Origin of the sequence: Ochrobactrum vermis (genome assembly GCF_002975205.1) — a bacterium.
In the GTDB taxonomy this organism is placed as follows: Bacteria; Pseudomonadota; Alphaproteobacteria; order Rhizobiales; family Rhizobiaceae; genus Brucella; species Brucella vermis.
On sequence record NZ_PCOC01000002.1, the window covers coordinates 516,059 to 573,729 of the forward strand.

The following is a 57,671-nucleotide window of genomic DNA, read 5'->3' on the forward strand; positions in this document are numbered from 1 at the left end:
GCCGGAAAATGAGGATTAACGAGCTTATTGCTCAGGTGGTCGAGTTAGGCTTTTCAAATCAAGCACAGACAGCCATGCCATGAGGCATCGAGGAGCCGGAGCCGCCCATATGGGTACTTCAGCTTCATATATGCAAATTCGGGATATGGTGATCGTTAGGCTGAAAGCCAGGGGTGTTGAGGAAATCGTGTTTGCAGATGCAAGCGCCATAGCGCGATCAGCTTTTGAATTTGCTATGCTGAAAATCTGTTCTGGATCAAACGTAATATAGATCCATATTACATCAACAATTTCAAGGAGATCGAATGGTGGGCGTGACAGGGATTGAACCTGTGACCCCTACGATGTCAACGTAGTGCTCTCCCGCTGAGCTACACGCCCATTCGATGTGGCGCATACACCATATCGCGTTGCGCCCGTCAATGCCCTTTTATGAAGTTTTTTCGTCTTTTTGTTGATGACAAAACAAAGGACCGCAAATCCGCTGGATCGCCTTAGGCGGCGATCAGCATTTTTTCGATTTCGTTGACCAAATCGCGCAGGTGGAATGGCTTGGAAAGCACCTTTGCGTCGCGTGGTGCGTCCGAATCGGGGTTGAGCGCAACAGCGGCAAAGCCGGTAATGAACATGATTTTCAGGTCCGGATCGATTTCTGTGGCGCGGCGCGCCAGTTCGATACCGTCCATTTCCGGCATGACAATATCGGTCAGCAGAAGGGAGAAAGGCTCTTCCTGCAGTCTTTCATACGCGCTTGCACCATTGTCGAAGTGCGTTACGTGATATCCGGCTTTTTCCAGCGCCTTGACGAGGAAGCGGCGCATATCATTGTCATCTTCAGCTAGAAGGATTCTCTTCATTTTTCCGTCCGAATTCTGTGTCGTGTTCATCGCCCAAAAGCTGACCCTTAACGACTCGATATTCACCGTAGAAAACGCTTCTTTGGTAAATATGGAATGAATGCTCGCGCGAATGTTAATTGTTATGGCGCGTATTTGGCAACAAGCTGTTCAGTGTGACAGGATTGTCGCATATGCACGCCCATGCACGAGCGGCGGGATTCGCCTTCCTGCCATTTGCACGCATGGGCTGTCTGACGTAATTTGGTGTGTTACTGGTGAGGATCGTCGTCGGATGGTTCGGGTGTTCCGGTCGAAAACGGGTGAAGAATGAGTTTGGAGCGCGATTTTAGTCTGATACCGCCCTTCGAGATATGCGCTCCGGCGGAACAGCGCATTCCGTTTGTCTTCAATTCACCGCATAGCGGACGCTATTATCCGCACTCCTTTGTAGAGGCCTCGCGTCTCGACGCATTGAGTATACGCCATTCGGAAGACTGTTATGTCGATGAGTTGTTTGCTTCGGCAACACGGCTAGGGGCGCCTTTGCTCAAGGCGCATTTCCCGCGCGCATTTCTCGACGTGAACCGTGAGGCCTACGAACTCGATCCGCGTATGTTTGCCGAGCCGCTGCCGCCTTTCGTCAACAGCCAGTCGGCGCGTGTTGCCGGCGGGCTTGGCACGGTTCCGCGTCTGGTCGGTGAGGGGCAGTTAATCTATCCGGGACGCATCCCACTTGCCGAAGCCTTCTATCGCATCGAAGACCTCTACAAGCCGTATCACCATGCGCTTGATGCACTGCTTCAGTCCACGCGCGAGCATTTTGGTTATGCGGTTCTGATCGACTGCCACTCGATGCCGGGAGGAGTGCGTCCCGGTGAGGTCGGCTCGCGGCCAGATTTCATTGTTGGTGACCGTTTTGGTCGGTCGTGCAGTGAGAGGCTCACGCACGCCGCCATCGATCTGTTGCAGAATCTGGGCTACACCGTTGCGCACAACAAGCCCTATGCAGGTGGATTCATTACCGAGCATTACGGAAGGCCCGCCATGGCCTGCCATGCACTGCAGATAGAAATCAATCGCAGTATCTACGTGAACGAGCAGAGCCTGCATAAGCTTGCGGGTTTCGAGGCGCTCTGTGCCGATCTGCATGGATTTTTGAGCGATCTGACATCCTTGCCGGATGATCTGTTTATCGCGCCGCCTCTGGCTGCAGAGTAACTCGCCTCGTCGAGTACGTTTCTCAGATAAAAAGAACCGCGCCCGAACGATACGAGCGCGGTCAAAGACTAGGGAGGAAATGCCCCGAAAGGCATCGACAGGAAAACCTGTCTGGGATTTAAGTTACGTCTGAATGTCATTAACGTCAAGAAAATGCGCATATTTTTTGAGCGAATTTCAATATGCTCATTATGTAGGCAAAATTAGCATGGTTTGCACAAGGATGCGCCATGTCTTGGAAACAGGAGTTCGGGGTTGCTGATCGACAAGGCATTTTTTTCCGAAGTGGCTGCTGCAGCGGCTGCTGAAACGCTTCCGCGTTTTCGTCAGCTGACGGAAATAGACAACAAATATAGCGTAGGTTTCGATCCGGTGACCGAAGCGGACCGTGCGGCGGAACGTGCGATTCGGGCGGTTATTGCTGGTGCCTTTCCCAACCATGGTATTCTTGGGGAAGAATATGGGCCGGAGAATATCGACCGCAGCCATGTCTGGGTCATCGATCCCATTGACGGAACCCGTGCCTTCATTTCCGGACTGCCGGTTTGGGGCACGCTTGTGGGCCTGACCATCGATGGGGATGCCAAGGCGGGAATGATGTCGCAACCCTTCACGGGGGAATTGTTCTACAGCGACGGTAATGGCGCCTATCTCGTGCGTGGCGGCGGGGAGGGCACGCCGCGCCGTCTGTCCGTGCGCAAGAATGCCGCTCTGGCCGATGCGACAATGTTCACAACGACACCCGCCCTTTTCAAAGGGGAAAGCCGCAAGGGATTTGACCGTCTGGAAGGCGCTGTGCGGCTGTCGCGTTATGGAGTTGATTGCTATGCCTTCGCCATGCTGGCAAGCGGGTTTGCTGATATCGTGGTTGAAGCCGGTCTGCAGCCTTATGACATCGTCGCTCTCATTCCGCTGATCGAGCAGGCCGGTGGTGTGGTGACGCAACGCGATGGCAGTCCGGCGGAAAAGGGTGGTGATGTTGTCGCCGCAGCTTCACCCGAATTGCACAGGGCAGTTCTCGATCTTTTGAACGGTTGATCAGATGCCGGAGATCGCAGGCTCAATGGTCTCCGGCATGGTTTCAACTTCCGAAGAACCGGGAATGAACGCATCGAAGGCGGCCCAGAGCTGCTCACGATAAAAGTCGACTTCCTGAAGCATTTCATGACGGGCGCCGGTAATCGTCGTCAGCGAGATATTGCGCGTGCGCGCCACGAAGCGCTCGATCACCGACGTGGAAACCACACGATCCGCTCCAGCGGCAATGATGAGGACCGGTACTGTCGGTCCTTTGTAAAAATCCGGCTGATTGATGCGGCGTGCTGTTTCGAGCGCGCTCCAGAGCCAGCGGGCAGTCGGGCCGCCAAGTGCAAGATCCGGGTGAAGGCGTGGAATTTCCATATTCCGCATGAAGCGAGCCGGGTCACTGGTCAGCGGATTTCCTGCAAAGGGTCGCGAAGCCAGTCTGCGGCCGCCGGAGGCGTAAACCTGGCCGAGGCCAAGCCATCGAAAGGCGGATGCGATGCGGCGTACATTGTCGTCGCTGAGCCTTTGACCATCAAGCCCCATGAAGGGCGCACAAAGCACCATGCGACTGATGCGCGATGTCAGTCTGCCCATCGCGGAAAGTGCTACAAGCGCACCGGCAGAATGACCGAGAATGTAGAAGGGCGGGGGACAGTCGGGCAAAGCGACCTGATCAAGGATGAGGTCGAGATCATCGCAATAATCGTCGAAATTGCGAACGTAACCGCGCTGACGATCTTTCAGCAGCCGGTGTGAGCCGCCCTGTCCGCGCCAGTCGAAAGTCACGACCGTGAAACCGCGTGCGCTCAGATCGGTCATGGTTTCGAAGTATTTTTCGATGAATTCGTTGCGCCCCTGGAGCAGGACCACTGTTCCCCGTATCGGCCTCGTTTCGGCTTTCAGAATGGCATAGCGCAGGGTTTTGCCGCCCTTCGCTTCAAGCAGCCCAGCCTTTATCCCATGCGGGTTCGGGTTCGCATCGGTTTCGAAAAGCAGTTCCGACATCCGATTGCGGGCCTTTCTGTTTCAGGTTGGGATATTTGCTGCCAGTATAATGGGGCAATTGATGATAAAAAGTAACCGGAAGTTCGAGAACGAACTTCCGGCTCAAAGAACAGCCGATGCAAGGGACGTTACGCCGGCTGGCCTATCGAAAAAATCTGAAGAAAGAAGTGTTCAGTATCCGCCAGGGCGGCGCTCGCCGACGATGCGGCCTGAATAGGCATCGACCATGACGATGACGCGACGACCGTTCGGTCTTGTGGCCCGTACGAAATAGGTGTCGCGGTTGAGGCGTATATCGCCGACGTCATAGCCGCGGCGTTCCAGCGAGCGTGCGACACGGCGCGGTCCCATGATGTCGCGACGGCCATAATCGTCGCCCCAGCCTGGGCGGCGGTCCGGTCCGCCATCCCAATCGGGACGCGGTCCCGGATAAGGGCGCGGCGGACGGTAGCCGTCATCATCGTAATACTGAATCTGAACGCGCAGGCCGCTATCGGCTGCAAGGGAGGGGGTCGCAAAACCGGTCGCGACGGTGGCAAGTGCGGCAAAAGCGAGAACAGCTTTTCTCATAACCGTGATCCTTCAGTGAACCCGCTCTGCAGCAGGCATGGTGGGACATTAGCCCCAAGCGGCTGAACGCTCGCCAAAGATGGTGTTCATTTTGGGTTCATTGTGCGGCGGATCCCCAAAATGTAGGCCCCTATCGATCAGGAGTTGTTACGCCAAGTGACAGCCCGTGTAAGCCTGCGTTCCGCAGTCTTCACGTGCATGCGGCCTTGAAATGAAAAAGAACCGTTCCCAAATGAGTTTTGCGGTCGCCACATAGGGGCCGCCGGCATCAAGGAATTCGCCAATTAGGGAGTTTCGCCGCCTTGCATGATTCCGAATGCGCTTAGCGGATTTCGGAAAAGATCATGCTGAACAAGCATTATGTCGCTCTAAAGGAGGGCTAACACATGCGTCACGTAGATTTTTCCCCGCTCTATCGTTCCACGGTTGGTTTCGATCGGCTTTTCACCATGCTTGATACGCTCGCTTCGCCGGAAGGTAACCAGTCCTATCCGCCGTATAATATCGAGCGCACGGGTGAGAACACCTATCGCATAACCATGGCGGTTGCGGGTTTTTCCGAAAGCGAACTCGAAATCGAAGCGCATCGCAACCAACTGTCCGTCAAGGGCCAGAAGGCCGATGAAAATGCTTCCGATGTTGGCGAAGTTCTCTATCGTGGTATTGCCTCGCGTGCTTTCGAGCGCCGGTTCCAGCTTGCCGACTTCGTTGAAGTTGCCGGTGCGAGCCTGAAGAACGGTCTCCTGCACATCGATCTCAAGCGCGAGATTCCAGAACAGATGAAACCGCGCAAGATCGAAGTTACCAAGGCCGGCTCTGACGGCGCTCAGCAGATCGAGGCAAAGACTGCCCACTAATCGCGGATGAGCCTATAGAAATTAGCAAGGCGGCGCCCAAAGCGCCGCCTTTCTTATTTTTCGCAGACAATTAAAAGTTTCAGACGATCATATCGGCAAAACGGTCGACATCTTCTTCCGTATTGGCGAAACTCGTCACGAAGCGGGCGAAAATTTCGCCGTCGCTGATGCGGTTCACTTCCGAATGCGGCGGGTTCCAGTCGTAGAAGATTGCCCCGGCATTGCGCAGACGGTCATAGACCGACTGTTTCATGATGGCGAAGACCTCATTGGCTTCCGGTTTCCAGGCAAGGCGCATCTGGCTCGACGCATTGATATGACTGGCGAGGCGTGTTGCAAGCGCGTTCGAATGACGGGCCAGTTCAAGCCAGAGATCATCCTGCAGGTAAGCGTCAAACTGTGCTGCTACAAAACGCGTCTTTGAAAAGAGTTGTGCTGCGCGCTTGCGAATGAACGGCAGATCCTTGGCGCGTGCGGGGTCCATGAAGACAAGTGCTTCGGCGCACCAGCAGCCGTTTTTTGTGCCACCGAAGGAAACGATGTCCACGCCCTGTTTCCAGGTCATTTCTGCCGGCGTCATGTCCAGCGAAACAAGCGCGTTGGCAAACCGTGCGCCGTCCAAGTGCAGCGGCAGGCCGGCATCGCGGCAGATCTTGGAAATGGTGGCGATATGTTCGGGCTGGTAGAGCGTGCCGACTTCGGTCGCCTGCGTGATGCTGACGGCCATGGGCTGCCCGGCATGAACGAAAGCCGGGTTGAAGCGCTTCAATTCGCGCTTGAGAAGTTCAGGGTCGATACGGCCATGCGCACCGTCGATCGGGTGCAAACGTGCGCCGCCGGTAAAATATTCTGGCGCGCCGCATTCGTCCTCAATCACATGCGCCTCACGGTGCACCAGCGACACACCGCCCGGCCGGTTGACACTGGCGAGCGCCAGCGAGTTGGCCGCTGTACCGGTTCCGACAAAGAAGACTGCGACTTCACGCTCGAACAGTTCGTTGAACCGCTGTTCCACGCGCTTGTCGATTTCGCTGGCGCCATAGGCTGCCGCAAAACCCGCAGCATGTAACGAAAGGCTCTCGGCGATTTTTGGATGGGCGCCTGCCCAATTGTCTGACGCAAAGTGCACGTGTTCCTCCAGATGGGTTGAATAGGCTGTCGCACGGTCGATGTTTCTATAACCTGTCTGACAGAAGCGGTTAAGGCCCGGCTGGCGCGAAAAATGTCATCAATATGCCTAATTTTTAGGCAAGAAAGAGGTGAGCGAAAGCGCGCCAAACTGACGCAATGGCGGGTATACGCAATTAAAATCCAGTATAATAAGGGCTTTTGATATTTTATTACGGAAGATGCTGAGAAAAATTGCGTTTCCATCTTGTGAGGCAATTTGAATTCTGTCATACCTAATTAGGACAGCAATGCTGTCCAATTAAATACTGATGCGAACGGAAGCGACACAACGCTCTCCGGAAAGTTTCAGAAAAGAGGCGCCGTACTGGCAGGCACATAGTCTGGCGGTAACAGGCGCCCCGACCGCGACAGGAGGAATTCTAGTGCGCCATTTTCTGGTGGGCTGAGTGTCGTCTGTCCAAGCCTGATGAGAATAAGGCGCTAAACATCGTTCCTCGCACCGGTTTTGCCACTTGCCTGGAACCTCGTCCAACGCCTTGTCGAAAAGGCTTCCATATATTTTGAACAACGGCGAGATGGTTGTCACCAATCTCGGTATATACTGATCGCGCGCCTCGTGAAGAGGGCCAAACGGAGGGAATGACGATGACGCATTTGACGCCATCTGTATCGAATGTGGTTTCTCACAACGTACAGAACGAAAACGTCAAAGCTGCGACGACGGCTTCCACCCGAACGACGCGAAAAACCAAGGCGGCAGGCGTTCCACCAGCGCAAGGTCTCTACGATCCGCGTAATGAACATGATGCGTGCGGCGTTGGCTTTATTGCCCATATGAAGGGCAAGAAGTCGCATGAGATCGTGGAAAACGGCCTCAAGATGCTGGAAAACCTCACCCATCGCGGCGCCGTCGGCGCTGACCCGCTGATGGGTGACGGCGCTGGCATTCTCGTGCAGATTCCGGATCGCTTCTTCCGTGAGGAAATGGCGCGTCAGGGTATCGACCTGCCGCAGCCGGGCCATTATGCCGTAGGCTATCTCTTCATGCCGCGCGATGCGGAACTGCGCGCGCATATCGAAGAAATCGTCAAGGAAGTGATTGCCGCTGAAGGCCAAACCTTCATCGGCTTCCGTGAAGTGCCGGTCGACAACTCATCGCTGTCGAAGGCACTGGATATTGCCGCAACCGAACCGTTTCACGTTCAGGTCTTCATCGGACGTAATCCGATGCTGGAGACGGACGACGAGTTCGAGCGTCGTCTGTTCGTCCTGCGCAAGGTCATTTCCAACCGCATCTATCAGGAAAACGACGGTGACGATAAGGGCTTCTACATCGTTTCCATGTCGGCGCGCACGGTCGTTTATAAGGGCATGTTCCTGGCTTATCAGGTTGGCGCCTACTACAACGACCTGAAAGATCCGCGATTTGAAAGTGCTGTGGCGCTCGTTCACCAGCGCTTTTCGACCAACACCTTCCCTTCTTGGCGTTTGGCGCATCCATATCGCATGGTTGCACATAACGGTGAAATCAACACGCTACGCGGCAATGTGAACTGGATGGCGGCGCGTCAGGCTTCGGTGGATAGCGAACTGTTCGGCAACGACATTTCCAAGCTGTGGCCGATTTCTTACGAAGGCCAGTCGGACACAGCCTGCTTCGATAATGCGCTCGAATTCCTGCATCAGGGTGGCTACAGCCTCGCCCATGCGATGATGATGCTGATCCCGGAAGCATGGTCGGGCAACAAGCTGATGTCGGACGAACGCCGTGCGTTCTACGAATATCATGCTGCCCTGATGGAACCGTGGGACGGTCCTGCCGCCGTGGCCTTCACCGATGGTCGCCAGATCGGCGCGACGCTCGACCGTAACGGTCTGCGTCCAGCCCGCTATATTGTCACTGACGATGATTTCGTCATTCTGGCTTCGGAAGCGGGTGTATTGCCCGTCGAAGAAAAGAAGGTCATCAAGAAGTGGCGCCTTCAGCCGGGCCGCATGCTGCTTATCGATATGGAAGAGGGCCGCATCGTTTCGGATGAAGAAATCAAGTCGCAGATCGCGCAAAAGCATCCTTACAAGCAGTGGCTCGGCAATACGCAGCTTATTCTGGAAGATCTCAATCCGGTCGAACCACGTGCGCTGCGCAAGGATGTGAGCCTGCTCGACCGCCAACAGGCCTTCGGTTACACGCAGGAAGACACCAAGCTTCTGATGTCCCCGATGGCGACGACCGGTCAGGAAGCCATCGGTTCGATGGGGACGGATACGCCGATTTCGGCCATGTCCGACAAGTCGAAGATGCTGTTCACCTATTTCAAGCAGAACTTCGCGCAGGTCACCAATCCGCCGATTGATCCGATCCGCGAAGAGCTGGTGATGAGCCTCGTCTCCTTCATCGGTCCGCGCCCGAATATTTTCGACCTGGTTGGCACCTCGCGCCGCAAGCGTCTGGAAGTGCGCCAGCCGATCCTGACCAATGGTGATCTGGAAAAGATCCGCTCCATCGGTCACACGGAAGATCGTTTCGACACCAAGACGCTCGACATCACGTATAATACGGGTGAAGGCGCTGCCGGTATGCATGGCGCCATCGAGCGACTGTGCGACCGTGCCGAAGCGGCTGTTCACGGCGGCTACAACATCGTCATTCTGTCCGACCGTCAGGTTGGGCCGGACCGTATTCCAATCCCGGCTCTGCTGGCGACGGCTGCTGTCCACCATCACCTGATCCGCAAGGGTCAGCGTACATCGGTCGGTCTGGTTGTTGAATCGGGTGAGCCGCGCGAAGTGCACCATTTCGCCTGCCTTGCAGGCTATGGCGCCGAAGCCATCAACCCCTATCTCGCCTTCGATACGCTGCTCGACATGCATCGCCGCCGCGAATTTCCGCCGGAAGTCGATGAATATGAAGTGGTCAAGCGCTATATCAAGTCGATCGGCAAGGGCATCCTCAAGGTCATGTCCAAGATGGGCATCTCGACCTACCAGTCCTATTGCGGCGCGCAGATTTTCGATGCGGTCGGCTTGCAGTCGAGCTTCGTCGACAAGTTCTTCTTCGGCACGGCCACCAGCATCGAAGGTGTTGGTCTGGACGAAATCGCGGAAGAAACCGTGCGTCGTCACACCGATGCGTTCGGTAACGACCCGGTTCTGCTGACCGCGCTCGAAGTCGGCGGCGAATATGCCTATCGTATGCGCGGCGAGGCACATCTGTGGTCGCCGGATGCGGTTGCCAGGCTGCAGCACGCAGTGCGCACCTCGAACCCCGATACGTTCACCGAATATACCAGCATGCTCGACTCCAAGTCGGCGCAGGCCAAGACCATTCGCGGCCTGTTCGATATCCGCTTTGCCGAGGATCGCGGTCTGAAGCCGGTTTCCATCGATGAGGTTGAACCGGCGGTCGATATCGTCAAGCGCTTCTCGACCGGAGCCATGTCCTTCGGCTCGATTAGCCGTGAGGCGCATACCACGCTGGCGCGCGCGATGAACGCCATTGGCGGCAAGTCGAACACGGGCGAGGGGGGCGAAGAGCCGGATCGTTTCTATCCGCTGCCGGATGGGAAGCCGAACCCGGAACGTTCCGCGATCAAGCAGGTTGCATCGGGCCGTTTCGGCGTCACGACGGAATATCTCGTCAACTCCGATCTGATCCAGATCAAGGTTGCGCAGGGTGCAAAGCCCGGCGAAGGCGGTCAGCTGCCGGGTCACAAGGTCGATGCGACCATCGCCAAGACCCGTCACTCGACCCCGGGCGTTGGTCTCATTTCGCCACCGCCGCACCATGACATCTACTCGATCGAAGATCTGGCGCAGCTGATTTACGACCTGAAGAACGTCAATCCGGCTGCCGATATTTCGGTCAAGCTAGTGTCTGAAGTGGGCGTCGGCACGGTTGCCGCTGGCGTTGCCAAGGCACGCGCCGACCACATCACCGTATCGGGTTATGATGGCGGCACGGGCGCTTCGCCGCTCACCTCGCTGAAGCATGCCGGTAGCCCATGGGAAATCGGCCTTGCCGAAACCCACCAGACGCTGGTGCTGAACGGGCTTCGCTCCCGCGTGGCCTTGCAGGTCGATGGCGGTCTGCGGACCGGTCGCGACGTGGTCATTGGCGCGCTGCTGGGTGCCGACGAGTTCGGTTTCTCGACAGCGCCGCTGATTGCCGCTGGTTGCATCATGATGCGCAAGTGCCATCTGAACACCTGCCCTGTGGGCGTGGCGACGCAGGACCCGGTTCTGCGCAAGCGCTTCAAGGGCACGCCGGAACATGTCATCAACTTCTTCTTCTATCTGGCGGAAGAAGTGCGTGCGCTGCTGGCCTCAATGGGTTTCACCAGGCTGGAACAGATCATCGGCGAGACCGAGCTTCTGGAAAAGCAGGTGATGATTGACCATTGGAAGGCCAAGGGTCTCGATTTCAGCCGCATCTTCTACAAGCCAGAGGCCGAGAAGCACGAGATTTACTGGACAGAGCGTCAGCATCATCCGATTGAAGATGTTCTGGACCGTAAGCTGATCGCCGAGGCCATGCCTGCGCTCGAAGATCGCAAGCCGGTCAAGATCGACATCGGTATCAAGAATGTCGACCGTTCTGCCGGTGCCATGCTGTCGGGCGAAGTTGCCAAGCGTTTCCGTCACAAGGGCCTGCCGGATGAAACCATCGCCGTCACGCTTCGCGGCACGGCTGGCCAGTCTTTCGGCGCGTTCCTGGCGCGCGGCATCTCGTTCGAGCTGATCGGCGATGGCAACGACTATGTCGGCAAGGGCCTTTCGGGTGGCCGCATCGTCATCCGTCCGCCGGAAGATACGCGTATCGTCGCCGAAGATTCGATCATCGTCGGCAATACCGTGCTCTACGGCGCGCTTGAAGGCGAGTGCTACTTCCGCGGCGTTGCGGGCGAGCGTTTCGCTGTGCGCAACTCCGGCGCGGTCACGGTTGTCGAAGGCGTGGGCGACCACGGCTGCGAATACATGACCGGCGGCGTCGTCGTGGTTATCGGTCAGACGGGTCGCAATTTCGCGGCGGGCATGTCGGGCGGTGTCGCCTATGTGCTTGACGAGGAGGGCGATTTCGCCCAGCGCTGCAACATGGCGATGGTCGAACTGGAACCGGTTCCGGAAGAAGACGATATCCTCGAAAAGCTGCATCACCATGGCGGTGACCTCATGCATAAGGGCCGTGTGGACGTATCGGCCAATATGACCCATCATGATGAGGAACGTCTGGTGCAGCTGATCGCCAACCATCTGCATTACACAGGCTCGACGCGGGCGAAGGACATTCTCGACAATTGGGAGAGCTATCGTCCCAAATTCGTGAAGGTCATGCCGGTCGAATATCGTCGCGCTCTGGAAGAGATGGAGCGTGCGCAGATCGGTGTCGCGGCTGAGTGATCCTGACAAGCGGAGCCCGACCTTCGGGTCGGGCGCCCTTCGCCATATGAAGAGATAACAACGCTCTGACATGCCTGCGCGTTAAAGATGACGCGGCGGACAGGGCAACTTCCGGCAAAGCAGACCATGCGCTGGTCTCAGGCCGAGGGGAGTAGAAGAATGGGTAAGGTAACTGGTTTTCTAGAGATCGACCGTCAGGTGGCAAAGTACCAGCCGGCGTCGGATCGTATCCGCCACTTCCGCGAGTTCACCATTCCGATGACGGATGGTGAAGTGCAGAAGCAGGCCGCGCGCTGCATGGATTGCGGCATTCCGTTCTGCCATGGGCCGACGGGCTGCCCGGTGCACAACCAGATCCCGGACTGGAACGATCTGGTCTATAACAACAATTGGGATCAGGCGATCCGCAACCTGCATCTGACCAATAATTTTCCGGAATTTACCGGTCGCGTCTGCCCCGCGCCTTGCGAGGAAGCCTGCACGCTGAACCTCGAAGACACGCCGGTTGCGATCAAGACGGTTGAGCAGGCGCTGGGCGACAAGGCCTATGAGCTTGGCTATATCGTGCCGCAGCCTGCCGCCAACAAGACCGGCAAGTCGGTCGCCATCATCGGTTCCGGTCCGGCTGGACTTGCCGCTGCACAGCAGCTGGCGCGCGCTGGTCACATGGTCGATGTCTATGAGCGCGAAAGCCGCCCCGGCGGCCTGCTGCGTTACGGCATTCCGGATTTCAAGATGGAAAAGCACCACATCGACCGCCGCGTGGCGCAGATGGAAGGTGAGGGCGTCCGCTTCCTGTGCGGCGTGAATATCGGCGTCGATAAGCCGCTGCGCGGTCTTCTCGATACCTATGACGCCGTGCTTTACAGCGGCGGTTCCGAAACCCCGCGCCCGGCAGGCATTCCCGGTGCCGATCTGGAAGGCGTTTTCGACGCCATGCCTTATCTGGTGCAGCAGAACCGCCGCGTCGGTCGCGAGAACATCGAGTCCGTCGCCTGGACTTCGACGCCAATTCTGGCAGGTGGCAAGCACATTGTTGTCGTTGGTGGCGGTGATACGGCTTCCGACTGCGTTGGCACAGCTTTCCGTCAGGGTGCGGTCAATGTCACCCAGCTCGATATTCGCCCGCAACCGCCGGAAAAGGAAGACAAGCTCAGTGTCTGGCCTTACTGGGCGACCAAGATGCGCACCTCTTCCAGCCAGGCTGAGGGTGCTGCGCGCGAATTTCAGGTCGCAACACTGGAATTCATCGGCGAAGAAGGCCGCCTGACCCATGTGAAGTGCTGCCAGGTGGATGAGAAGCGCAAGCCGATTGCCGGTTCGGAATTCTTCATCAAGGCTGATCTTGCTTTCATCGCCATCGGCTTTGCCGGTCCGGGTGAGGATAGCGTCGTTAAGGAACTGGGCGACAAGCTTGATGTCGCAACCGATCGTCGCGGCTCGAAGTCGGTCAAGGCCAATGAGCGTGACTATCGCACCAATGTCGACAAGCTCTATGCCGCAGGCGATATCCGTCGTGGTCAGTCGCTGGTCGTCTGGGCAATCCGCGAAGGCCGTCAAGCCGCGCACGCCATTGATGCCGATTTGATGGGAAGCTCTGTTCTGCCTCGCTAAGAGACAAGCGATTAAATTGAAAAAGCCCGGAGTTTCCTCCGGGCTTTTTTGTGTCTATTGGCGATCAGCCTTGGCTGCGCCGCGCCTTCATCACGAGATAGGCAATGGCCAGGAACACGAACCAGAATGGCGTGACCTTCAGGGCTGCTGCGGTATCAGGCTCTTGTGCAAGTGCCCACAAAATGAAGGCGAAGAACGCAAAGACCATGACAACGGCTGGACGTCCGCCCGGCATTTTGAACGTGGATTTCTCATGCAGGTCGGGGCGCTTGCGGCGATATTGCAGGTAAGACGCCAGAATGATCGACCAGATGAAGATGAAGAGCAGAGCTGAGATCGTCGTAACAATCGTGAAGGCTTCAATGATGCTCTGGCCTGCATAGAGCAGAACCACGCCCGCCAGCAGGAAAATACACGAGAAGAATAGCGAATTGACTGGTACTTTCCGCTCGTTCAGCTTGCCGAGTGCCTTCGGCGCGAGCTTCGAAGTGGCGAGGCCGTAGATCATACGCGAGGTGGAGTAGATGCCGGAATTCGCGCTTGACGTTGCCGAAGTCAGCACGACAAAATTCACCACATGCGCGGCAATGCCGAGACCGGCCAGCGAGAACATGGCGACGAACGGGCTGGAGCTTGGATCGACCTGATCCCACGGGATCACGGTGATGATCACAAACAGCGCGCCGAGATAGAACAGCACCACGCGGATCGGGATCGAATTGATTGCCTTCGGTAGATTGCGCACCGGGTCCTTGGTTTCGGCGGCGGCGGTGCCGACCAGTTCGATGCCGACAAAGGCGAAGACCGCGATCTGGAAACCGGCGACAAAGCCGAGGAAGCCATTGGGGAAGAACCCGCCATGGTTCCACAAATGCGCAACCGATGCCTGGCTGCCATTAGGCAGGGTAAAGCCGGTCGAAAGCATATAGACGCCAGCAATGATCAGCCCGACGATGGCGACGATCTTGATGAGCGCGAACCAGAATTCGATTTCACCGAAATTGCGCACGGTGGGCAAATTCAGCGCCAGAAGCGTGAAGATCAGCCCAAGTGCAGGTATCCAAAGCGCAAGTTCCGGAAACCAGAATGATACATAGCCCGACACCGCCACCACGTCTGCTACGCCGGTCACGATCCAGCAAAGCCAGTAGGTCCAGCCGGTGAAGAACTGCGCCCAAGGGCCGAGATAGTCGCCTGCGAAATCCGCAAAGGAGCGATATTCGAGGTTGGACAGCAGGATTTCGCCCAATGCGCGCATCACGAAAAACAGCATGAAGCCGATCACCGCATAAACGAGCAGGATCGAAGGGCCAGCCAGCGAAATGGTTTTGCCCGAGCCCATGAAAAGGCCGGTGCCGATCGCGCCGCCAATGGCGATCAGTTGCAGGTGTCTGTTGGACAGGTTACGTGCAAGATGGGGTTCCTCCTCCCGATGTGAATCGGCAGAAGGTTTGGATGCGATGTTCATTCAAACGCCTCTTGTGGTTGGCCGACGCTGAAAATCAACCTCGTCCGGGCGAGGAGGAGCGTCCTTCCTGTTCAGCCTTTTCAGGCAGACGGTGCATTCTGATAGACGATGCGAGCTCTTCTGTGAACAGCGCGGAATGTAGCAATTGGACTCATATTGGATAGAGAAAGCCACTTTACATCAGTCATACAATAGCTCAATCGAGCTGGTGCAGCCCAATAATTAGGGATTTGCACTCTTGTGTGGCCAGGAAAAATCATCGGCCCTTCCGGGTGACGGTTTGCTTTCAGTGTGGGCTGGGCGCGTGGCTTGCGGGCGCGCAAGGCTCCCACCGAGCAGAACGCCGCTCTCATCCTTGTCGATGTCGCGAATACTGACCGGCGCCACGCGGTCAACCGGTTTTGACGGATCATGTGCGCCCGCAGCAGGCAGTGGCTGGTCTTCTTCCTTTGCGCCGCCGAGATAGGCGCGGAGCGGTTTTTCCGCATAGAAGGCCAGCTTGCGCTTGCCGGCTGATGTGATGTTGATGCCGTCGTTGCCGCGCAAACGCGCGGTCTGGCCGTTAATATCGAAGCCAGTCTGCGTGAAATTTCCGTCGTCGTCGACAAATCCGTCCCAGACATCGGCGAACTTGCCGCCAGCCTTTTCGGTGGCTGTGCGATATATTTCATTGAGCGCCAGCATATCCTGCGACATGCCTTTCGGGCGGAAGGGCGGCTGGCCGATCCACACCAGAGGAAAGTGCTTGTCGCTGATGACCTTGATGAAAGCGGCGACCCGCTTTTGATATTCTTCATTCCATTCCGGTGATCGGGGCGGCAGGCTTGCGCCCTTCTCGGTGATCGCCTGTCTGTCGTTGGAGCCGATCATGATCACAACTGCAGCAGGTTTCTCCTCCTCCAGTATCTTGCCGATATTTTCGGGCCAGTTGAAATGATCGTTGCGCACAAAGCCGGAAGAGCCGTTTATCCGGGTCACGACCTGGAGATCGGCGTCGGACGCGAAAGCAACGTCAAGGCCTTCGGCCAGACCGTTGCCGATGAAGTCGCCGACGACAAGCACTTTCTTTGCATCCGGCTTTTTCTCGACGAATTCAACCGCGGGGCTTGCCGCTGGCGGTGGTGTCGGGCGGGAAGCGGGAGAAGTTGCTTTGGGGCGCTTCGCCTTCGGTCGGGCGCGTTGTGGGGCACGCTGTTCATATTGACGTTGTGGTTGCGCCTGCCGTGACCCGAACAGAAGATCGAAAAGCGTGCGCGGACGCTCCTGTGCGGATGCAGTGATGATACCGGAAAACAGCAATGCTGCAATTGCCAGCACGATGCTGAAAGCTTTCACAAGCTTGGTCACAGTCCGATTTGCGCGCATCCGTTTCGCCTTCATGGCCTGCATATTAGCTTGGCAATCTTGAAAAACAAAATGGAGCGCACTTTTGGTAAAGTGCGCTCCATTCGATCAATCCGATAGTTTAGCGACGGCGCAGAACCGACAGGACTTCCTTGCTCGGATGACCATCCGGCTGAAGTCCGTTGCGCTGCTGGAAGGCTTCGATAGCTGCCCGCGAGGTGGAGCCGATCTTGCCATCGATATTGCCGTCATAATAGCCGAGCGCCTTCAGATGCGTCTGCAATTCCTGACGCTCGTTCATGGTGATCGGCGTAAACGGACGATTCCAATCCTGACGCAGCCCCTGATAACCGCCAATGCGATCCGCAAGAAGGCCGACAGCAAGCGCATATTTGTCGGCATTATTGTAACGCTTCAACACGAAGAAATTCTTCGTCATCAGGAAGGCAGGACCCTGACGGCCATCCGGCACTTTCAGGGTTGCTTTTTCGCTAGGATCGGGGAAGGCACGTCCGTTAGCGCGAACGAGACCGATTTTCTGCCATTCGGCAATCGAGAGCGAGCCCGAAGGGAATTTGCGCCCCTGCGGTAGAGCGACTTCGTAACCCCAGCTACGACCCGGTTGCCAGCCATTGCGATGCAGCAGATTTGCCGCAGTGCCCAGCGCATCGGGAACAGAGTTCCATATGTCGCGCTTGCCGTTACCGTCTATGTCGACGGCATAGGCCTGATAGCTGGTCGGGATGAACTGCGTGTGGCCGAGCGCACCAGCCCAGGAGCCGGAAAGATGTCCGCGGTCGATATCGCCGGTCTGGAGAATCTTCATCGCGGCAATCAACTGTGTGCGGCCATATTTGGCGCGGCGCTGGTCCGCATAGGCGAGCGTTGCCAGCGAACGCACGGCATCGCGCATGACATCGTCGCGCTTGAGAATCTCGCCGTAATTGCTTTCCATCGACCAGATGGCGAGCAGGATATTGCGATCGACCGAGAACCGCTGCTCAATGCGCTGGAGCCATGGTCCCCACTTGCGGGCCATGTTCTGGCCGACGGAGACGGATTGCTCGTTCACGCGGTTGTCAACATAGTTCCAGACAGGCTCGGTAAATTCAGGCTGATAGCGTGCCTTCTGAAGTACGACCGGATCCGGTGCATCGACACCGCGGAATGCGCGATCGAAAGTGGAAGGCGAAACACCTGCATTTATGGCGACAGGACGAAAACTGGCGACCCACTGGCGAAATTTTGCATCGGCCAAAGCGGAGCCGGTTGTCAGTGTGGAGGCGAGCACAGCTATCGCAACCGTTGCAGCTGCTTTCAGCTTCAGCGTTTGGCCCACCGTGAATGGAAATCGCAGCATTCTGTGTTTCCCTTCTGCAATCAAATTTAGCCGATACCGGCGCGTTTCCCTTCGACCTGGATTCTGCTCGCACCGGATTGCATTGGTCAATTAATACCATCCTGTGTTGAGTTTGAGCCAGCAGAAAGTTCCGGATCGAACTGTTGAACGATCAAATTAGAACGTGTCGGTTAGCAATTGGTTTACCATCGAGGGCCTGCTTTAAAATTTGCCTGAAGTTTCGAAAAGTTTTTGAATCAAGCAACATTAAGGTAGGGTCATCGAATGTGATGGGATGAACCACGCAATTTCGTCGTTCTTTAATGAAAAGGCCTTATTTGAAATTCAGTCGTTTCAATGCTTTGATAGCAAATCTGAATTAGTGAAATCGAGGAGAGGAATGAGTTCTATCCGAAAAATTCGCAAGGCCGTCTTCCCTGTCGCTGGTCTTGGCACCCGCTTCCTGCCCGCCACCAAATCCATTCCCAAAGAAATGCTGACTGTCGTGGACAAGCCCGTCATCCAGTATGTGGTCGATGAGGCGCGCGAAGCGGGTATCGAACATCTGATTTTCGTCACCGGGCGAAACAAAGCGGTCATCGAAGACTATTTCGATGCACAGGTAGAGCTTTATTCTACGCTTGCCGAACGTGGCAAGACAGCGGAACTGGAGCATCTTCAGGATATCCAGCCGCAGCCGGGAACGACCAGCTTTACCCGACAGCAGGTACCGCTTGGCCTCGGCCACGCGGTCTGGTGCGCTCGGGAGCTCGTCGGTGACGAACCGTTTGCTCTCTTGCTGCCGGATATGGTCATGCAGTCGAAGAAGGGCTGCCTGAAGGAAATGGTCGAGCTGTACGAAAAGACCGGCGGCAACGTCATAGCCGTGCAGGAGTGCGATCCGGAAGAAGCCCATAAATATGGTATCGTCGGCAAGGGCGAAGCCATCGGAAGCGGTTTTGAGATCACGCAGATGGTCGAAAAGCCTGCCAAGGGTACGGCACCGTCCAATCTTTACATCAATGGTCGCTATATCCTTCAGCCGGAAATCTTCGAGCTTCTGAGCAAGCAGGAGAAGGGTGCCGGCAACGAAATCCAGCTCACGGATGCGATGTTGAAACTTGCCGATGCCCAGAAGTTTTTCGGTTTCGATTATCGAGGCCTGACATTCGACTGCGGCTCCAAAGCCGGCTTCATCGAAGCCAACGTTGCGTTTGCGCTGTGGCGCAATGACATTCGTCCTTCGGTCGAGAGCTCGATTGGCAATCTGCTGAACACCATCAAGCCTGCTTGATATTAACCTGCCTGAACTCTGGTCACGCCCCCTGCAAAGGGGGCGTTTTTTTATGGTGTGCGGTTACTCCGGTGAAACTTGCTTTTTTTGACGATGACAATAGGTATTTGACCTAGGACGAATCCCGGAAAGTGTGAAAACCCTTTCGCGATACGCTCGACCAAAGAAGTTTTCTCCCCATCATAAGGAAGAATGGCATGCAGGAATTCGAGCAGACGATGAGTGCAGGCGCGCTCATCTCCATCGCGGTGGGCGCTGTTTTATTATTGCTTTTGCTCATCATCCGATTTCGCGTCCATGCATTCGTAGCGCTTATAATCGTCAGCCTCCTGACAGCGCTTGCGACGGGCATTCCGGCTGGCAATATTCTGACGACAATCACTTCCGCCTTTGGATCCACCCTTGGCGGTGTAGCGCTTCTGGTTGGTCTCGGCGCCATGCTGGGGCGGCTGCTTGAGATATCCGGCGGTGCACAGGCGCTTGCCGACGATCTCATCAGGCGGTTCGGAGAAAAACGCGCGCCCATGGCGCTTGGCATCGCGTCACTCATCTTTGGCTTCCCCATCTTTTTCGATGCGGGACTGGTCGTGATGCTCCCCGTCGTCTTCACCGTTGCGCGGCGTCTCAAGGGAAGCCTGCTTCTCTACGGTATTCCGGTCGCCGCAGCTTTTTCGGTGATGCATGTTTTCGTGCCGCCTCATCCAGGCCCGGTGGCCGCATCCGAGCTTTTGGGTGCAGATGTGGGGCTTCTAATTCTCGTGGGGATCGTGGTCGTCATACCTGTCTGGTTCATTGCCGGGCATCTTTTCGGCGTATGGATCGGCAAGCGGATCAATCTTCCGATCCCCGACAGTTTTGATGCCGGGAAAAACGTGGACGAGGCGATCAACCCTCCAAGCTCCAGCCTGGTCATATTGCTTCTCCTGCTGCCGCTGGTTCTGATCTTCATCAATACGGGTCTGGACTTTGCCCGCGCGCAAGGTTGGGTAGATGCCCAGGCCAACTGGTATCAGCTAGCGCGGATGATCGGATCGACACCGGTTGCTCTGCTGATTTCGGTGCTGGTCGCGTCCTATGTGCTGGGACCCCGGCGAGGTAGGGACTTAGCCAGTGTCGAACGCATTCTCGATTCGGCGCTCGGTCCGGTTTGCTCCATCATCCTGATTACGGGCGCTGGCGGAATGTTCGGTGGCGTCCTGCGTGCTTCCGGCATTGGTGACGCCTTGTCAAATGCGTTTGCCAATACCGGACTGCCCGTTATCGTGGCAGGCTTCCTGATCGCAACGATTTTGCGCGTTGCGCAAGGGTCGGCAACTGTGGCCCTGATAACAGCTGCCGGACTTGTTCAGCCTGCAGTTCAGGCTGCGGGTTATCACGGACTAGAGACTGCGGCGATAGTAATCGCACTTGCTGCAGGGTCGGTCATGCTCTCTCATGTCAACGATTCCGGTTTCTGGCTTGTCGGGCGCTTCTTCAATATGGACGTCAAGACGACGCTGAAAACCTGGACGGTTCTGGAAACCCTTATCGGGCTTCTGGGGTTCGGCATGGCGTGTATTCTGTTCTGGCTCGCTTAAACTCACGACAATACGGCATCCCGGTAGGGATGTCGTATTGTCTCTATTCTAGCGCTGAACCTTCACGCCGAGATAGACGCTGTCGGCCGTATATTCGCGGTCAGATATCCTGCTTGTCAGGAATTCGTGACGCAGGCGTGCATCAAGCCCAACGAAACGATTGATCCAGTAGGTTGCGCCGATCTGCGCACCGATTGTGTAATCGGTCCCGGTGCCATCCTTGTTCTGCCGGATGTTGGCATCAAGCCTGCCGTTGAGGCTCAGATCGGAGCGTATGCGACGGGTCACATCAAGGCTTGCAAAATGCAGGAGCGACCCGGCAATGCCAGGCGTGGTCGAGGTGTCGACAATTGTTTGTGCATAGAGCCGCACATCGGTTCCGCGCAGCGGCGACCAGTTGAGCGCTGCATTGATCGAAGGACCGCTAATGTCACTGAGACGAGAATCGTCACTGTTGGCGCGCATGTAACCGGCGGCGAATTCGCCGTTCAGCTTCTCGCCCATATCCAGCATCATGCCGCCGCGCAGTGCGAATTGCGATCCGCTGCGCTCGTAACCGTTGCTGTCCACTTTCTCGTCGAAGATACGCTTGCCCAGTTCCACTTCGGTGAAGGGCTTGATCGCCGGGGACAAGGAAAAGCCGCCGCGCAACGTGATGCTGGCATAGGTGTTGTCGCGGTCTTTCTGAGTGACGGTGCCGCCGGACGACAATTCTGCGTCGCCGTAGATATTGTGTTCAACCCGCCCGGTTGCACTACCGAAGATCAGGCCCATGTCGCGTTCGATGCCGAGACTTCCGTTGAGGGTGTGAACCAGAGGACGCTGCAAGGCGTCGACCACACCGTTGGGGCTCGACGCGCTTTCGCGACGCAGCCGATATCCGGCACCGGTGTTGACGGTCGTTTGATCGCCGAGATCGAAGCGCAGCTTACCCTGAATGTCGACCTGCGGTTCGGAGACGTCTTCGCCCGAAATGGATTTGGCCCAGGTGCCCGATGCGTCAAGTGTTGCCTGATGGCGTGCCCAATCCGACTGCGCGTTGAGCCGCAATGTGGTTTCGTTGAGAACAGCGCTGGAACCGGTTGCGCTGCTGTCGCCGTTCGTCGTGGCACGGATACCCTGTTCCAACGACGGTCGCAGGATAAACGAGCCGGTGCGAATCCCGACCGGTGCGAATGGGTCGGCTTCCTGTGTGATGTAGCGACCTTGCTCGGGCGACTGCCGGAGATTTTCGCGTTGCGCCCGGCCCGTTTCGTCGCTTGTCTCGGTGTCGACCGAGCCGACACGCATATTGTCGGGCTGTAGTGTTTGGCGGTCCTGCGGAACGGAAACTGCCCGACCGGTTTGCGCCGTGGTTGCCGGGTCAGTCGCGGGTGTGTTTTCAGGCGGCGTATAACTGTCGTCAGGCGCTTCACCGGCGCCATTGTCATATCCAGGTGCGGCAAGCCCGCGATTTGCAAGCGTTTCCGGTGAGGATGCAGAAAGCACGTCTTCGCCTACGCTTCCGCGCAGATAAGCCTCCTGAGCAAAGGAAGGGCCGTGGCTGATTGCCATCGCCACGCCCGACAGAAACAGGCATCGCAGCCTGCGGGCAATGGGCGTCGAACCGCCGGATAGGGCCTTGGCAAAAAGCATGTCGTGTTTTCAAACCGTCGCAACGTGGTAGATGAACGGTAAAGGCACATGGTTAATTCTTGGTTGCCATGGCCGAATTCAAGGCCATGTTTCGCTGCACAAATGTTTGGACAACCGGCTGCGAAGAAGTTAACCCTTGCCGCCATGGAAAAGCTCGATCAGATTATCCCTCCGGCAGACGCTGAAGCAGCCATCGCTTCGGCGCTGCGCACCATAAAGACCGAAAATGCGGGCCTTGTTGCGCTGGAAGAAGCGCTGAATGACGGCCTTTCCGGCCCATTTGTCGAAGCGGTGAAGCGTATCGTTGCATCGCGCGGGCGTCTGGTCGTTACGGGCGTCGGCAAAAGCGGCCATATCGGCTCCAAGCTTGCCGCCACTTTTGCCTCGACCGGCACCTCGGCATTTTTCGTTCATTCGGCGGAAGCCAATCACGGCGATCTCGGCATGATCGGCCGCGATGATGTCATTCTGGCCATTTCATGGTCGGGCGAAACGGCGGAACTGAAGGGCATCGTCAATTATTCGCAGCGTTTCCGCATTCCGCTAATCGCGATTACCTCGCGCGAAGGCTCGGCGCTTGGCCGCGCGGCGGATGTCGTGTTGCTCCTGCCGAAAACGGCTGAAGCCTGCCCGCACGGTCTGGCACCCACGACATCGACCTTGATGCAGCTTGCCATCGGCGATGCGCTGGCGATTGCGCTTCTGGAAGCGCGCGGCTTTACTCCAAGCGATTTCAAGACATTCCATCCCGGCGGTTCGCTGGGTGCAAGTCTCATCCATATTCGCGATATCATGCATCGCGGCGAACGCCTTCCATTGGTGAAGGTGGGTACGTCCCTACCGGATGCGATGAAGGTTCTGGCCCAAAAGAGCTTTGGCTGTGTGGTTGTCGTCGATGATGGTGGCGATCTGGCGGGCATCGTTACCGATGGAGACATATCGCGCAATCTGAGCCGCAATCTCGCGGCATTGGCGGTCGATGACATCATGACGCGCAAGCCGAAGACCGTGGATCAGAACATGCTGGCGACCGCAGCACTCAACACCATCAATGAAAATCATATCGGAGCGCTGATCGTGGTCGAGGCTGGACGCCCGATCGGGCTTGTACATTTCCACGACCTGTTGCGGATAGGCGCGGTCTGATAGGACATCAAGACGGTAGGGCAATAAGGCCGTATGTCTGCTCTGCAAAACATACTGCCCTATTCAGCAACTTCAATCTCCAGCGAAACCGGATCGAAAGCGATCACGTGAACTTCTGTTCCGGTTGGCAGATCTGGCCCTTTCACGCGCCACATCGTATCATTGATACGGATACGTCCACGACCGTTGATGATCGGCTCCGTCAGTGTGGCGCGCTGGCCGACAAGCTGCTCGCCGCGACGATTGAGAAAAGGTTCGGCGGCGTCACTGCTGCGTGAACCGAAAAAGCGGCGCCCTATCAGCACAAAAATGACGGCAAGAACCAGAAATACAACGGTCTGAAACTGCCAGCCAAACCCCGTCGTTGAAGACAGCAGAAAGGCCAGTGCACCCGTTACAAGTGCAGCAAGCCCGAACCAGATGAAGAAAAAGCCGGGCGCCGAGATTTCCAGAATGAGCAGAACCAGCCCGAAAACGAGCCAGTTCCAGATGCCGAGACCGGACAGAAACTCAATAATCATAGCGCCCTCTCTCTGTTTGTTTTAACGCGCATCTTATCCGAAAACCGTTTCACCCTTTTCGGGATGCGCTCTAGCGCCCTGCGGACGGAACGCTGCGTGAGCGGGAAGGTGTCGGCGGCTGCGGTGTCGGATCGATCGGTCGGCTGCCATCACCGAAAACTTCTTTGGCAATTGCGCCAATACCGCCAAGCGAGCCGATGAGAGCGCTTGCCTCAAGCGGCATGAGTACCACCTTCTGGTTCTTGGCACTGGCAATATTGCTCAAGGCTTCGGTGTACTTCTGCGCCACGAAGTAATTCAGCGCCTGCACATTTCCGTTGGCAACGGCATCGGAAACCATCGTGGTGGCTTTCGCTTCGGCTTCAGCGAGGCGCTCGCGGGCTTCCGCTTCGCGCTTGGCTGCTTCCAGCTTGCCTTCAGCTTCGAGAATCTGCGATTGCTTCTGGCCTTCAGCGCGCAGAATTTGTGCGTTGCGATCGCCCTCGGCCTCCAAAACCTGCGCGCGCTTGTCACGCTCGGCCTTCATCTGGCGCGCCATCGAGGTAACGATATCTGCTGGCGGATTGATATCCTTGATTTCCACACGGGTCATCTTGAGACCCCACGGGTGCGCTGCTTCATCAACCACCCGCAGCAGGCGGTCATTGATCGCGTCGCGGTTTGACAGCAGCTCATCAAGATCCATCGAGCCCATGACCGTGCGGATGTTGGTCATGGTCAGATTAAGGAGCGCATATTGCAGGTTCGCCACTTGATAGGCCGCCTGTGCTGCATTCAGCACCTGATAGAAAGCGACGCCGTCAACGCCAACAATGGCATTGTCGCGGGTGATGACCTCCTGTGTCGGCACATCGAGCACCTGCTCCATCATGTTGAGGCGTGCGCCGATGCGGTCGAAAAACGGCACGATCAGGTTCAGGCCTGGATTGAGCGTACGCGTATAGCGACCGAACCGTTCGACCGTATAGTTAAACCCCTGCGGCACAGTCTTGATGCCGGCAAACAGCGTTGCCAGAACCAGTGCGGCCAGAATGAGCAGCGTGATATCGAAACCGGTCATTGATTGTTTCCCTTTTAAGGCAATAGGGCAGTCGGGCAATATGATAATAGATGCTTTAGTGAGGCAAACATACTGCCCTGCTTAAACCCATCCCTGCAATTCGCGGCGCACTAGTGTCTCGATGACCTTCATGCCGTCTTCGCTGTCGTTGAGACAGGGAATATGGCTGAAATTCTCGCCGCCATTTTCAAGAAATTCTTCGGCGGCCTCGTTGCCGATCTCATCCACTGTTTCCAGGCAGTCGGCAACGAAACCCGGATTAAGAACGGCCATCGACTTGACCCCGTGCTTGGCCAGCTCTTCCACCGTCTCGTCGGTATAGGGCTGAAGCCATTCTTCGGGTCCGAAGCGTGACTGGAATGTGGAACGAAACTGGCTGTCATCAAGGCCCAGCCGGGCCTGCAACAGGCGCGACGTTTCAAGGCATTGCTGCGGATAGGGATCCCCCTTGTCCGCGTAGCTTTTCGGAATCCCGTGGTACGATGCGAGGATCACTTCCGGTTTGAAGGAAAGTGTTTCGAGATGCTTTTCAATGGAGCGTGCGAGCGCCTCGATGTAGACAGGCTCTTTTTCGTAGGAGGGCACGACGCGCACTGCCGGTTGGAAGCGCTTTTTCATAAGCGCTTCGAAGAACTTGTCGTTCACTGTCGCGGTCGTCGTTGCCGAATATTGCGGGTAGAGCGGAAACATGACGATCCGCTCGCAGCCTTGCTGCAGTAAACGATCAGTTACGCTTTCGATGGACGGCTGGCCATAGCGCATCGCCCAGTCGACGACCACATTTGGATAGTCGGCAAGTGCCTTGGCAAGCTTCTCGCCCTGCGCGCGCGTATAGGTCCGCAATGGAGATTCGTTTTTCTCGCGATTCCAGATGCGGTCGTAAAGCTTGCCAGAGCGTTTCGGGCGGGTGTTGAGAACGATGCCGTAGAGTATCGGATACCAGATAAGGCGGGGCCATTCGATAACGCGGCGATCCGAGAGAAATTCGGCCAGATAGCGCCGCATCGGCCCGTAACTCGTGCCATCCGGCGTGCCAAGATTGACCAGCAGCACACCGACCTTCGGCAGCTTTACCTGCGTCTCCGGCTTGGTTGTCTGACTGGGCTTCTCCTGCACTTTATCCATCTCACTCATCTTCCGACTCCTGTTCAGCCGGAAAACTAGAGAAAAAAAGACAAATTACAATCCTGACAATTGCCGCCGGCGAAATTCTATCGGCACGGATGTTTTCCGCGCCGTAAATATTTGAAATTTAGAGCATTTACAACAAAAGTGCGAAGCGGTTTTGCGTAGGATAATGCGGCAAAACAAATAGTTAGAGCGGTTCCGACGATTCGGTAAGAACCGGAACCGCTCTAAACAAGATATCGGGTGCTTACCCGACCGCCTTGCGTGTCAGGGAGAAGCGGGAACCCGATGACGACGTGCAGTTGAGCTGCGTCGGCGAGACGAGCGCGCAGTTCACTTTCGACGACGTGCCACGCACGATGGAGCGCATGTCGATTTCGACAAGCTGCGGCGACTGGTAACGGTAGTTGCCCTCGGCAAGCTTCTCATTCGTGTCGGTGGCACGGGTCTCGAAAATACCGCCATTGAACGACGAGACGATGCCGTTTGGATCGACCCAGCTACCTTCGATGCCAGCCGGACCGCGAGAGACAGTCGGAACATTGCCGCCGACCGGACCGGTCGTTTCACACGCGGCCAACGCCAGCGACATGACTGCAAGAGGGGCAATGATGCGGAAGCGTTTCATATCCAAGCTCTCCATTAGAGCATTTCCGAGCCAGAACTGTGAAATGGCTGGCGCCTGAAATGCTTAAAACCAAGTAATTAGAGCGGCTTCAACGATTCCGTGCTGATTGGAACCGCTCGGGGATGATTAGTTTGATGTATTGAAACTTGCACGAAAACAAGCCCTCATTGTGAGGATTACGCGATTGTTGCGAAACTGCCGCAATGAAAACTGCCCGATTTTTGTCGGGCAGTTGTTTCAGTTTAACGAACGAGAATATTCCGGAACTGCCACGGATCCTTTGTGTCAAGGTCTTCCTTGAACAAATGACCCCGGCCGTCCAGTGGCGTCCAGTCGGTGTAATAGCCATTCACGGGGCCGAGATATTGCATCTGGACTTCAAGGCAGCGGCGGTAATCCATTTCATCGGTGTCGACGATGCCGCTTCTCGGGTTTTCCAGTGCCCAGACCATACCTGCCAGAACGGCTGAAGAAACCTGCAGGCCAGTCGCGTTCTGATAGGGAGCAAGATTGCGCGCATCATCAACGGTCAGCTGCGAGCCGTACCAGTAAGCGTTCTTGTCATGGCCATAGAGCAGAACACCAAGTTCGTCGCTGCCGTCCAGAATTTCATGTTCTTCCAGAACGTGCTGGACAGGTTGCGCCTTGCCGCTCGCACCGAACATCTCGTCAAGTGCCAGAATGGCATCGTTGCTTGGATGATAGGCGTAATGGCAGGTCAGGCGGAAGTCGAGCTTGCCCTTTTTGTCGCGCAGCGTGAAAAAATCGGCGATGGAGATCGCTTCATTGTGGGTGACCAGCAGGCCATATTGCGCACCGAGCGTCGGACACCATGTCCGAATACGGGTATTACCGCCGGGCTGTTCGAGGAAGATCGCGGCCTTGTTGCCCTTCTTCTGCTTGCGGGCGTTCTTGGGCATCCATTTTTCATGGCTGCCCCAGCCAAGCTCTGCCGGTTGCAGGCCTTCGGCAATGAAACCTTCCACAGACCACGTGTTCCAGAACGTGTTGAAAGGCTTCGGCTCCCTGGCGCGTTGGGTATCGCGTTCCGCGATGTGGATACCCTTGACGCCAGCCTTCTTCATCAGCTTCGCCCAGCCGTGACGATCATCCACCGCAGGTTCGGTGAAATCGAGTTTCAGTTCGGTCGCAAGGTTGACGAGCGCCTTTTTGACGAACCACGACACCATGCCCGGATTGGCGCCGCAGCAGGAAACGGCGGTCGATCCGCCTGGGTTCTTGCGCTTTTCGGTACGAACCGTTTCGCGCAGCGCATAGTTGGTGCGCGAGGCATTGTCGGCTTCTTCATCGAAATAGAAGCCGAGCCAGGGTTCCACCACGGTGTCGATATAGAGGGCGCCATGCTCGCGACTAAAACGCATAAGGTCGAGTGATCCGGTATCGACCGAAAGGTTGACGACGAAAGGCTGACCTTCCGTTTCCGTCAGCAAAGGACCGAGGATTTTCTTGTAATTATCCTTGGTGATCGCTTCCTTGATGAAGCGAATACCCTTGTCATCGAGGATCTTGCGATTGGCTTCGCTTGGATCGATCACGACCATACGTGATTGGTCGAATTTGAAATGACGTTCAATCAGCGGCAGGGTACCGCGCCCGATCGACCCAAAGCCGATCATGATGACGGGGCCGGTTATCTCGCCATAGACTTGCCATTTCGCTTTCGCCATTTTCTTCCTCTTGGTAGCCGCACAATTGCGACGTCGGGTTATCCTTACCCCGCTTTAGCTTATGTGCGGGAACGATAACACAACTTCATAGAAAGAAAGAAACGTCACAAGCCTATGACATCGATACATGTTTAATGGCTTTTAGGATTTCAGCCTTCGACCAGCTTCGCCCGGATCATGCCACGCAGCGAATTGCCGACGAGAATATTGCGCGCATTCTTGATGGCGTCGAGGGTAACTATACCCTCTTCGACTACGCTGTTTTTCAGCAATTCGCGGCGCAGCACTCCGTCCAGAAGGCCGCACGAAAGCGCGGGCGTCATGCAGGTTGTGCCACCGCCATCGAGAAATATCGACGTGATGGTTCCTTCGCAGACTTCGCCGCGATCATTGAGCAGGATGACTTCGTCTATCTCCGCCGGAGAATATTCTTCGCGCGCCGCGATATATGCCTGCCGTCGCGTCGTCTTGTGGCGCAACAGGTGATCGTTGTGATCGAGATGCGTATGAGCAATTGCGATCCGCCAGATCGTCTGGGATGCCAGCGGTTCGTAAGGAATACTGGAGACCGTAGCGACCCCGTCGGGTGCAAGTGTCAGGCGCAGCTTCAGGGCCTGCTCGCCGGTTCCGCTTTCCGCAACCTTCTGCCGGATGGCTTCCATATTGCAGGAAAACCCAAGTTCACGGGCGGAATTCTCGAGGCGCGCCATGTGCAGATCGAAACGCAGAACGCCGGAAAGCGGTTCCCAGCGCATGGTTTCGATCAACTGGTAATCCGGCTCTATCAAAACGACTTCAGCTCCGTCTGGCTGGTTAGAGCTGCGAACCGTGCTTTCAGAAGACATTCCTCGTACTCCGCTTGCGCTGTGGAATCGAAGACCACGCCGCCCCCGACATTGAAGATCGCACGATTTTCATCCAGAAGCGAGATCGTGCGAATAGCAACGTTGAAACGCATCCGCCCGCTTGGCTCGATCCAGCCTAGCGAACCACAATAAATATCGCGCGGCCCGGTTTCCAGTTCGTGGAGGATTTCCATTGCGCTGATCTTGGGTGCGCCGGTGATTGAACCGCAAGGGAAAAGAGCGGCAAAAAGCGTGCGCAGCGGCAGGTTTTCGTTCAGTCTGGCCCGTACACGACTGATCAACTGGTGTACGGTGGGATAGGTTTCTACGCGAAACAATTCCGGCACGTCCAATGATCCCACTTCGCTGATCAGCGAAATGTCGTTGCGCAGGAGATCAACGATCATACGGTTTTCGGCCTGGTTCTTCGGATCGTTCAGCAGAAACTGACGGTTCTGTTCGTCTTCGTCGGGCGTTGCACCGCGCGGCATGGTGCCTTTCATCGGATGCGTCTCAATCCAGCCGTCACCGTCGACTTCGAAGAAAAGCTCTGGCGAGCGCGACAGGACAATGGGTCCACCGAGATCACAATAGGCCGCGTAGCGGACCGGCTGACGCTTCGCGAGCATATTGAAAAGGATCAGCGGGTCGCCGCTCCATTCGGCACGGATCGGAAAGGTGAGATTGCCCTGATAGCAGTCGCCTTCGCGCAGATGGCGGTGAAGTCGCTCGAAACGCGGCGCGTAGTCGTCAAACGACCATTGCGCGATGCGCGTACGCAGAAAGGTGGCATTGTCTTCACTGCGACCGTGCATGCGCTGGTCGGAAGGGCCATCGAACACACCGAAGCAAAGGAGCGGTGCGCTGCGACCCTCGGGCAGGAGCGGTTTCAGCTTGGGCTCGAGAAGATAGCCAGCTTCATAGGAGAGATAACCCGCAAGCCATTTCCCGGCGTCGTGGGCTTTCTGTATCGCATTCCATGCGGGTTCGAACTCATCCGGCGTGTCGGCGCGGATGATCGATGAGGGGGCCGTGAAAAGCACATCGCGGCCCGCCTTGTCATCCCGGAACAGGATAAGCGGCTTATTGCTTTGGTGCGTCACGCAAGTGCTCAGTCTTCCATGGCTTCAAGCTCGTCGATAATGCCTTCAATCACCGACAGGCCTTTGCCCCAGAAATCCGGGTCGCTCGCATCCAGACCAAACGGTGCAAGCAATTCCTTATGATGTTTGGTGCCGCCAGCCTTCAGCATATCGAAATATTTCTGCTGGAAGCCCTTTTCCGAGTTCTGGTAGACCGCATAGAGCGAGTTCACCAGGCAATCGCCAAAAGCATAGGCATAGACATAGAACGGCGAATGGATGAAATGCGGGATGTAGGTCCAGAAGGTCTCGTAACCTGAATTGAGATTGACTGCATCGCCAAGGCTTTCGCGCTGCACATCCATCCAGATTTCGCCGATGCGTTCGGCAGTCAGTTCGCCTTCGCGGCGCTCGGTGTGGATGCGGCGCTCGAACTGGTAGAAGGCAATCTGGCGCACGACCGTATTGATCATGTCCTCGGCCTTCTGTGCCAGCATGGCCTTGCGTTCGCGCTTGTCTTTCGTGCGCTCCAGAAGCGAGCGGAAAGTCAGCATTTCGCCAAACACGGATGCAGTTTCAGCAAGCGTCAGCGGCGTTGACGCCATCAGCGCGCCCTGACCACCCGCCAGAACCTGATGCACGCCGTGGCCCAGCTCATGTGCCAGCGTCATCACATCGCGCGGCTTGCCCATATAGTTGAGAAGCACGTAAGGATGCGCCGACGGAACGGTCGGATGCGCAAAAGCGCCCGGCGCCTTGCCGGGACGAACCGGCGCGTCGATCCAGTTCCTGTCGAAGAAATCCCTGGCAATCGCAGCCATTTCCGGAGCAAAATTGCCATAGGCGGAAAGCACGGTTTCGCGCGCGTCATCCCAAGGGATCAGCGCTTGCGGCGTTTCCGGCAGCGGCGCGTTGCGATCCCAGTTTTCAAGTTTTTCGAGGCCAAGCCATTTGGCTTTCAGGGCGTAATAACGGTGTGAAAGGCGTGGATAGGCGTCCTCGACAGCCTTGGCGAGAGCATCCACAACGTCCCGCTCGACGCGGTTGGCGAGGTGGCGGCTGTCGGCGATGTCCTGAAAACCGCGCCAGCGATCGGAAATTTCCTTGTCCTTGGCCAGCGTGTTTGTGATCAGCGTGAAAGTGCGCAGATTTGCGCTGAAAGTTTTGGCGAGGGCTTCCGATGCCTTTTTGCGCACAGCACCATCGACATCCTGAAGCATGTTGAGCGTCTGCTCAATGGCCAGTTCTTCGCCGTCGACTTCAAAGCGCAGGCTCGACATGGTTTCATCGAACAGCCGGTTCCAGGCGCTGTAGCCGGTGATCGACTTTTCGTGGAAGAGCTGCTCCAGTCTGTCATCGAGCTGATATGGCTTGTCCATGCGCAGATCGGTGAGCCATGGGCGGTAGTGGCCGATGGCTGCATTATCGCTCATCGCCTTTTCGAGCACCGCATCATCGATGCGGTTCAGCTCCAGGCCGAAGAAAATGAGATGAGTGCTGGCGTCGGTCAACTTTTGCTGCATATCGCCGAAAAGTTTCATACGCTTCGGATCGGTCGTGTCGCCATAATAATAGAGGCCTGCAAAGGAGCCGATACGGCCCATCAGCTCATCCAGCGCTTCGAATTCCTTGATTGCGTCAGCAAAGTTACCGCCGTTGGTCTTGGCTGCTTCATCGCCAAGTGTGCCTTTCCAGCGCTTCTCAAAAGCTGCCGCGTCCTTCATTGCCTTTTCGATATCGTTCTTCAGCTTGGCGCTGTCCGCAGAAGGATAAAGGTCAGCCAGATTCCATTCCGGCAGGTTGCCGAGGCCAGTCTTTTCGGTGGCAACCGCATCACCGGCAGGCGCGCGCAAAATCTTGTTGAAGGAAACGGATTCTGAAAAGCGGGTCATGAACATTCTCCAAGAGCATTTCCGAGCCAAAAGTGCGAAGCGGTTTTGCGTCGGACAATGCGTACAAACAAAGAGATAGAGCGGTTCCACGATTTCGCGTTAGCCGGAACTGCTCTATTAGGTTCCTTCTCGCATGTCTTGTCAGGATCGCCAAGAGGTGGAAAAAGCGCTTCGAATTTTGTGACAGCTTGCCGGGGCGATGGGCTACAGGAAAACAAATGGCAGATCAGAAGTGGATTCAGGATACAAATTTTGTGAATGGGACACTAAGGCACATTTTAGCACCTTGCATTCGTTGAACGCTTGGCCCCAAATAACACGCCTGGAATATGAGACATTTAAACTGTTTAAGTATTTTGGGCGCGGGAACTCCATAGGTTGATAATAGCTATTAATGGGCACGCGCATACTCATAGCGGATGACGATCCGATTCATCGACGCAATCTCGAAGCGATAGTCATGCGCATGGGCTATCGCACTATCCTTGCAGATGGCGGTGCAAGCGCGCTTGGCTTTGTAAGCCAGCGTAAGGACATCGTCCTGATGTTGCTCGATCTGTCGATGCCGGATATGGATGGCTTAACCGTTTTGCGACGGATGCGCGAAGCTGGCAACGCCGTTCCTGTTATCGTTCTCGTCCAAAATGATGATCTCCAGCCGGTTTTGCACGCAATGAAAATGGGTGCGGTCGATTTCGTGACCAAGCCCGTCGCCTTTGAGCGCGTGCAGGTGTCTGTTTCCAATGTCCTGAAGATCGACGCGCTGACACAGGAAATTCACCGGGCCCGGTCATCCTTGAAAGCGCATTTGTCACTTTCCGATATGGCGATCAAGAGTCCGGAAATGGAGCGGGTCAGCATTCTGGCACGGCGGGCTTCGGCGCTGGATGCGCCGCTTCTGATCGAAGGAGAACCCGGCAGCGGCAAGGAAACGCTGGCACGTGCCATTTGCAGCGGCGGTGCGCGCTGGCGCGGCCCTTTCGTGACCGTCGATTGCCGCTCCTTGACCGTGGAGAATGCCGATGAAATCTTTTTCGGTGTTTCGGCGGCGCGGCGTGATCGCCGCGAGGACGATGCCATCCGCAGTCTCGGCAAGCTTATAGAAGCCGATGGTGGCACGCTGTTTCTTGATGAAGTCGGCGCGCTGCCGCGCCACACGCAGATTAAGCTTTTTGCTGCGATGCAGTCCGGTCAGTTCGAAACTGGCGGGGGAAGCGAGCGCGGGCTTTCCAATGCCCGTATCATGGCATCGAACAGCCGCCCCTTGGCTGATCTCGTCCATATGGGGCGCTTCCATGCCGGGCTTTACCATCTGCTCGGCTCGTTTGCCGTGGCTATGCCGCCTCTGCGCAACCGGCTCGAGGACATCCCTATCCTGCTGCATCAGTTCATGATGCGCTATGTCAGCGAAGAGCGGATGGGGCATATCACCGGTATCACCACCCACGCGCTTGAAAAGCTGAAGACCTATCATTGGCCCGGCAATGTGCGGGAACTGAAAAATGCCGTTTATCGGGCTGTGCTTCTCTGCGAGACTGGCGAACTGACAGCGGCTGACTTCGTTCAGATCGGTTTGGGAACTGAGGCGAGGGCTGCACAGCAGTCTGCCCGGTTCAACCTTGTCGATCGTGATCCAAGTGTGAGCGGTCCGGCAGGCGTGTTCAGCGGGGTCGACGGGGAAGGCGAGGTGCGCACACTTGCCGCAGCCGAGGAGGAAATGATCCGCTTCGCGATTGCTCATTATGACGGCCAGATTAGTGAAGTCGCTCGGCGTCTGGGCATTGGAAGAACCACGCTTTACCGGAAGCTGAAGGAATATGGCATCGATGTGGCGTCGATTTCCGGTAAGGGACCGGGCATCGACGAGGTGGGTGAAGCCACCCCTTTCAACCGTGCTGCCGGCTGATGAAACTGTACTTAACTGTTTGAATTTTAGGCGTTTATAATGAATGGGCTGCCACGCTGCGCAGGTACTGTTGCCGATTAAAGACTGTTAATAATTTTTTAACCATGGCGAAAATAGATGCACCTGTGTGGCTTTTTTGCCATGGTGTTTCCTCATTTGTTGTTCACTAAGCGTCCATTAACCATTAAATCCGACAATCGGAGCTCGAGCGGAACTGGGACGCAGGCTTTTTGTGACACCACAAAGAAAGTCCCAAGGGATGCCTGGAGAATGCCTCTGACGGCGGAAAAACGGTAAGGCGATACGATTCGATGAACAGCATATCGACCATTAAAGCGCGCTTTGCGAAGGCTTGGACCGGAATGAAGGCCAAGATGAAGGTATCTGTGTCCATTCCGTCTGCCCTTGCCGCTGCTGCGGTTCTCATGGCGCTGTCTCCTTCGCAGGCTTCGGCCGAAACCCGTTCTCTCAAGCTCTATTACGTTCATACCGGCGAAAAAGCGGAAATCGTCTTCAAGCGAAACGGTCGCTTCGATGCTCAGGGCTTGAAAAAGCTGAACGTTTTTCTGCGCGACTGGCGTCGTAACGAGCCGACCAAGATGGACCCGCGCCTGTTCGATCTGGTCTGGCAGGTTTATCGTTCCAGCGGATCGAGCCAGTATATCACCGTCGTCTCCGCTTATCGTTCTCCGGCCACAAACGCCATGCTGCGTTCGAATACACGCGGTGTTGCCAAGAAGAGCCAGCACATGCTTGGCCGCGCGATGGACTTTTACATTCCCGGCGTTGCGCTTGCGAAGCTGCGTGGCATCGGCATGCGCTATCAGATTGGTGGTGTCGGCTATTATCCACGTTCCGGTTCTCCGTTCGTACACATGGATGTTGGCAATGTTCGCTCCTGGCCGCGCATGAGCCGCCGCGAGCTGCTTGCCCTGTTCCCGGATGGCAAGACCGCTCACCTTCCTGCGGACGGCAAGCCGTTGCCGGGCTATGAGCAGGCATTGGCCATGATCGAAAAGCGCAAGGCTGGCGGCGGCGAAATTCTGATGGCCAGCAATTCCGCACCGCGTCGCAGCAAGAGCCTGTTTGGTGCGCTGTTCGGCGGCGGTGCCGACGAAGAAGAAGATAATGGCGATGTAAGCGCCCCACCGGCGACTGCCCGTCCGGCCCGCGCAGCGCCTGCACGTCAGGCACCAGCCGCAGTTCCGGAAGAACCGGTCCAGCAGCCGCGTGAAACCATGGTCGCTGCCCTGCCTGCACGCGATGCTCCGCTTCCGATGCAGGCGCCACGTCCGGAAACCGGGCTTGATGCTCAGGCACAGGCTGCTGCCGAAGTTCCGGTCGCCGCACTAAATGTTCCGATTCCGGCTCGCAAACCGGCCATGGCGCCGCAGGATGCCGTCGCGCTCGCCGCAGCCGAACCTGCCGCCGATGCCGCAGCCGCTGCCCGCGCTGCCGTGGATGCGAACACGGTACAGGTTGCCGATGCCGGTACGCCTTCGCCATTGATGAACGGTTTTGTGCCGATCCCGTCCGCTCGCCCGCAGCTTGAGACGGATAATGTCCAGCTTGCAGCAGCCGTGGTTCCATCGGCGCGTCCGGAGCGACCGGGCGAACACCCTGCCGCCAGTGGTCAGGATGCAATTGCCGCGCTGGTCAATGGCGAGCAGACAGAACCGACACAGGTTGCCGATGCAGGCAATGTGGCTGTGCCTCAGCCGGGTGAAACGGCAGCGTTTCCGCTGCCGAAGGAGGCGCCGCGTGCCAATACGCAGCTTGCCCTGCTTTCCAAGAAGGACGAGATCGGTGAATTGATCGCACCGCCTTCCGATGATTATTACGATAGCAAGCCGGTAGCGAATGCCGCGCCGAAGCCAGCCCCGGCCGCTGTGCAGACGGCCTCGGTTGCCCGCACGGCACCGGCAAAGCCGACGGCCACCGCGTCTGCCGCAGTTCATAAACAGGTTGCAGCGATTGGCAAGGCTGCCGAAACAGGTGTCCGCACGACGGCAAAGGGCGGGCGTTATGTGGCCAAGGCCCAATCTAGGCCGCGTGCAGTTGTTCAGCCAGCAGCGATGCCGACTTCGGAAATCGCCATGTCGACGGAATCAGTGTCGAGCACCGTGCCGGTGACCAACCCGGTACTCCGCAACGACGCACTGCGTTCCGCGCCGGCCATGGTCTACACGGCAGGCTTCCAGCGCGGCGATCTGCCGACCGAACGCGCCAATCAGTTCAGCGGCAACGCCGTTACCTTCCTGACAGTGGCCAAGTTCACGGAAACCAACTGATCGCCGGACAAACGATAGTAAACCAAAAGAAAAGGGGCCTTCGAGGCCCCTTTTTGTATCGAGAACGCATCCCGAAAAGTGTGAAACGCCTACGCAGGGAAATCAGTCCACCGGACTGATTTCTGATCCTGCTTCGATCCGAAAAAGATGCGCATAAGAACAGAAAGATAGAGCAGTTCCACGAATCCGTTTTAACCGGAACCGCTCTATCTGCTCTTGTTCAGCCTTTCAGGTCAGCCGCTTCGCTCGCAAGGTCGGTGATTGCATCCCAGTCTCCGGCCTCGACGAGTTCTTTCGGTGCGACCCAGGAACCGCCGACGCAGACGACGTTCGGCAGCGACAGGTAACTCTTGGCGTTGGCAAGGCTGATGCCGCCGGTCGGGCAGAAGAAGGTTCCGGCCAGCGGTGAGGACAGCGCTTTCAGGAACGACGCGCCGCCAGCCTGTTCAGCCGGGAAGAATTTCAGATGTGTGTAGCCTTCTTCGCGCAGCGCCAGCATCTCGCTTGGCGTGATTGCTGCGGGCAGAAGCGGCACGTCGCTGTCATTGGCGGCAGCGACAATGTATTTCGTTGCGCCGGGGCTGACGATGAAGCGCGAACCTGCCTTCGCTGCATCCTCATATTGTTTGGCGTTGAGGATCGTGCCAGCACCAACGATTGCTTCCGGCACTTCCGATGCAACCGCGCGAATGGCATCGAGCGCTGCTGCCGTGCGCAAGGTGATCTCGATGGCGGGCAAGCCGCCCTTGGCAAGCGCGCGTGCCAGCGGAACAGCATGTTCCACCTTGTCGATCAACAGAACCGGAATGACCGGCTGGCCTGTCATGATGGGGACGAGAAGATCGGTTTTCTGGGACATCGGCTTGCTCGGCTGTTTGAGTGGATAAATCGATTTAAAGCATTTCCAGCAAAAGTGTGAAACGGTTTTGCGTTCGGAAATGCGTCAAAGTGAACGATTAGAGCGGTTCCAACGGTTTGCGTTAAAACAGGAAACGCTCTAAATGCCCTTTGGCAGTTTGTCCACCACTCAACGGATCACGTTCATGCGGCTCTTTTCAGATTGGCGAATTGCCTTTGCCAGCGCTGATAGGCTTCGGCCATGCGCTTGTCATATTCGTTGCGCGCAAAAGCCGGGCCGTTATAGCGTCGGGCGAATTCGCGCCAGTCGTGGACTTTCAGCACTTCAAGAAGCTCGGCCTTTTCGATGTAGCGCAGCATGAGGCGCGCCTGACCGGAAACCGATCCGCGTGCTTCCGCCACGAGATCATCGATAGTGCGATAGCCAAGCCATTCCCAATGCGCGCCCATCACCTGTCCGAGCCCCCAGGACGTGGATTCAAGTGCCGCCTTTTTGCTCAAGCCCATCGCGCGTTCAAGAAGGACCCAGCGCGCGGCTTGCGATTTCGGATTGCGTATCTGGCCAGCAACCGGTGCAGACAGGCCGTTTCGAAATAATGCCCCTCGAACCGAATGGCCGGTTCCCTGCTGCCGTTGACATCGAACAGCGCCCGCCCGCCGCTTTCCACTTCTGCAATTGCCAGCAAGGGCGCCGGGTCGATTTCCACCTCATTTGCCATCATCATCATCATCAGCGCTGCGGTCGTTTGACTGTCGAACATGTACTTCTCCTCGAAAAGATGGTTTTCGAGGCTGATTTTGAGGCTACTTGGCCGCATGAGGATAAAGTTGACTTGAATTCGCGGTTTGTGGGGATTAGTTGCGGGATAGTTTTCAAAGAAGATAGAACCGATGAGCAATCTGCCTTTCACCGTTGCCGCCCTTTATTGCTTTGCGCCACTGCCGCAATATGAAAGCCTGCGCGAGCCGTTGGCTAAGCTTTGCTGCTCGAATGGCATCAAGGGAACACTGCTTCTGGCGGCGGAAGGCATCAACGGGACGGTTGCAGGCACTGCACAGGCTATTGAGAAGCTTGTGCAGCACATTACAGTCATCCCCGGTCTGGCTCAGCCGGAACTCAAATATTCCCACGCGATCGAAATGCCGTTCCATCGCATGAAGGTGCGACTGAAGCGAGAGATCGTCACCATGGGCGTCGATGGCATCGATCCGCTGAAAAGCGTTGGCACCTATATCGCGCCTCAGGACTGGAACGCGCTGATTGCCGATGAGAACACTGTCGTGGTCGATACGCGCAACGATTACGAATATGCCATTGGCACATTCGAAGGGGCACTAGATCCCCAGACCAAGACTTTTCGCGAGTTTCCCGAATGGGTCGAGCAGAACCGAGACAAGCTGGAAGGCAAGAAGATTGCCATGTTCTGCACCGGTGGAATTCGTTGCGAAAAGGCGACAGCCTTCGTCAAGGGGCTCGGTTTCGACGATGTCTTCCATCTCAAGGGCGGTATCCTGAAATATCTTGAAGAAGTCCCGCATGAAAACAGCATGTGGAACGGCGAGTGCTTCGTGTTCGACGAACGCGTAGCCGTGGGCCATGGCCTTGCCGAAAGCGACGTTGAACTTTGCCGCGCCTGTCGCCGTCCTATTTCGCCGGAAGACAAGCTTTCGCAGTTTTTCGAGGAAGGCGTTTCCTGTGCCGGCTGCTATGACGAACGCACGCCGGAAGATCGCGAACGTTATGCAGAACGCCAGAAACAGGTGAAGCTCGCCGAATTGCGCGGGGCGCACAAACACATCGGTAGCTGACGCAGTTTTGCGGCAAATGCTCTATTGCCGCAGTTCGCCCACAGGGCTGGTCAAACGGATTTCACCGCATTATGGTGGCTCTGGTTTCGGAACGATCTGAATTCGTTACGGAATTTTGGGCGGCTTTTGCATGGACGCCCGTGCATCAAGGGTTTGACGGCATCCGGGTCGCGTTTGCCTCCATCACACCCATCATCGCAAGTCGGGGCATCGGAATCTCCAATGCTCATACAGGAACAACGCCGGTTTTCCGGCGGATGATGGTTTGCCTGTTGTTGCAGGCAATATGGAGGATTTTCATGAAAAAACTGATCGCCGCATTTCTCATCACCGTTGCTGCGGGTGCCGCTTCGGTTGCCCACGCTGCCGAGAAGGTGACTGTTTTCGCCGCTGCCAGCATGAAAGACGTTATCGAAGAAGCCGCCAAGCAGATGAAAGCCAAGGATGGCACTGAAGTGGTCGCGTCGTTTGCTTCTTCTTCGGTTCTGGCCAAGCAGATCGAGCAGGGTGCACCAGCCCAGATTTTCATTTCCGCTGATCTTGACTGGATGGATTATGTCGAAAAGGCCGATGCCATCGACAAGGCTTCCCGTAAGGTGATTGCTGGCAACGCACTGGTGATTGCAACGCAGAAGGACACGCCGAAGGGCGACGCCAAGGAGCTGTTGAGCGCGGGGCGTTTCGCCATGGGCGATCCATCGAATGTTCCGGCTGGAAAATACGGCAAGGCAGCGCTTGAAAAGCTCGATATCTGGAAAGGTGTCGAGAAGAACGCAGTCTTTGCCGAGAATGTTCGTGTTGCGCTGCAATATGTCAGCCGTGCAGAAGTGAAGGCGGCCATCGTTTACGCGTCGGACCGCGCTGCGGCACCGGAACTGGTTGAGGCCTATCGCTTCCCGGCAACCAGCCATGCACCGATCCTTTATCCGGCGGCACTTGTCGCGAAGAACGAAACCGATGCCGCCAAGGCTTTCCTTGCTTTCCTTGAAAGCGATGCCGGTCAGGCGATCATCAAGGACAAGGGCTTTGTGGGAGCTGCGGAGGCTGCGGAATAAATGATGGCCAAAGATGATTGAGAGTAACGTCTGGCAGATTGTGTCTCTGTCGCTCCGGGTTGCCGGAATAGCTATCATTGTCGCGCTGCCGGTCGCCTTCATCGTCGCCTGGATTCTTGCTCGGTTCAATTTTCCGGGCAAGTCGCTGGCGCAGGCCATCGTCACTATGCCGCTGGTCCTGCCGCCGGTGGTGACGGGCTATCTGCTTTTGATCCTGTTTGGCGCACGCGGTGCCTTTGGTGCACCTTTGCAGGAATGGTTCGGCGTTTCTTTTGCCTTTCGCTGGACGGGCGCCGCACTTGCTGCCGGTATCATGGCGTTCCCGCTGCTCGTTCGCCCGATCCGACTTTCGATAGAAGGGCTTGATCGCGGGCTTGAGGAAGCTGCGCGCACACTTGGCGCCAGTCGCGTCACAGCCTTCTTCACGGTCATTCTGCCGCCCTTGTTGCCCGGTGTGCTCGCAGGCGCAGTCCTTGGCTTTGCCAAGGCCCTGGGTGAATTTGGCGCTACGATCACATTCGTGTCCAACATTCCGGGCGAAACACAGACCCTTTCGCTTGCTATTTATGCCTTGATGCAGACCCCGTCCGGCGATGCCGAGGCATTCCGTCTGATTGCCATATCCGCTGCCATTTCAATTGTTGCCGTGGTGCTTTCCGAATGGCTGCAGCGCAGGCTTGCAGGAGCAACGAAATGAGCGGGCTTGCTGTTTCGATTACGGGCCGCAACGGCAGGTTTCCTGTTGAAGCCGATTTCGCCGCCGACTGGGGCGTGACCGCTTTGTTCGGCCATTCCGGCGCAGGCAAGACGACGCTTCTGAAAATGATTGCCGGAACCTTGCGCCCGGAAAGCGGCCGCATTGCCGTTGGTGACTTCACGCTGTTTGATGCTGCCAAAGGCGTCAATCTGCCGCCTGAGAAGCGCCGCATCGGCTACGTGTTTCAGGAAGCACGGCTGTTTCCGCACATGAGCGTCAAACGCAACCTGACTTATGCGCGCTGGGCAGGGCACAGACAGGCTACACGCAGCTTCGATGAAGTGGTGGCGCTGCTTGGTATCGAGCCTCTTCTCGATAGGCGTCCATCAACCCTTTCAGGCGGCGAACGCCAGCGCGTTGCCATTGGCCGGGCACTGCTGTCCGATCCGGCGCTGCTTTTGCTGGACGAGCCGCTGTCGTCGCTCGATCATGCGCGCAGGCAGGAAATCCTTCCCTTTATCGAGCGTCTTCGCGATGAAAGCCATGTGCCGATTGTTTATGTGAGCCATGAAATCGACGAAGTGGCGCGGCTTGCCGATCAGATCGTGCTTCTGTCCGCTGGCCGGGTTACGGCAAGCGGTGCGGCGGCGGATGTCTTTCCCCTGATCGATGCGGAAGGCGAGGGCGGCGGGGTGCTGCTGGAAGGGACGGTTTCGTCCTATGATGATCGCTACAAGCTGGCGGAAATCGATCTCGGCGGCGCGTCGTTCCAGCTCAGCGATGCAGGGCTGAAACAGAATATGCATGTGCGGCTACGTGTGCGAGCGCGTGACGTTTCCATTGCACGCAAGGCGCCTGAAGCGATCAGCATCCGCAATGTGTTGCCGGTGACCGTCACCGCCATCACGACGAATGACGGCCCGAATGCCTATGTTTCGCTTGATTTTCAGGGGCGTCGCCTCGGTGCGCGTCTGACGCGGCGCTCGGTAGACGAATTGGCCTTCGGATCAGGTGATCATGTGGTTGCGCTGGTGAAGGCGGTTTCAGTCGATCGGGCGGCTATTCGGGAAAAATGACGCGGGGACAATAATCCGGTTTCGGCAAATCAGGTTTTGTGCTCCTGTTGCCCGGTTGGGAGAATTTGCATGACTGATTTGCAGAACTGGACGCCGCGCCCCAAGCCGGAACGCAAAGTGCTTGAGGGCCGTTATGTGCGGCTGGAACCACTGGACCCGAAGAAGCATGGGGATGAACTTTTCGCCGCTTCATCGGTTGCCGATGCGGATCAGCGCTTCACCTGGCTGTTCGAATTTCCACCCGCGACCCGCGAAGAGTTCGAACCCTGGCTGGAAAAGGTGGCAAAGAGCGAAGATCCGCTGTTTTTCGTGGTGATCGACAAGACGAGCGGCAAGGTGGCCGGGCGGCAGGCGCTGATGCGCACCGATCCGACAAATGGCGTGATCGAGATCGGTAGCATTTATTGGGGGCCGCTGATTTCGCGCAAACCGGCTGCGACCGAAGCCCAGTTCCTGTTCATGCAATATATTTTCGATGAGCTTGGCTATCGCCGCTACGAGTGGAAGTGTCACAATGAAAATGGACCTTCCAAGCGGGCTGCCGAGCGGTTCGGTTTTTCGTTCGAGGGGATTTTTCGCCAGCATATGGTGGCGAAGGGCAAGAACCGCGACACGGCATGGTTTTCCATTCTCGACAGCGAATGGCCTGTCTTGAAGAAAGCCTATCAGGCATGGCTTGCACCGGAAAACTTTGATATTGACGGCCAGCAAAAGAAGAAGCTGGAGGAGTTTCGTGATCGTGGCTGAACCGAAGAAGAGCAATCCGGCAATCGCCGCCGCCATTATCCTGATCGGCTTCGGGGTGCTTGCCTATTTCGTGCCGAGCATCATGCTGGCGTTGGGCGAGCGCTCGCAAATCGCGGCGATTATTTTCCCGATTGTTTTCATTCTCGGCTTCTTCGCGATTTTCTGGCTGCGTTCGAAAAGGCAGAAGAGGGACTAACCAACCAGCGAAGCACTGAGCAACAATGCGCCAGTCAGTGCGATAAACAAGGCGGCGGCGACTTCGATTGCCGCCTTCAGGCGTCCCGACATGGCGTTGCTGCCTGCAAATCTGAGTGCCGTATTCTTTGCGGTGACGGCCAGCGTGGCGAGAGCAGCCACGGTGATGAATGTACCGAACGCCATAGCGAAGACCGAGAGAAGCCCGCCGATCATCAGGCCGTTCAGCAGCGCGAAAGTCAGTACGATCAGCGCACCCGAGCAGGGGCGCAGGCCCACCGATAAAATCGCCGACCAGGCCGTCTTCCAGTTGAAATCTTCACCGAGCGTCGACGGGTCGGCGATATGGGCATTGCCGCACGCGGCGCACACATCAGCTTCACCGATGAAGATATGATCCGCTGCAGTGGCGGTGGCCGGCTTGTAGCTGAGTTTCACCGTGCTTCCGGCAGCTGCTGCTCGTGTGGTTTGCGAAATACTGCCCTGCCATGCCGGACCGGATGCCATTGCGGGTTCAGGCGCGGAAGCGAAAAGCGACGAGGCCGGACTGGGGCTTGCATCATCCCGCTTCTTGAAAAGCAGCGGCAGTTTGCGCAGCAGAAGCCAGAGGCCGAAAAACAGGACAAGCGCAAAACTCGCAATTTCCATGTAGCGGGCGGTCTGGTTCATGGAAATGCCGGTGCCGCGCAGCAGGAACCATGCGAGACCGACGACCGCAATCGCCATGATGGCCTGCAAAAGCGATGAAATGAAAGACAGGAAGATGCCGCGCCGGAGCGCCGTTTCATTGGCGATCATATAGGAGGAGATGACGGCTTTGCCGTGGCCAGGCCCTGCCGCATGAAAAATACCGTAGACGAAGGAAAGCCCGACCAGAACCGAAGCCTGCCAAGGATCTTCGCGCATGGCTTTCAGCGCGTTTGTCATGGCGAGATAGAACGTGCGCTGCTGCTCGTTCATCCAGAGGATGATATGCGCGAAAGGCCCAGTCGGCTTCATCGCCACCTCATTCGCGCCAATGCCGAGCGATGACTGCGCATAGGCTTGCGCAACAATCATCGTAAGGCAAAGGGTTAGAATGATGGTAGCCGGTTTTCTCATCAGCCTGTCTTTCCTTTTGCTGCGCAATCAATTTCGAGACGGGTTGCGAAAATTTTCGACATGTCCGTGCCTGTCGGATCGTTGAAGAAAGCATCGGTCAACGTCGCCTGGTTCTGGGCGAGGGCCTCATCCGGATTGGGTCGCACGACCTTAGAGGTGCAGCCTGGGGGCAGGCCTTTCACGACCAGATCGCTGTCATTCATGTAATCGATGGCGGTATAGAAGGTCGGGTCATAGACACCGAAGCTGATCTTGTGGCCAGCGGCGAGTTTCAAAGGCTTTTCAGGCTTGCTCGTGAATATTATGAGCAGGCGATTGTCGGTGAAATCTGCTGCAAGATCGGTCGGCCTCGCCATTTTCACATCTTTGCCGTCGTCCAGAACGGTCTGGAAATATTTGAATTCGGCAATTGAACCATTGATGACGTGGCCGAGGTCGATCAGCTCGTTTTTGTCGAGCTGAAGATCGCCATTCTTGTCGAATTCCATCAGAACGGTTGAAGAGAAAACGTCGTCGAAACGCCAGACATGGGCCAATTGTTGCACTGTGCCGTCCGGGGCGACGGTCAACTCGAGCCGCGCTTCGGCAAAGACATGCGGGTGGGCGAGCACAAGCGTTGGGAAGCATCCCGTCAGCAACGCGATTGCCGCAGGCCGGATGAAACGACGCTTGAGCCAGGACGAAACCACCATAGAAGATTCCATTTTATCACGCTTATGCCCGAAGGCGGCGAAAGTGCGACGCTATTCCCGCTCCTTGAACCATTGGGTCAGAAAATCGACCAATGCCCGGATTTTTGCTGGTAGATAGCGTCGGTGCGGATAAACCGCATAGATGCCGCCATCCTTCACGATGAATTCGTCGAGGCAGGCGATCAGTCTGCCGCGTTCGATTTCCTCTTCGGCGATGAAGGCTGGAAGCATACAGAAGCCGAGACCGGCCAATGCGGCATTCTTGGTGGCAACCGGACTGTTCACTTCAATCGGACCGTTGACGGGAACCGTCATCATCGAACCGTCGGTATTGCGGAAATGCCAGTTGTTGCGCGAGCGTGCATTGGTATCGATGATGCATGGCCGGTCGGCGAGATCTTCGGGGCGTTCTGGCTTGCCGACGCGGGCGATCAGTTCAGGCGCACCGCACAGGATTGAATGGAACGGTGACAGTCTCTTTGCAATGAGGGAGGAATCCTGCAAGCGCGTGATGCGGATCGCAAGATCGAAGCCCTCTTCCACCAGATCGACAAAACGATCGTCCAGCCGCACGTCGAGAACGATTTCCGGATGCGCGAGGCAGAAGTCGATCAGTGACTGTCCGATGACCGCATCGGCAAAAGTGCGCGGGGCGGAAAGTTTGATGCGCCCGCGCGCATCCGAACTGGTTTCGCTGACGGCATCCTGCAGCGCGTCTATCTCGCGGATGATTTCAATAGCGCGGTGATAATAGGTGTGACCTGCTTCGGTCAGTGAGAACTGTCGTGTGGTGCGGTTCAACAGGCGCGCGCCAAGCTCGTCCTCCAGTTCGCGCACATATTTGGAAAGGAGTGCCTTGGAGCGCCCGATCTTTCGCGCTGCGGCGGAAAAGCCTTCCGCCTCAACCACGTCGATGAAGGCGCGCATACGTGTGAGGGTGTCCATGGTCTAGCCCCGCTTCCCGATAATGTCTTTGGCCAATGCGATCAGCGCCCGGTCGCTGCCGCGTGGTCCGATGAAGGAAATGCCGCAGGGCGCGCCGTGCACCGTGCCCAGTGGCAGGGTGATCTGCGGCAGGCCGGAAAGCACAGACAGGCAGAGCAGACGCAAAGCCTGCTCGCGATAGGCCTGCAAGGTTTCGAAAGGTTCATTTGCAAGCGGTGCCGCGCCCGGCACGGTCGGCAGCACCAGCACGGCATCCTGGCCGATGATCTGTTCGAGTTCCTGCGTGAAATGCGCCCGGCGCACACGCTGGCTGGCAACAAGTTCAGCGGCGATTTCCGCCCCGAAGGCAAAACGGTCCGCGACGCCGGGGCCGAGCTTGCGATGGCCCGAAGAAATCCAGCCGCCGTGTGTGGCCCAGGCTTCCGCACCCTGAATATGGCGGAAGACCAGATAAAGCTCATCTATTGAGAGTGTCGGCTGGCTGGCCGCCTTGAGGCCCGAGAAGTGCCGACGCACTTCGGCGAACATTGCGCGATAGGCATCTGTTTCTTCCTGCCCGAGCAGAAGCTGCTCCAGAACCGGCATATAGAGAAGCTGTGTCAGCTCGAATTCTTGCTCATCGTAGCCAAGCAGGATGGCACCAACCCGGTCATAGAGTTGGATGTCACGCGCAAACCATCCAATCGTATCGAGTGAAGGCGCAAGCGGCATGATGCCTTCGAGCGGAATGCGGCCATGGGTGGTCCGCAAACCGACGAGACCGCAGAAGCTCGCAGGCGCCCGGATGGAGCCACCTGTATCGGAGCCAAGCGCGATATCGGCGATCTTACCCGCCACTGCCGCTGCCGAACCGGATGACGAGCCGCCGGTAACGCGGTCCGGTGCTGCGGGATTGATCGGATAGGCGAAATGCGAATTCTGCCCCATCAGAGAGAAGGCCAGTTCATCAGTCTGGGCCTTGCCGACAAATTCGGCGCCGGCGTCGAGAAGCTTCGCCACCACAGGAGCCGATCTTTCGGCGACAGGTGATTCGGCCTCGATCTGCGGATTGCCGCATCCGGTCACCATTCCGGCGGCATCATAAATGTCTTTTACGGCTAGCCGTTCACCTTTAAGCGGCCCACTCGATGCGTGAACAGGCGGCTTTTCGGGTTTTGCAATGATGGCGTTGAAGGGGTCGACACTAGCCATTGTTCACAACATGCAGCAATTAACGGTATGTTTACGCTCTTTCGAGGCGAGTCTGAGCGGAGAATGTTTCACTTATATTGAACAATGGCAAGCGTGCCGTTCAACGTGATTCCGCCAAAAATAAATTTGTCCGGAGAATTTTTGTCATTGAATGGTCACGACTTTGCGCTTATATCGCGCTTGCCCAAAGTCGCACGTGCCTGTGGGTGTCCGCCGATCCTCGAATGGTGAGGAATTCGGTACGGTACCTGGACCTAACCGCTCCAGTCGATCTGTTGGCCAACCGCCAGATCGAGGACATCTTGAAGCAACGACGGTGCGGGCCTTTCTAGTGTCTTTCGGCTGTCCAAAAGCCGAAACTGCTGAAGAGGCACACCTTCATTGCCAGAAGTGCGGATGCGGTTCTCCAATTCCAATCCAAGGCAGACAAAGCGGAGTAACGCGGGTTTAGCGTTGTTCCATCGCCGCATGAGTTTTCGCGTGACATCAGCACCTCCAAAGGCTGGCCTCACGGCGGATGCGTTCATGCACACTTTGTCCCTTTGAACGCGGCACGATCAAGCCGTGTGGGAGAACGACCATGGCAACGCAGCGTATTATCGATTTCCTCAACACCCGCCGTCCAGACGGTCCTTGCCTCGTCGTCGACACCGACGTCGTGCGCGAAAACTATCAGAATTTTGAAAAGGCATTGCCTTACTCGCGCATTTTCTATGCTGTGAAGGCAAATCCTGCACCTGAAGTCCTGCGTCTTCTTGCATCGCTTGGCTCGTGCTTCGATACGGCATCGGTTGCCGAAATCGAAATGGCACTGGAAGCTGGCGCAACGCCAAACCGCATCTCTTATGGCAACACCATCAAGAAGGAGCGCGATGTTGCGCGCGCTTTCGAGCTGGGCATTCGCCTTTATGCGGTCGACTGCGTGGAAGAAGTCGAGAAGGTTGCTCGCGCAGCTCCCGGCAGCCGCGTGTTCTGCCGCGTGCTGACCGATGGTGAAGGCGCCGAATGGCCACTGTCGCGCAAATTCGGTTGCGTGCCTGCCATGGCAATCGACGTGCTGCGTCATGCAAAGTCGCTCGGCCTCGACTCCTACGGTGTATCATTCCACGTCGGCTCGCAGCAGACGGACCTCAGCGCATGGGATCGCGCTCTTGGCGATGCTGCATCGGTATTCCGCACGCTGGCTGATGAAGGCATCGTCCTTCGCATGGTCAATATGGGTGGCGGTTTCCCAACCCGCTACCTCAAGGACGTACCGACTGCACAGGCTTACGGCATGGCGATCTTCGATGCACTGTCGAAGCATTTCGGCAACCGCATTCCGGAAACCATCATTGAACCGGGCCGTGGCATGGTTGGCAATGCAGGCGTGATCAAGACCGAAGTGGTTCTGGTTTCGCGCAAGTCGGACAACGACAATGTTCGTTGGGTCTATCTCGACATCGGCAAATTCGGCGGTTTGGCCGAAACCATGGACGAGGCGATCCGCTACCAGATCGTGACCCCGCGCGACGGCGGCGAAACCGAACCTTGCGTGCTGGCTGGCCCAACCTGCGACAGTGCGGATGTTCTTTATGAAAAGACGCCGTATCCGCTGCCGGTTTCGCTGACCATCGGTGATGAAGTTCTCATCGAAGGCACAGGCGCCTACACCACCACCTATTCGGCGGTGGCGTTCAACGGCTTCGAACCGCTCCGATCCTACGTCATCTGATCATTCGGATCTAAGCACGAATGATCCTCTCAATCCGTCTGGTGCTGCAAGGCGCTGGACGGGGTGTGCTGCTGCCGCTTTGCGGGGATAGATGTCATGAATGCAACTCTGGAAATTCAGGAAAATACCGCAACCGTCGTCGTTCCGGCTTTTACAATAGCGGGCGAAACGCTGGAGCACGTGCTTGCGCGCGAAGCGCTGCTTGACCGTGCCATGGGCGAAGGCCGTCGCCGGAAATCATCGGAAAAGCTGCGTCGCGGTCGTCTGCCCGCAGAAGGGCTGGCTTTTGCAGCACTTGGCGAAGACGGGTTGCTCGCAGGTACTGTGCGACTATGGGATGTCCATGCCGGTCTCGATGCTTTCGGCTTTCCGGTGTCCGCCTTGCTGCTCGGCCCGCTGGCCGTCGATCCATCGGCTGCCGGTTGCGGCATCGGTTCGGCGTTGATGCGCCATGCGATTGATGAAGCAGGATGCCGTGGCCACGGCGCGATCCTGTTGGTCGGCGATCCGGAATATTATGAGCGCTTCGGCTTCACCGCCGAAAAGACCGGTGAACTTGCCATGCCCGGCCCATATGAGAAGCGTCGTTTTCTGGCACTGGAACTGAAGCCCGGCCATCTAGATGGGGCGCATGGCATCCTGCGTGCCAGCGGACGCAAGGTGCCGCGCGTCGAGACTTCTTTGCGTCAGTCCGCTTGAGTTAAGACAGACGCAGCAGCCGTCCGAAATTGCGGACGGCTGTGATCGCGAGTCCTGCGAGGAAGCCTGCAATCAGCCCGGCAATGACGATCAGCTTGCGCGATGTGCCTGCCGGATCAAGCGGCGGGCGGGCTTCTGACAAGACCCTGACATTGGCTGTATTCAGGCCTTCCTGTTCGTTCGTTTCACGCGAGCGAAGAAGGAAGGCTTCGTAGACCGACCGCCGCGCGGTGGCTTCGCGTTCAAGCTCTCGCAATTTCACCAGATCGCCGCTGCTGTTCGCCTGCTGCGCTTTGAGCTGCGCCAGACGAGCGGTAAGGTCTTTTTCCTGCTGCTCGGACCGGGCAACCTCGACTTGCAGCGAGGAGCGGATCCGTCGCAATTCGGCATTGATATCGTTCCGGACCGTACCTGCCTGCGACTGTGCCTGAATGAGGGCCGGATGGCGAGGACCAAGCTGTGTGGAAAGGCCGATAGCGGTTTGGCTTGCCTGCGCATATTGAGCGCGCAGCGCGGTCAGCGTGTTGGAGCGCAGATCTTCCGGCAAAGTCCCGGAAACTACGCTGTCGGAAGTAGCGCCGCTCAGCACCTGAACGCGGGCCTGAAGCCGCATGGTTTCGGCGCGTTGGTTGGTCAGTTGGTCGTTGAGCCGCGTCAGGTCGTTATCGCTGATCAGTTTACCGTCGACATTGACGAGATCGCGCGAGGCACGGAAATCAGCCGCTGCACGCTCCGCCTGTTCGACATTGACGCGCATATCGGCAAGCCGGTTCGACAGTTCGTCCGAGGTTCGCCGCGCAGCATCGGACTGCAGCGATGCAAGCTCGCTCTGGAAAACGGTACTGATCGTGTTCGCGAGCGACGCCGACTTTTGCGGATCACGTGTTTTCACCGAGATCGAATAGATGAATGTCTTGGCGTCACGGCCGATGGCGATGCTCTTGTGCAGATTGTACAGGACACGGGTTTGCAGCGTCTGGCTGTCGCTTGCCTTTTTCGGCGACAACATAGTCCTGATCTGCGTAAACAGCCCGGCAATTCCGGTTGGAACCAAATTACCGTTGAATTCGGGGTCTTTTGTCAGGTCCGTCTTGTCGATGACCTTCAGCAATACGCTGCTGGAATCGATGATACGTGCCTGGCTTTCCGCAACTGCGAGCGACGCATCGGTAGGAAGCTGCCCCGGTGTCAGTTCGTCTCCCACCGTCTTGATATTGCGCGGATCGACCAGAATATCGGTCGAAGCGACATACATCTGCGGCAGGGACAATGCATAGAGCGCGGCGATCACACCACCCAATAGCGTACTGACGAGCAGGAGCTTGCGCGATCCCCGCACGACGTCGATAGCGATGCGGGGATCGATCAGCGGCTTCCACTCGGCACCCGAGGCCGGCCTGTCAACGACCGGGCGCGGTTGCTCACGCTGGGCCGGTTCGTCGATCGGGTCGGGTGGCGGAGCAGAAGTTTCGATTGTGACTTTGCGGCGTTCGCGCTCCTGAACCTTGCGTTCCAGTTCCGCTTCAATCAGCGCGACGCGCTCGTGCAACTTGGCAACGTCCGCATCATCCAGTTCGTCTTCGAGAACGGGTTCGGGCGTTTCCTGCGCTGCATGATCGTACTGACGAAAGAATGCGGCGCGTTCATCCGGTGTCGCGGGTGGCGTCCATGGTGGCGCGGCTTCGTTGTCCTGGCGACCAATTGGACGAGCGTTGGAGAATGCAAGAAGAGGTTTCTCAACTCCCGCCTTTCTGCGCTCCTCGTGATCGCTCATTGCCGAAATCGTCCGTATCTGTAAGCCGTCTCAACCGTTTCCGATATCGACCGCTGCTTTGAAATCCATAAGCGAAGGCTCCCGCATGCCAAACCGGAATCCGGTTAGTGCGCACCTGAAGCCCGAATGTAATTTTTTATAGAAAACAAAACGTTAAAATAATGTCGGGCGAAATTGCGAATTGCACGATCCAAGAACTTTAGCTTTTGCTTGTTTACTCTTTGAGCTTGCAAAGAAGAGTTTAAGCCTCTTTAGCTAAATCCCTATATTGCGCACCCGTTCAAACGGATGGGCTGGCGTACCAGACGATGTTAGATGAGGCTCTCTGTTGATAGCGAAAGCGCTGCGGAAACTGTCAGGCAACAATGCCGGAGTGGTGCGTGATTACCTGTCCCTGTTTTCCGGTTCTGCGGGCAGGCTGGTCGTCTCACTCGTCTATTTCATCGCGCTTGCCAACACCCTGTCGACCGGTGATTTCGGTATATTTGCCACCGCCTCGGGCACAGGTGTGGTTCTGTCACGCATCGTTTCGCTGGGCTTCAGTTCGCCGCTTTACCGAATATCGACGGTGAAGCCGCGTCTGCTTGGTATCTATACAGCAGGTTTTCTTGTCGCCATTCTGGTGTCCTTGCCGCTTTTGGCGCTGGCGTCCTGGCTGGTCTATTTTGTCTTCTTCAGCCGCGATATCTCCTTTTTGCCTTTCGCCGTGGTGGTGTTTGCCGAAGCATTGCTCTGGCGCTCGACGGAGATCATCATCATCGTCAATAACGGCCTGCGCCGGTTTGGCATATCAGCGGGACTGGTGATTTTCGGGACGGCCACGCGCGCCGTGGCGGCAGTCTTGTTCATGTGGCTGGCGAGTATCCATGGCATTGCCCAATGGGCGTGGTGGTATGCGGTCGCCAATGGCGTTGCGCTGCTGGTGGCGCTGAAATTCTACCCGTCTATCCGGCTCCGCCTCAAACCGGCTCTTTATATGCGGCGGCTTTCCGATGCGATTGCGGTCATGGTTGCCGAACTGCTGTTCTATATTCAGGCCGAACTCGACAAGCTTCTTGTGCTGACCGTAGGCGGGCCCGCCACTGCGGGTCTTTATGCGATCATCATGCGGCTTGTTGATCTGACCGCCCTGCCGGTGCGGTCCTTCAACATGATGCTGGTGCAAAAGCTCATGCGCACGCCTGACATGCTGTCTTCATTACGCATCCGCGCCGGGCTGGAGCTTGCGGTATTCGCCGTATCGGTGGCAGGTCTTGGCGCGATGGTCGTGTTCCTGCAAATCTTCCCGAACGCGCTTGGCTCAAGCGTTGCGCCCATTGTCGGACTGTTGCCGCTGGTACTGCTCGTGCCAGGTTTCCGCAATCTCATCGAATACCAGACTGAAATTCTGTATGCGCGCGGCCAGTCTGGTCTCAGAACACTGAGCATGGTGCTGATGACCACCGCCAAAGCGTTGTTCGTTTGGCTCCTACTCGTGAACTATGTTGATAGCCACGACTGGATTCTCGGGCTCAATGTCGTGTTTGCCGGGCTTTACCTGCTATCGTTGGTTTTCACCTATACGAGCATCCGTCTGCCGGCAAAACGCGTTTAGACAGTTATGATGCGTCGGATGTCGTCGACCGAAAGGCCGAGGAAGGACTGCATACCGATGGCGACCTGATACGGCTCCATCTCGGCGATGAATGTGCGGAATTCCTCCTCGCTCGGCGGCGGTGCGAACCACTGCATCCGGCAGAGATCGTGAGTGTCGCTGTAATGGCCGGAGCCGTGCAGCACGTCATCAACATAGCGACCGTAGATGAAGCACTCAGAAAATCGCCGTATATTACCGAGTGCGGCCACCCAGTGCTGTCCGGTATGGTCTTCAATCCTTTCGCACATGGAAATCACGCTGTCGCGCCGCCACGAGACAAGCTGTCCGATATAGTCGTTCAGCCCGCTTTTCCCATTCTCTATACCGAGCAGTTTGGCCGCATTAGCCGCCCAGACCGGGTGTTCCGGCCATTCCGGATTGGCAAGCGCATTGGGACGAACGAAAAGCCGGAGCTTTTCGCCGCGCCAGAGCATGCTGCAATCGAAGGGGCGCAGAAAGGCCGTGTCGGAATCCGTATAAAGAAATCCGTCTTCCTCCACGGCACCGGCAAGTGCGATGCGGCGCAATTGTTGCACATGCCAGCCCCGCAGTGGCTTGGTCCTGAGCGAAAGCCACACGCGCCTGCGCCATAGATAGGTCGGATCCCAGAAGGCATGCAGCCAAGAGGGGAGCAGATCGCGTTCATCGATGATGACGCGCTGCGCGCTTTCGAGCTTGCGAAACAAGGCGACGTCCTTGCTGTCGACAAGAATGTAGTGTTTCGTGAAACCGCTGACATATTTGTCCATGGTCTCGCAAAGCAGTTTGCATCGCTCGAAATCCTGATCCCAACTGGCTGTGACGATTGCGGTTTTCACCGGGGTGCCCCCTTCATCCAGCCTTTGGCGACACGCCACAGAAATACGGGATTGCCGATGAGATAGCGTTTTGCCAGCCGTCGCGGTTCCTGCAGCAACCGATGCACCCATTCCATCTGGACCTTGCGCACCCATTGCGGCGCACGTTGCACGCGACCCGTATGCAGGTCGAACAGCGCACCGACGGCACTGGCGATGGTGCAATGATCCGCCGTGATATGTTTGTCGATGAAGAGTTCCTGCCGCGGAACGCCCATGGCGACAAGCAATATGTCGGGATGAAAATCCTTCAGCTGTGCCAGAATGCCGTCGAGATCGGCTGGCTTGAAGAAACCGTCGGAAATGACGCGATAGTCATGGCGCGGAATCTGCTGCATGAAAAGCTGCGCGGCATCGGTCGCGACGCCGGGACCACCACCCAGAAATGCTACTTTCAGCGGGCGCTTCATGTGCTGCAGAAGGCCCGGAATAAAGTCCGTTCCATTGAGATTGGCAGGGAACTTGCTACCATAGGCGACCTTGCTTGCAATATCGACACCCACACCGTCGGGAAGGATCAGGAAATCCTCCAATGCGGCACGATAAGCGGGGTCCGTCTCTGCGATGTTGGAGTTGTTGGCGTTGAGCCAGCCCTGTTTCATGAACCTGCCTTCGTCGATACGGTTCTCGAAGAAGGCGAAGGCGCTGTCCCAGTCGAAACAGGCGACCTTCACGCCAAGGATATTCCGGTAGGTGACATTTTCGGTATGCATCATGCCTGGTCCGTCATTTTCTCTCCGCCATGAAGTGCTTGCAGACCTCTGGCAACTGCGCGGTCCATGCCTTCGATTTGTGACTGGGTGAAGGCTTTGCCGCCCAGTCTCTGGCGATCCCCAGATCTTATCTTTCCAATGCGTTCAATAATTGCCGCTGCGAATGCCTGCGGGTCGTCAGCAATGCTGCAATTGTCCGGAACATTGCCGATGCCGCGCACGGAATGCGTGGTGGCGACGCTCGGCATGCCAAGCTCGAATGTTTCGATGGTCTTGAGTTGAACGCCTGTTCCCGCACGACTGATGAGCGGCACGAGCGCGCCGCTTTCCACAAACGCGGTCGCATCCGGCACCTTGCCGACGAAATTGACGCCGGACCAAGCTGCAATCAGGTCCGCGGGCGTGTTGCCAGCAATCGCGATGGAAATATCGTCGGGAAGATGTGGCTTTACCTCGCGAAGGAACCATTCGAGTCCGATGCGGTTCGGGTGCCATGTCCATGTGCCGATCAAGGCAAGATCGTAGTTTACAGGACGCTGCTGTGCGGCCTGCGTTCCGCCGGGTGTGACGAGCGGCATCGTTGCGAACCGGCCAGGGCCAAGTCCAAGCATTGCTCCGTCATCTTCGGCAAAGGTGAAAACGAAACGCGCTTTTTCACTGAGGCGGCTTTCCAGTCCTTTGAGGATGCTGGCTTCGCGAGCGAACAGAAACTTCTGGATGAAACTACCGGCGTCGGAGGCATTTTCCTCTGCTGAGCGATATTCCACATTATGCGCCACGAACAGCGAAGGCTTGTCCTTGAAAATATCTTCAAAAGCGCCGGGCAAGGTCACGCCGTTCAGCACATAGGCATCGAACGGACCGATCTGTGCGATGGCCGCGCGCAGCGTCTCAGCCGGTATCACCCGCAGCTTCGCCGAGGAAACCGTCAGGCCAGTCAGAAAGGATTTCAGCACCCAGCCGATCTTGCGTTTGATGCCCGCACCTTCGGTTCGCACTTCGACTTCACCAAGCACCACGGTATCGGTGGCATCGGCGTTCACGCCCGGCCATGTGAAGCCAAGGACGGTCACCTTTGCGCCAGAGCGGCGCAGGCCGTCGACCACGGCGGCATTCGCCACTTCATAGCCGGTAGTCGGTACTCCGTGCGGAACAATCGATGTCACGAAAACAAGGTGAGGGGACGGCAATTCAACTCCTGAACAGTCAATCTGGCGCACGTAGCATGAAAAATGATGCGCTGCGCTTAATCTTTTCCTAATGCATTATTCATCTTAAAACCCTTAACATTTCGGGCTGGTATGCTCTATGATAGTTTAGGTTAGTGTTTATAGCGCTGCGGTGAACTTTTCTTTAAACGTTTTTCAGTAGTAGCGGGTAAACAAATATAGAAGTTCGAAATAACCGGTAGCGTTTATGTCTGATTTACCAAATCATATACAAGTAATTGCTAAAACACCTGGGCTTCGTTTCGATGAAGTCGAGGTGGTGGTGACGCTACCGACGTTCCGCCGCCCAGAACATGTCATCCGCACGCTTGACACGCTCAATGCTCAGATCACGAGCCGCCGCTTTGCGGTCGTGGTCATCGAGAACGAGGCGGAGGACAGGGAAGGCGCCAAGGTTGCGGCGCCGCAGTTCGAAGCCGGGAAATATACCGGCATGCTGATCGTGGAATCTCATCGCGGCAATTGCAACGCCTATAATGCGGGCTGGCTGACGGCGATGACCTATTTCCCGAACTTCAAATATGTCATCGTCATCGATGACGACGAGCTGGCCGATCCGGCCTGGGTCGAAAACATGGTGGCCACTGCCGAGCGCTACAACGCCAGCCTGGTGGGTGGTCCGCAACATCCGATCTTTGAAAAGCCGGGTGCGGAAAAATGGGCCAGACACCCTGTGTTTCTGCCGCATTACAACAAGACCGGCCCGGTTCCGATCATCTATTCGTCCGGCAATCTGTTGATTGCGCGTCCGGTTCTGGAAGCCATCGGCTATCCGTTCATGGACCTGAAATTCAACTTCACCGGCGGCGGCGATTCAGATTTCATCAATCGTTCGCGAGGCAAAGGATTCAATATTGCCTGGTGCAATGAAGGCATTGTCCGCGAGACCATTCCGGCGCGGCGGCTGGAGAGCGACTGGATCACGGCGCGCGGCTTGCGCAACGGCGTCTTGTCGACGCTGATCGAACAGCGCCAGCGCAAGGACGAGCCCTTCGGTCAGGTGCGCGTGTTTTTGAAAAGCCTTGCGCTTCTGGGATATTCTCCGATTAAGGCGCTACGGCGTGGTTTTGCGGCGCGCTTCGTGCCGGTCGGGACCTATTTCATCCATATCGGGCTGGGCCGCGTCATGGCCCATTTTGGATATCTGAATGAGCAGTATCGCAACCCGGACAAGAACTGAGGCGCATTCCGACGTTGCGGCGCAAACCGATATGCGGGCGACAATCCGCACGATTGCGCTCGTTATCGCCACGATAACATTCAGCATTCTGCTGATTTCGTTCCGCCCGTTCAATCCATTGAGTGCTGCGGCGGACGGTGACACATCGGGCAGCGGCGATGCCATCAATCAGCTTGGTTTCGGTTGTCTCGGGGCTGTTTCGCTTCTGTCGCTTGCGATGTTCTCTGATCCGAAAAAGGTGGTCAAAATCGTCAGCCCCGGCTGGCTGCTGATGTTCGCCTTCCTGTTCGCATCGGTTTTTGCAAGCCCTGATCCGTCCACGGCGATACGCGGTGTACTGTTGACGATGATCGGTATTTTGACGGTCATTGCTGTTTTGACCTTGCCGCAGGATGGCGACGCCTATTCGTCGATGCTGGTCACTGTGGCTTCGATCGTGATCGTTGTTTCCTATGCGGGTGTCATCCTTCTGCCCAATCTGGGTACACACGGCGCCGACGCGCTGGAGCCGCAAAACGCCTATCTCTGGCGCGGCGTCTTCACGCACAAGAACATTGCCGGGCCGGTGATGGCCGCTTTGGCCTTTGCCGGTGTCTATCTGTGGCGGCGCGGCTGGCGTGTGAGCGGCTTTCTGATTGGGGTCTCAGCGTTGATCTTCGTTTCGCAGACAGGATCGAAGACGACGGCGGCACTGGTGCCTCTCGCCATGCTTCTCGTGATTGGCCCCGGCATTTTCGGTCTCCGTTTCCTTGCACCGGTGGCGATTTTCACGATCCAGTTTCTGCTTGCACTGTTTACCTTCGGCACGGTCCTATTCGAGCCGATGCATCAGCTCGTTCTGCAACTGGACGTCGATCCCACTTTTACCGGGCGCACCTCCATCTGGGCCTTTGCCGTTGAGGCACTTTCCCATCGTCCATGGACCGGTTTCGGCTATGAAAGCTTCTGGGGCACCCCGGTGGTGAAAGAGGCAGCGAATCCCTACTATCTGGACTGGGATGT

General features: G+C 56.8%; 46 protein-coding genes, 1 tRNA gene and 1 pseudogene (1 of these 48 cut by a window edge). 21 read left to right on the forward strand and 27 right to left on the reverse strand.

The genetic code is table 11. The annotated features are described in order from the left end of the window. Positions 1-306: 306 nt before the first annotated feature. Both CQZ93_RS16695 and cpdR read right to left on the reverse strand, forming a co-directional pair. Positions 307-381, reverse strand: a tRNA-Val gene (locus tag CQZ93_RS16695). Positions 382-494: 113 nt separating this feature from the next. Beyond that, positions 495-857: a cell cycle two-component system response regulator CpdR gene (gene cpdR / locus CQZ93_RS16700; protein ID WP_002966536.1), complete on the reverse strand. Its 363-nt coding sequence runs from the start codon at positions 855-857 to the stop codon at positions 495-497. Between the two features lie 309 nt (positions 858-1,166). Between cpdR and CQZ93_RS16705 the strand changes: the two genes are divergently transcribed. Further along, positions 1,167-2,057: an N-formylglutamate amidohydrolase gene (locus CQZ93_RS16705; RefSeq protein WP_105543749.1), complete on the forward strand. Its 891-nt coding sequence runs from the start codon at positions 1,167-1,169 to the stop codon at positions 2,055-2,057. Positions 2,058-2,312: 255 nt separating this feature from the next. Continuing rightward, on the forward strand, positions 2,313-3,095 hold the full coding sequence (hisN, locus tag CQZ93_RS16710) for a histidinol-phosphatase (RefSeq protein WP_105543750.1): 783 nt from the start codon (positions 2,313-2,315) through the stop codon (positions 3,093-3,095). Here hisN and CQZ93_RS16715 read toward each other — a convergent pair whose 3' ends face one another. Further along, entirely contained in the window at positions 3,096-4,088 is a 993-nt protein-coding gene (locus tag CQZ93_RS16715; protein ID WP_105543751.1) for an alpha/beta fold hydrolase, read from the reverse strand. Positions 4,089-4,259: 171 nt separating this feature from the next. Next, positions 4,260-4,658, reverse strand: coding sequence for an antifreeze protein (locus tag CQZ93_RS16720; protein ID WP_105543752.1), 399 nt, complete (start codon positions 4,656-4,658; stop codon positions 4,260-4,262). Between the two features lie 386 nt (positions 4,659-5,044). Between CQZ93_RS16720 and CQZ93_RS16725 the strand changes: the two genes are divergently transcribed. After that, positions 5,045-5,515: an Hsp20 family protein gene (locus CQZ93_RS16725; RefSeq protein WP_105543753.1), complete on the forward strand. Its 471-nt coding sequence runs from the start codon at positions 5,045-5,047 to the stop codon at positions 5,513-5,515. A 79-nt stretch (positions 5,516-5,594) separates the two neighbouring features. Here CQZ93_RS16725 and CQZ93_RS16730 read toward each other — a convergent pair whose 3' ends face one another. Then, a complete protein-coding gene (locus CQZ93_RS16730) occupies positions 5,595-6,644 on the reverse strand; it encodes a threonine aldolase family protein (protein WP_105543754.1) in 1,050 nt (349 codons plus the stop codon). Between the two features lie 647 nt (positions 6,645-7,291). Here CQZ93_RS16730 and gltB point away from each other — a divergent pair. Next, entirely contained in the window at positions 7,292-12,043 is a 4,752-nt protein-coding gene (gene gltB, locus CQZ93_RS16735) for a glutamate synthase large subunit (RefSeq protein WP_105545180.1), read from the forward strand. Positions 12,044-12,202: 159 nt separating this feature from the next. Further along, complete coding sequence (locus CQZ93_RS16740) at positions 12,203-13,657, forward strand: glutamate synthase subunit beta (protein ID WP_105543755.1); 1,455 nt, start codon at positions 12,203-12,205, stop codon at positions 13,655-13,657. A 64-nt stretch (positions 13,658-13,721) separates the two neighbouring features. Here CQZ93_RS16740 and CQZ93_RS16745 read toward each other — a convergent pair whose 3' ends face one another. The 3 genes from CQZ93_RS16745 to CQZ93_RS16755 all read right to left on the reverse strand — a co-directional run bounded on the left by CQZ93_RS16745 (position 13,722) and on the right by CQZ93_RS16755 (position 17,829). Then, on the reverse strand, positions 13,722-15,125 hold the full coding sequence (locus CQZ93_RS16745) for an amino acid permease (protein WP_105543756.1): 1,404 nt from the start codon (positions 15,123-15,125) through the stop codon (positions 13,722-13,724). Between the two features lie 222 nt (positions 15,126-15,347). Then, positions 15,348-16,490: an SGNH/GDSL hydrolase family protein gene (locus CQZ93_RS16750; protein ID WP_105543757.1), complete on the reverse strand. Its 1,143-nt coding sequence runs from the start codon at positions 16,488-16,490 to the stop codon at positions 15,348-15,350. A 100-nt stretch (positions 16,491-16,590) separates the two neighbouring features. After that, positions 16,591-17,829: a lytic murein transglycosylase gene (locus CQZ93_RS16755; RefSeq protein ID WP_105543758.1), complete on the reverse strand. Its 1,239-nt coding sequence runs from the start codon at positions 17,827-17,829 to the stop codon at positions 16,591-16,593. 379 nt (positions 17,830-18,208) lie between these two features. Here CQZ93_RS16755 and galU point away from each other — a divergent pair, with 379 nt between their 5' ends. Continuing rightward, positions 18,209-19,102, forward strand: a complete 894-nt coding sequence (galU, locus tag CQZ93_RS16760) for a UTP--glucose-1-phosphate uridylyltransferase GalU (protein ID WP_105543759.1) — start codon at positions 18,209-18,211, stop codon at positions 19,100-19,102. Between the two features lie 197 nt (positions 19,103-19,299). Beyond that, positions 19,300-20,679, forward strand: coding sequence for a GntP family permease (locus CQZ93_RS16765; protein ID WP_105543760.1), 1,380 nt, complete (start codon positions 19,300-19,302; stop codon positions 20,677-20,679). 48 nt (positions 20,680-20,727) lie between these two features. Here CQZ93_RS16765 and CQZ93_RS16770 read toward each other — a convergent pair whose 3' ends face one another. Continuing rightward, complete coding sequence (locus CQZ93_RS16770) at positions 20,728-22,314, reverse strand: outer membrane beta-barrel protein (RefSeq protein ID WP_105543761.1); 1,587 nt, start codon at positions 22,312-22,314, stop codon at positions 20,728-20,730. Between the two features lie 144 nt (positions 22,315-22,458). Here CQZ93_RS16770 and CQZ93_RS16775 point away from each other — a divergent pair, with 144 nt between their 5' ends. After that, positions 22,459-23,460: a KpsF/GutQ family sugar-phosphate isomerase gene (locus CQZ93_RS16775; protein ID WP_105543762.1), complete on the forward strand. Its 1,002-nt coding sequence runs from the start codon at positions 22,459-22,461 to the stop codon at positions 23,458-23,460. A 59-nt stretch (positions 23,461-23,519) separates the two neighbouring features. Here the strand turns inward: CQZ93_RS16775 and CQZ93_RS16780 are convergent, their stop codons facing one another. The 8 genes from CQZ93_RS16780 to CQZ93_RS16815 form a co-directional block, all read right to left on the reverse strand. Continuing rightward, entirely contained in the window at positions 23,520-23,981 is a 462-nt protein-coding gene (locus tag CQZ93_RS16780; protein ID WP_105543763.1) for an NfeD family protein, read from the reverse strand. Positions 23,982-24,051: 70 nt separating this feature from the next. After that, the gene (locus CQZ93_RS16785; protein WP_105543764.1) at positions 24,052-25,041 is read right to left on the reverse strand and encodes an SPFH domain-containing protein; all 990 of its coding nucleotides are present in this window, start codon (positions 25,039-25,041) and stop codon (positions 24,052-24,054) included. Between the two features lie 81 nt (positions 25,042-25,122). After that, complete coding sequence (gene hemH, locus CQZ93_RS16790) at positions 25,123-26,175, reverse strand: ferrochelatase (RefSeq protein ID WP_105543765.1); 1,053 nt, start codon at positions 26,173-26,175, stop codon at positions 25,123-25,125. Positions 26,176-26,416: 241 nt separating this feature from the next. After that, entirely contained in the window at positions 26,417-26,797 is a 381-nt protein-coding gene (gene omp10, locus CQZ93_RS16795) for an outer membrane lipoprotein Omp10 (protein ID WP_105545181.1), read from the reverse strand. A 242-nt stretch (positions 26,798-27,039) separates the two neighbouring features. Then, positions 27,040-28,485 (reverse strand): homospermidine synthase, encoded by a 1,446-nt coding sequence (locus CQZ93_RS16800; protein WP_105543766.1) that lies wholly within the window; start codon positions 28,483-28,485, stop codon positions 27,040-27,042. 149 nt (positions 28,486-28,634) lie between these two features. Then, positions 28,635-29,330 carry an aminotransferase class IV family protein gene (locus CQZ93_RS16805; protein WP_105543767.1) on the reverse strand — a complete coding sequence of 232 codons (696 nt, stop codon included), beginning with the start codon at positions 29,328-29,330 and terminating at the stop codon, positions 28,635-28,637. Further along, on the reverse strand, positions 29,270-30,433 hold the full coding sequence (locus CQZ93_RS16810; protein ID WP_105543768.1) for an aminodeoxychorismate synthase component I: 1,164 nt from the start codon (positions 30,431-30,433) through the stop codon (positions 29,270-29,272). Before CQZ93_RS16810 ends, CQZ93_RS16805 begins: the two co-directional genes overlap by 61 nt. Positions 30,434-30,441: 8 nt before the next feature. Then, complete coding sequence (locus CQZ93_RS16815; protein WP_105543769.1) at positions 30,442-32,304, reverse strand: M3 family oligoendopeptidase; 1,863 nt, start codon at positions 32,302-32,304, stop codon at positions 30,442-30,444. Between the two features lie 394 nt (positions 32,305-32,698). On the opposite strand from CQZ93_RS16815, the gene CQZ93_RS16820 reads away from it, so the two are divergent. Further along, positions 32,699-34,210 carry a sigma-54-dependent transcriptional regulator gene (locus CQZ93_RS16820; RefSeq protein WP_105543770.1) on the forward strand — a complete coding sequence of 504 codons (1,512 nt, stop codon included), beginning with the start codon at positions 32,699-32,701 and terminating at the stop codon, positions 34,208-34,210. A 311-nt stretch (positions 34,211-34,521) separates the two neighbouring features. Next, positions 34,522-36,501, forward strand: coding sequence for a peptidoglycan L,D-endopeptidase MepK (locus tag CQZ93_RS16825; protein ID WP_422616100.1), 1,980 nt, complete (start codon positions 34,522-34,524; stop codon positions 36,499-36,501). A gap of 220 nt (positions 36,502-36,721) precedes the next feature. Here the strand turns inward: CQZ93_RS16825 and CQZ93_RS16830 are convergent, their stop codons facing one another. Both CQZ93_RS16830 and CQZ93_RS16835 read right to left on the reverse strand, forming a co-directional pair. Then, positions 36,722-37,360 carry a 2-dehydro-3-deoxy-phosphogluconate aldolase gene (locus CQZ93_RS16830; RefSeq protein ID WP_105543771.1) on the reverse strand — a complete coding sequence of 213 codons (639 nt, stop codon included), beginning with the start codon at positions 37,358-37,360 and terminating at the stop codon, positions 36,722-36,724. A 182-nt stretch (positions 37,361-37,542) separates the two neighbouring features. Then, positions 37,543-38,177: pseudogene (locus CQZ93_RS16835) on the reverse strand (N-acetylmuramidase family protein). Positions 38,178-38,250: 73 nt separating this feature from the next. On the opposite strand from CQZ93_RS16835, the gene trhO reads away from it, so the two are divergent. From trhO to CQZ93_RS16870, 6 genes are all read left to right on the forward strand, one after another. Beyond that, the gene (gene trhO / locus CQZ93_RS16840; protein WP_105543772.1) at positions 38,251-39,168 is read left to right on the forward strand and encodes an oxygen-dependent tRNA uridine(34) hydroxylase TrhO; all 918 of its coding nucleotides are present in this window, start codon (positions 38,251-38,253) and stop codon (positions 39,166-39,168) included. A gap of 299 nt (positions 39,169-39,467) precedes the next feature. Then, positions 39,468-40,223: a molybdate ABC transporter substrate-binding protein gene (modA, locus tag CQZ93_RS16850; protein WP_105543773.1), complete on the forward strand. Its 756-nt coding sequence runs from the start codon at positions 39,468-39,470 to the stop codon at positions 40,221-40,223. Between the two features lie 13 nt (positions 40,224-40,236). Then, positions 40,237-40,920, forward strand: a complete 684-nt coding sequence (gene modB / locus CQZ93_RS16855) for a molybdate ABC transporter permease subunit (protein WP_105543774.1) — start codon at positions 40,237-40,239, stop codon at positions 40,918-40,920. Next, positions 40,917-41,996: a molybdenum ABC transporter ATP-binding protein gene (gene modC, locus CQZ93_RS16860; RefSeq protein ID WP_105543775.1), complete on the forward strand. Its 1,080-nt coding sequence runs from the start codon at positions 40,917-40,919 to the stop codon at positions 41,994-41,996. The genes modB and modC overlap by 4 nt, the downstream gene beginning before the upstream one ends. Positions 41,997-42,065: 69 nt before the next feature. Then, positions 42,066-42,743, forward strand: a complete 678-nt coding sequence (locus tag CQZ93_RS16865; RefSeq protein WP_105543776.1) for a GNAT family N-acetyltransferase — start codon at positions 42,066-42,068, stop codon at positions 42,741-42,743. Further along, positions 42,730-42,939, forward strand: coding sequence for a hypothetical protein (locus tag CQZ93_RS16870; RefSeq protein ID WP_105543777.1), 210 nt, complete (start codon positions 42,730-42,732; stop codon positions 42,937-42,939). The genes CQZ93_RS16865 and CQZ93_RS16870 overlap by 14 nt, the downstream gene beginning before the upstream one ends. On the opposite strand, the gene CQZ93_RS16875 is transcribed toward CQZ93_RS16870, so the two are convergent. The 4 genes from CQZ93_RS16875 to CQZ93_RS16890 are packed head-to-tail and all read right to left on the reverse strand — an operon-like array spanning position 42,936 to position 46,867. Further along, positions 42,936-44,039 carry a nickel/cobalt transporter gene (locus tag CQZ93_RS16875; RefSeq protein WP_105543778.1) on the reverse strand — a complete coding sequence of 368 codons (1,104 nt, stop codon included), beginning with the start codon at positions 44,037-44,039 and terminating at the stop codon, positions 42,936-42,938. The genes CQZ93_RS16870 and CQZ93_RS16875 overlap by 4 nt on opposite strands. Further along, positions 44,039-44,743 (reverse strand): DUF1007 family protein, encoded by a 705-nt coding sequence (locus CQZ93_RS16880; protein ID WP_105543779.1) that lies wholly within the window; start codon positions 44,741-44,743, stop codon positions 44,039-44,041. The genes CQZ93_RS16875 and CQZ93_RS16880 overlap by 1 nt, the downstream gene beginning before the upstream one ends. Positions 44,744-44,782: 39 nt before the next feature. Next, positions 44,783-45,676: a LysR family transcriptional regulator gene (locus CQZ93_RS16885; RefSeq protein ID WP_105543780.1), complete on the reverse strand. Its 894-nt coding sequence runs from the start codon at positions 45,674-45,676 to the stop codon at positions 44,783-44,785. 3 nt (positions 45,677-45,679) lie between these two features. Then, positions 45,680-46,867: an amidase gene (locus tag CQZ93_RS16890; RefSeq protein WP_105543781.1), complete on the reverse strand. Its 1,188-nt coding sequence runs from the start codon at positions 46,865-46,867 to the stop codon at positions 45,680-45,682. A 580-nt stretch (positions 46,868-47,447) separates the two neighbouring features. Here CQZ93_RS16890 and odc2 point away from each other — a divergent pair. Together odc2 and CQZ93_RS16905 are read left to right on the forward strand one after the other, a co-directional pair. Beyond that, positions 47,448-48,581, forward strand: coding sequence for an ornithine/lysine decarboxylase (odc2, locus tag CQZ93_RS16900; protein ID WP_105543783.1), 1,134 nt, complete (start codon positions 47,448-47,450; stop codon positions 48,579-48,581). A 96-nt stretch (positions 48,582-48,677) separates the two neighbouring features. Beyond that, complete coding sequence (locus tag CQZ93_RS16905) at positions 48,678-49,280, forward strand: GNAT family N-acetyltransferase (RefSeq protein ID WP_105543784.1); 603 nt, start codon at positions 48,678-48,680, stop codon at positions 49,278-49,280. A 1-nt stretch (position 49,281) separates the two neighbouring features. Here CQZ93_RS16905 and CQZ93_RS16910 read toward each other — a convergent pair whose 3' ends face one another. Then, entirely contained in the window at positions 49,282-51,054 is a 1,773-nt protein-coding gene (locus tag CQZ93_RS16910) for a GumC family protein (RefSeq protein ID WP_105543785.1), read from the reverse strand. A 328-nt stretch (positions 51,055-51,382) separates the two neighbouring features. Between CQZ93_RS16910 and CQZ93_RS16915 the strand changes: the two genes are divergently transcribed. After that, a complete protein-coding gene (locus CQZ93_RS16915) occupies positions 51,383-52,648 on the forward strand; it encodes a lipopolysaccharide biosynthesis protein (RefSeq protein WP_105543786.1) in 1,266 nt (421 codons plus the stop codon). On the opposite strand, the gene CQZ93_RS16920 is transcribed toward CQZ93_RS16915, so the two are convergent. The 3 genes from CQZ93_RS16920 to CQZ93_RS16930 are packed head-to-tail and all read right to left on the reverse strand — an operon-like array spanning position 52,645 to position 55,450. Then, entirely contained in the window at positions 52,645-53,508 is an 864-nt protein-coding gene (locus tag CQZ93_RS16920; protein WP_181153413.1) for a DUF6492 family protein, read from the reverse strand. The two genes, CQZ93_RS16915 and CQZ93_RS16920, sit on opposite strands and share 4 nt — an antisense overlap. Continuing rightward, positions 53,505-54,263: a WecB/TagA/CpsF family glycosyltransferase gene (locus CQZ93_RS16925; RefSeq protein WP_105543788.1), complete on the reverse strand. Its 759-nt coding sequence runs from the start codon at positions 54,261-54,263 to the stop codon at positions 53,505-53,507. The genes CQZ93_RS16920 and CQZ93_RS16925 overlap by 4 nt, the downstream gene beginning before the upstream one ends. Continuing rightward, positions 54,260-55,450 (reverse strand): glycosyltransferase family 4 protein, encoded by a 1,191-nt coding sequence (locus CQZ93_RS16930; protein WP_105545183.1) that lies wholly within the window; start codon positions 55,448-55,450, stop codon positions 54,260-54,262. Before CQZ93_RS16930 ends, CQZ93_RS16925 begins: the two co-directional genes overlap by 4 nt. 226 nt (positions 55,451-55,676) lie before the next feature. Between CQZ93_RS16930 and CQZ93_RS16935 the strand changes: the two genes are divergently transcribed. Both CQZ93_RS16935 and CQZ93_RS16940 read left to right on the forward strand, forming a co-directional pair. After that, positions 55,677-56,669: a glycosyltransferase family 2 protein gene (locus CQZ93_RS16935; RefSeq protein ID WP_105543789.1), complete on the forward strand. Its 993-nt coding sequence runs from the start codon at positions 55,677-55,679 to the stop codon at positions 56,667-56,669. Then, a protein-coding gene (locus CQZ93_RS16940; RefSeq protein ID WP_105543790.1) for an O-antigen ligase family protein crosses the window boundary here: on the forward strand, positions 56,638-57,671 show its 5' portion. Its footprint extends 316 nt past the window's final position; the window shows 1,034 of its 1,350 coding nt (coding positions 1-1,034); its start codon is at positions 56,638-56,640; the stop codon falls past the right edge of the window. The genes CQZ93_RS16935 and CQZ93_RS16940 overlap by 32 nt, the downstream gene beginning before the upstream one ends.

Coding starts and splice junctions, on each gene's coding strand:
- cpdR (WP_002966536.1), bottom strand. CDS start 857: ATGAAGAGAATCCTTCTAGCTGAAGATGACAATGATATGCGCCGCTTC.
- CQZ93_RS16705 (WP_105543749.1), top strand. CDS start 1,167: ATGAGTTTGGAGCGCGATTTTAGTCTGATACCGCCCTTCGAGATATGC.
- CQZ93_RS16715 (WP_105543751.1), bottom strand. CDS start 4,088: ATGTCGGAACTGCTTTTCGAAACCGATGCGAACCCGAACCCGCATGGG.
- CQZ93_RS16720 (WP_105543752.1), bottom strand. CDS start 4,658: ATGAGAAAAGCTGTTCTCGCTTTTGCCGCACTTGCCACCGTCGCGACC.
- CQZ93_RS16725 (WP_105543753.1), top strand. CDS start 5,045: ATGCGTCACGTAGATTTTTCCCCGCTCTATCGTTCCACGGTTGGTTTC.
- gltB (WP_105545180.1), top strand. CDS start 7,292: ATGACGCATTTGACGCCATCTGTATCGAATGTGGTTTCTCACAACGTA.
- CQZ93_RS16740 (WP_105543755.1), top strand. CDS start 12,203: ATGGGTAAGGTAACTGGTTTTCTAGAGATCGACCGTCAGGTGGCAAAG.
- CQZ93_RS16745 (WP_105543756.1), bottom strand. CDS start 15,125: ATGAACATCGCATCCAAACCTTCTGCCGATTCACATCGGGAGGAGGAA.
- CQZ93_RS16750 (WP_105543757.1), bottom strand. CDS start 16,490: ATGCGCGCAAATCGGACTGTGACCAAGCTTGTGAAAGCTTTCAGCATC.
- CQZ93_RS16755 (WP_105543758.1), bottom strand. CDS start 17,829: ATGCTGCGATTTCCATTCACGGTGGGCCAAACGCTGAAGCTGAAAGCA.
- galU (WP_105543759.1), top strand. CDS start 18,209: ATGAGTTCTATCCGAAAAATTCGCAAGGCCGTCTTCCCTGTCGCTGGT.
- CQZ93_RS16765 (WP_105543760.1), top strand. CDS start 19,300: ATGCAGGAATTCGAGCAGACGATGAGTGCAGGCGCGCTCATCTCCATC.
- CQZ93_RS16770 (WP_105543761.1), bottom strand. CDS start 22,314: ATGCTTTTTGCCAAGGCCCTATCCGGCGGTTCGACGCCCATTGCCCGC.
- CQZ93_RS16775 (WP_105543762.1), top strand. CDS start 22,459: ATGGAAAAGCTCGATCAGATTATCCCTCCGGCAGACGCTGAAGCAGCC.
- CQZ93_RS16780 (WP_105543763.1), bottom strand. CDS start 23,981: ATGATTATTGAGTTTCTGTCCGGTCTCGGCATCTGGAACTGGCTCGTT.
- CQZ93_RS16785 (WP_105543764.1), bottom strand. CDS start 25,041: ATGACCGGTTTCGATATCACGCTGCTCATTCTGGCCGCACTGGTTCTG.
- hemH (WP_105543765.1), bottom strand. CDS start 26,175: ATGAGTGAGATGGATAAAGTGCAGGAGAAGCCCAGTCAGACAACCAAG.
- omp10 (WP_105545181.1), bottom strand. CDS start 26,797: ATGAAACGCTTCCGCATCATTGCCCCTCTTGCAGTCATGTCGCTGGCG.
- CQZ93_RS16800 (WP_105543766.1), bottom strand. CDS start 28,485: ATGGCGAAAGCGAAATGGCAAGTCTATGGCGAGATAACCGGCCCCGTC.
- CQZ93_RS16805 (WP_105543767.1), bottom strand. CDS start 29,330: ATGTCTTCTGAAAGCACGGTTCGCAGCTCTAACCAGCCAGACGGAGCT.
- CQZ93_RS16815 (WP_105543769.1), bottom strand. CDS start 32,304: ATGACCCGCTTTTCAGAATCCGTTTCCTTCAACAAGATTTTGCGCGCG.
- CQZ93_RS16820 (WP_105543770.1), top strand. CDS start 32,699: ATGGGCACGCGCATACTCATAGCGGATGACGATCCGATTCATCGACGC.
- CQZ93_RS16825 (WP_422616100.1), top strand. CDS start 34,522: ATGAACAGCATATCGACCATTAAAGCGCGCTTTGCGAAGGCTTGGACC.
- CQZ93_RS16830 (WP_105543771.1), bottom strand. CDS start 37,360: ATGTCCCAGAAAACCGATCTTCTCGTCCCCATCATGACAGGCCAGCCG.
- trhO (WP_105543772.1), top strand. CDS start 38,251: ATGAGCAATCTGCCTTTCACCGTTGCCGCCCTTTATTGCTTTGCGCCA.
- modA (WP_105543773.1), top strand. CDS start 39,468: ATGAAAAAACTGATCGCCGCATTTCTCATCACCGTTGCTGCGGGTGCC.
- modB (WP_105543774.1), top strand. CDS start 40,237: ATGATTGAGAGTAACGTCTGGCAGATTGTGTCTCTGTCGCTCCGGGTT.
- modC (WP_105543775.1), top strand. CDS start 40,917: ATGAGCGGGCTTGCTGTTTCGATTACGGGCCGCAACGGCAGGTTTCCT.
- CQZ93_RS16865 (WP_105543776.1), top strand. CDS start 42,066: ATGACTGATTTGCAGAACTGGACGCCGCGCCCCAAGCCGGAACGCAAA.
- CQZ93_RS16875 (WP_105543778.1), bottom strand. CDS start 44,039: ATGAGAAAACCGGCTACCATCATTCTAACCCTTTGCCTTACGATGATT.
- CQZ93_RS16880 (WP_105543779.1), bottom strand. CDS start 44,743: ATGGAATCTTCTATGGTGGTTTCGTCCTGGCTCAAGCGTCGTTTCATC.
- CQZ93_RS16885 (WP_105543780.1), bottom strand. CDS start 45,676: ATGGACACCCTCACACGTATGCGCGCCTTCATCGACGTGGTTGAGGCG.
- CQZ93_RS16890 (WP_105543781.1), bottom strand. CDS start 46,867: ATGGCTAGTGTCGACCCCTTCAACGCCATCATTGCAAAACCCGAAAAG.
- odc2 (WP_105543783.1), top strand. CDS start 47,448: ATGGCAACGCAGCGTATTATCGATTTCCTCAACACCCGCCGTCCAGAC.
- CQZ93_RS16905 (WP_105543784.1), top strand. CDS start 48,678: ATGAATGCAACTCTGGAAATTCAGGAAAATACCGCAACCGTCGTCGTT.
- CQZ93_RS16910 (WP_105543785.1), bottom strand. CDS start 51,054: ATGAGCGATCACGAGGAGCGCAGAAAGGCGGGAGTTGAGAAACCTCTT.
- CQZ93_RS16925 (WP_105543788.1), bottom strand. CDS start 54,263: ATGATGCATACCGAAAATGTCACCTACCGGAATATCCTTGGCGTGAAG.
- CQZ93_RS16935 (WP_105543789.1), top strand. CDS start 55,677: ATGTCTGATTTACCAAATCATATACAAGTAATTGCTAAAACACCTGGG.